The 55,674-nt window shown below is 60.1% G+C and carries 56 protein-coding genes and 1 other RNA gene (2 of these 57 cut by a window edge); 35 read left to right on the top strand and 22 right to left on the bottom strand.

Annotated features, from left to right (window positions below; translation table 11 throughout):
• The 4 genes from QK296_RS00820 to QK296_RS00805 form a co-directional block, all read left to right on the top strand.
• Positions 1-273, top strand: the 3' end of a protein-coding gene (locus QK296_RS00820) for a DUF1120 domain-containing protein (RefSeq protein ID WP_282390487.1). 375 nt of this gene lie to the left of the window's left edge; only the last 273 of its 648 coding nucleotides appear in the window; its start codon lies beyond the left edge, outside the window; its stop codon occupies positions 271-273.
• A gap of 105 nt (positions 274-378) precedes the next feature.
• Positions 379-1,080, top strand: coding sequence for a fimbria/pilus chaperone family protein (locus QK296_RS00815; RefSeq protein WP_206666379.1), 702 nt, complete (start codon positions 379-381; stop codon positions 1,078-1,080).
• 7 nt (positions 1,081-1,087) lie between these two features.
• Positions 1,088-3,589 carry a fimbria/pilus outer membrane usher protein gene (locus QK296_RS00810; RefSeq protein WP_282390486.1) on the top strand — a complete coding sequence of 834 codons (2,502 nt, stop codon included), beginning with the start codon at positions 1,088-1,090 and terminating at the stop codon, positions 3,587-3,589.
• Entirely contained in the window at positions 3,555-4,130 is a 576-nt protein-coding gene (locus tag QK296_RS00805; RefSeq protein ID WP_232964698.1) for a hypothetical protein, read from the top strand. Before QK296_RS00810 ends, QK296_RS00805 begins: the two co-directional genes overlap by 35 nt.
• On the opposite strand, the gene QK296_RS00800 is transcribed toward QK296_RS00805, so the two are convergent.
• From QK296_RS00800 to QK296_RS00785, 4 genes are read right to left on the bottom strand one after another with little or no spacing between them, the layout of a single operon-like run.
• The gene (locus tag QK296_RS00800; RefSeq protein ID WP_034134034.1) at positions 4,102-4,839 is read right to left on the bottom strand and encodes an amino acid ABC transporter ATP-binding protein; all 738 of its coding nucleotides are present in this window, start codon (positions 4,837-4,839) and stop codon (positions 4,102-4,104) included. The two genes, QK296_RS00805 and QK296_RS00800, sit on opposite strands and share 29 nt — an antisense overlap.
• On the bottom strand, positions 4,826-5,476 hold the full coding sequence (locus tag QK296_RS00795) for an amino acid ABC transporter permease (protein WP_003195341.1): 651 nt from the start codon (positions 5,474-5,476) through the stop codon (positions 4,826-4,828). The genes QK296_RS00800 and QK296_RS00795 overlap by 14 nt, the downstream gene beginning before the upstream one ends.
• Positions 5,473-6,141, bottom strand: coding sequence for an amino acid ABC transporter permease (locus tag QK296_RS00790; RefSeq protein WP_003195339.1), 669 nt, complete (start codon positions 6,139-6,141; stop codon positions 5,473-5,475). Before QK296_RS00790 ends, QK296_RS00795 begins: the two co-directional genes overlap by 4 nt.
• Positions 6,142-6,155: 14 nt before the next feature.
• Positions 6,156-6,941: a transporter substrate-binding domain-containing protein gene (locus QK296_RS00785; protein WP_003195337.1), complete on the bottom strand. Its 786-nt coding sequence runs from the start codon at positions 6,939-6,941 to the stop codon at positions 6,156-6,158.
• A 255-nt stretch (positions 6,942-7,196) separates the two neighbouring features.
• On the opposite strand from QK296_RS00785, the gene QK296_RS00780 reads away from it, so the two are divergent.
• The 6 genes from QK296_RS00780 (at position 7,197) to QK296_RS00755 (ending at position 14,469) form a co-directional block, all read left to right on the top strand.
• Positions 7,197-7,892, top strand: a complete 696-nt coding sequence (locus QK296_RS00780) for an FCD domain-containing protein (RefSeq protein WP_282390485.1) — start codon at positions 7,197-7,199, stop codon at positions 7,890-7,892.
• Positions 7,893-8,012: 120 nt separating this feature from the next.
• Positions 8,013-8,342 carry a thioredoxin TrxA gene (gene trxA, locus QK296_RS00775; RefSeq protein ID WP_003195333.1) on the top strand — a complete coding sequence of 110 codons (330 nt, stop codon included), beginning with the start codon at positions 8,013-8,015 and terminating at the stop codon, positions 8,340-8,342.
• Between the two features lie 234 nt (positions 8,343-8,576).
• The gene (gene rho, locus QK296_RS00770; RefSeq protein WP_282390484.1) at positions 8,577-9,836 is read left to right on the top strand and encodes a transcription termination factor Rho; all 1,260 of its coding nucleotides are present in this window, start codon (positions 8,577-8,579) and stop codon (positions 9,834-9,836) included.
• A 156-nt stretch (positions 9,837-9,992) separates the two neighbouring features.
• Complete coding sequence (locus tag QK296_RS00765; RefSeq protein WP_034134032.1) at positions 9,993-11,975, top strand: acyltransferase family protein; 1,983 nt, start codon at positions 9,993-9,995, stop codon at positions 11,973-11,975.
• 59 nt (positions 11,976-12,034) lie between these two features.
• Positions 12,035-13,501 carry a 4-hydroxy-3-polyprenylbenzoate decarboxylase gene (gene ubiD, locus QK296_RS00760; protein ID WP_003195329.1) on the top strand — a complete coding sequence of 489 codons (1,467 nt, stop codon included), beginning with the start codon at positions 12,035-12,037 and terminating at the stop codon, positions 13,499-13,501.
• Entirely contained in the window at positions 13,501-14,469 is a 969-nt protein-coding gene (locus QK296_RS00755) for a CDP-6-deoxy-delta-3,4-glucoseen reductase (protein WP_282390483.1), read from the top strand. Before ubiD ends, QK296_RS00755 begins: the two co-directional genes overlap by 1 nt.
• A gap of 143 nt (positions 14,470-14,612) precedes the next feature.
• Here QK296_RS00755 and QK296_RS00750 read toward each other — a convergent pair whose 3' ends face one another.
• Positions 14,613-15,095, bottom strand: coding sequence for a sn-glycerol-3-phosphate transporter (locus QK296_RS00750; RefSeq protein ID WP_282390481.1), 483 nt, complete (start codon positions 15,093-15,095; stop codon positions 14,613-14,615).
• A gap of 327 nt (positions 15,096-15,422) precedes the next feature.
• Between QK296_RS00750 and QK296_RS00745 the strand changes: the two genes are divergently transcribed.
• Together QK296_RS00745 and QK296_RS00740 are read left to right on the top strand one after the other, a co-directional pair.
• A complete protein-coding gene (locus QK296_RS00745; protein WP_282390480.1) occupies positions 15,423-17,810 on the top strand; it encodes a TonB-dependent receptor in 2,388 nt (795 codons plus the stop codon).
• Positions 17,811-17,837: 27 nt separating this feature from the next.
• The gene (locus QK296_RS00740; RefSeq protein WP_014720416.1) at positions 17,838-18,491 is read left to right on the top strand and encodes a gamma-glutamylcyclotransferase; all 654 of its coding nucleotides are present in this window, start codon (positions 17,838-17,840) and stop codon (positions 18,489-18,491) included.
• Here the strand turns inward: QK296_RS00740 and glpT are convergent.
• A complete protein-coding gene (gene glpT, locus QK296_RS00735; RefSeq protein WP_014720415.1) occupies positions 18,488-19,825 on the bottom strand; it encodes a glycerol-3-phosphate transporter in 1,338 nt (445 codons plus the stop codon). The genes QK296_RS00740 and glpT overlap by 4 nt on opposite strands.
• Positions 19,826-20,108: 283 nt before the next feature.
• A complete protein-coding gene (locus QK296_RS00730) occupies positions 20,109-21,086 on the bottom strand; it encodes an NADPH:quinone oxidoreductase family protein (RefSeq protein ID WP_003195319.1) in 978 nt (325 codons plus the stop codon).
• Positions 21,087-21,236: 150 nt separating this feature from the next.
• On the opposite strand from QK296_RS00730, the gene QK296_RS00725 reads away from it, so the two are divergent.
• Positions 21,237-21,644 (top strand): flagellar basal body-associated protein FliL, encoded by a 408-nt coding sequence (locus QK296_RS00725; RefSeq protein WP_003195317.1) that lies wholly within the window; start codon positions 21,237-21,239, stop codon positions 21,642-21,644.
• A 669-nt stretch (positions 21,645-22,313) separates the two neighbouring features.
• On the opposite strand, the gene QK296_RS00720 is transcribed toward QK296_RS00725, so the two are convergent.
• Positions 22,314-22,763, bottom strand: a complete 450-nt coding sequence (locus QK296_RS00720; RefSeq protein WP_282390479.1) for an EVE domain-containing protein — start codon at positions 22,761-22,763, stop codon at positions 22,314-22,316.
• A 195-nt stretch (positions 22,764-22,958) separates the two neighbouring features.
• On the opposite strand from QK296_RS00720, the gene QK296_RS00715 reads away from it, so the two are divergent.
• Positions 22,959-23,108, top strand: coding sequence for a hypothetical protein (locus QK296_RS00715; RefSeq protein ID WP_010207387.1), 150 nt, complete (start codon positions 22,959-22,961; stop codon positions 23,106-23,108).
• A 12-nt stretch (positions 23,109-23,120) separates the two neighbouring features.
• On the opposite strand, the gene QK296_RS00710 is transcribed toward QK296_RS00715, so the two are convergent.
• The 4 genes from QK296_RS00710 to QK296_RS00695 all read right to left on the bottom strand — a co-directional run bounded on the left by QK296_RS00710 (position 23,121) and on the right by QK296_RS00695 (position 24,540).
• Positions 23,121-23,750 carry a 5-formyltetrahydrofolate cyclo-ligase gene (locus tag QK296_RS00710; RefSeq protein ID WP_003195311.1) on the bottom strand — a complete coding sequence of 210 codons (630 nt, stop codon included), beginning with the start codon at positions 23,748-23,750 and terminating at the stop codon, positions 23,121-23,123.
• A 57-nt stretch (positions 23,751-23,807) separates the two neighbouring features.
• A non-coding RNA gene (gene ssrS, locus QK296_RS00705) (6S RNA) lies at positions 23,808-23,986 on the bottom strand.
• A gap of 30 nt (positions 23,987-24,016) precedes the next feature.
• Positions 24,017-24,334 (bottom strand): cell division protein ZapA, encoded by a 318-nt coding sequence (locus QK296_RS00700; protein WP_003195308.1) that lies wholly within the window; start codon positions 24,332-24,334, stop codon positions 24,017-24,019.
• Complete coding sequence (locus QK296_RS00695) at positions 24,331-24,540, bottom strand: TIGR02449 family protein (RefSeq protein ID WP_003177365.1); 210 nt, start codon at positions 24,538-24,540, stop codon at positions 24,331-24,333. Before QK296_RS00695 ends, QK296_RS00700 begins: the two co-directional genes overlap by 4 nt.
• 138 nt (positions 24,541-24,678) lie before the next feature.
• Between QK296_RS00695 and QK296_RS00690 the strand changes: the two genes are divergently transcribed.
• The 8 genes from QK296_RS00690 to gcvH all read left to right on the top strand — a co-directional run bounded on the left by QK296_RS00690 (position 24,679) and on the right by gcvH (position 33,650).
• On the top strand, positions 24,679-25,236 hold the full coding sequence (locus QK296_RS00690) for a YecA family protein (RefSeq protein ID WP_003195306.1): 558 nt from the start codon (positions 24,679-24,681) through the stop codon (positions 25,234-25,236).
• 20 nt (positions 25,237-25,256) lie between these two features.
• On the top strand, positions 25,257-26,579 hold the full coding sequence (pepP, locus tag QK296_RS00685; protein WP_003195303.1) for a Xaa-Pro aminopeptidase: 1,323 nt from the start codon (positions 25,257-25,259) through the stop codon (positions 26,577-26,579).
• Positions 26,576-27,763, top strand: a complete 1,188-nt coding sequence (gene ubiH / locus QK296_RS00680) for a 2-octaprenyl-6-methoxyphenyl hydroxylase (RefSeq protein ID WP_282390478.1) — start codon at positions 26,576-26,578, stop codon at positions 27,761-27,763. Before pepP ends, ubiH begins: the two co-directional genes overlap by 4 nt.
• A 60-nt stretch (positions 27,764-27,823) precedes the next feature.
• Positions 27,824-29,041, top strand: a complete 1,218-nt coding sequence (locus QK296_RS00675; protein ID WP_164692219.1) for a 2-octaprenyl-3-methyl-6-methoxy-1,4-benzoquinol hydroxylase — start codon at positions 27,824-27,826, stop codon at positions 29,039-29,041.
• 162 nt (positions 29,042-29,203) lie between these two features.
• Positions 29,204-30,208 (top strand): extracellular solute-binding protein, encoded by a 1,005-nt coding sequence (locus QK296_RS00670; protein ID WP_014720404.1) that lies wholly within the window; start codon positions 29,204-29,206, stop codon positions 30,206-30,208.
• Between the two features lie 150 nt (positions 30,209-30,358).
• Positions 30,359-31,975 (top strand): iron ABC transporter permease, encoded by a 1,617-nt coding sequence (locus tag QK296_RS00665; protein WP_003195296.1) that lies wholly within the window; start codon positions 30,359-30,361, stop codon positions 31,973-31,975.
• A gap of 156 nt (positions 31,976-32,131) precedes the next feature.
• On the top strand, positions 32,132-33,214 hold the full coding sequence (gene gcvT, locus QK296_RS00660; RefSeq protein WP_003195295.1) for a glycine cleavage system aminomethyltransferase GcvT: 1,083 nt from the start codon (positions 32,132-32,134) through the stop codon (positions 33,212-33,214).
• A gap of 52 nt (positions 33,215-33,266) precedes the next feature.
• Positions 33,267-33,650 carry a glycine cleavage system protein GcvH gene (gene gcvH, locus QK296_RS00655; protein WP_192002073.1) on the top strand — a complete coding sequence of 128 codons (384 nt, stop codon included), beginning with the start codon at positions 33,267-33,269 and terminating at the stop codon, positions 33,648-33,650.
• 130 nt (positions 33,651-33,780) lie between these two features.
• Here gcvH and QK296_RS00650 read toward each other — a convergent pair whose 3' ends face one another.
• The 6 genes from QK296_RS00650 to QK296_RS00625 all read right to left on the bottom strand — a co-directional run bounded on the left by QK296_RS00650 (position 33,781) and on the right by QK296_RS00625 (position 39,040).
• A complete protein-coding gene (locus tag QK296_RS00650; protein WP_282390477.1) occupies positions 33,781-34,923 on the bottom strand; it encodes a DegT/DnrJ/EryC1/StrS aminotransferase family protein in 1,143 nt (380 codons plus the stop codon).
• Positions 34,924-35,087: 164 nt separating this feature from the next.
• Complete coding sequence (locus tag QK296_RS00645) at positions 35,088-35,402, bottom strand: DUF2388 domain-containing protein (RefSeq protein WP_003176799.1); 315 nt, start codon at positions 35,400-35,402, stop codon at positions 35,088-35,090.
• 68 nt (positions 35,403-35,470) lie between these two features.
• Positions 35,471-35,917 carry an NfeD family protein gene (locus QK296_RS00640; RefSeq protein ID WP_044269716.1) on the bottom strand — a complete coding sequence of 149 codons (447 nt, stop codon included), beginning with the start codon at positions 35,915-35,917 and terminating at the stop codon, positions 35,471-35,473.
• Positions 35,918-35,927: 10 nt separating this feature from the next.
• Positions 35,928-36,848, bottom strand: a complete 921-nt coding sequence (locus tag QK296_RS00635) for an SPFH domain-containing protein (protein ID WP_003195285.1) — start codon at positions 36,846-36,848, stop codon at positions 35,928-35,930.
• Between the two features lie 76 nt (positions 36,849-36,924).
• Entirely contained in the window at positions 36,925-38,619 is a 1,695-nt protein-coding gene (locus QK296_RS00630; protein ID WP_078804020.1) for a GspE/PulE family protein, read from the bottom strand.
• An 82-nt stretch (positions 38,620-38,701) separates the two neighbouring features.
• A complete protein-coding gene (locus QK296_RS00625; RefSeq protein ID WP_044269712.1) occupies positions 38,702-39,040 on the bottom strand; it encodes a hypothetical protein in 339 nt (112 codons plus the stop codon).
• 127 nt (positions 39,041-39,167) lie between these two features.
• Here QK296_RS00625 and QK296_RS00620 point away from each other — a divergent pair, with 127 nt between their 5' ends.
• Complete coding sequence (locus QK296_RS00620; RefSeq protein WP_153474430.1) at positions 39,168-39,641, top strand: Lrp/AsnC family transcriptional regulator; 474 nt, start codon at positions 39,168-39,170, stop codon at positions 39,639-39,641.
• Positions 39,642-39,747: 106 nt separating this feature from the next.
• On the opposite strand, the gene QK296_RS00610 is transcribed toward QK296_RS00620, so the two are convergent.
• Positions 39,748-41,115, bottom strand: a complete 1,368-nt coding sequence (locus QK296_RS00610) for a CYTH domain-containing protein (protein WP_034134019.1) — start codon at positions 41,113-41,115, stop codon at positions 39,748-39,750.
• A 158-nt stretch (positions 41,116-41,273) separates the two neighbouring features.
• Here QK296_RS00610 and argE point away from each other — a divergent pair, with 158 nt between their 5' ends.
• Both argE and argA read left to right on the top strand, forming a co-directional pair.
• Positions 41,274-42,422, top strand: a complete 1,149-nt coding sequence (gene argE / locus QK296_RS00605) for an acetylornithine deacetylase (protein WP_003195275.1) — start codon at positions 41,274-41,276, stop codon at positions 42,420-42,422.
• Positions 42,423-42,555: 133 nt separating this feature from the next.
• A complete protein-coding gene (gene argA / locus QK296_RS00600; protein WP_003195273.1) occupies positions 42,556-43,854 on the top strand; it encodes an amino-acid N-acetyltransferase in 1,299 nt (432 codons plus the stop codon).
• 115 nt (positions 43,855-43,969) lie between these two features.
• Here the strand turns inward: argA and tauA are convergent, their stop codons facing one another.
• Positions 43,970-44,956 (bottom strand): taurine ABC transporter substrate-binding protein, encoded by a 987-nt coding sequence (gene tauA / locus QK296_RS00595; RefSeq protein WP_282390476.1) that lies wholly within the window; start codon positions 44,954-44,956, stop codon positions 43,970-43,972.
• 370 nt (positions 44,957-45,326) lie between these two features.
• Between tauA and QK296_RS00590 the strand changes: the two genes are divergently transcribed.
• The 8 genes from QK296_RS00590 (at position 45,327) to QK296_RS00555 (ending at position 52,568) form a co-directional block, all read left to right on the top strand.
• Positions 45,327-46,670 (top strand): OprD family porin, encoded by a 1,344-nt coding sequence (locus QK296_RS00590; RefSeq protein WP_034134017.1) that lies wholly within the window; start codon positions 45,327-45,329, stop codon positions 46,668-46,670.
• A 274-nt stretch (positions 46,671-46,944) separates the two neighbouring features.
• Positions 46,945-47,583 (top strand): peroxiredoxin, encoded by a 639-nt coding sequence (locus tag QK296_RS00585; RefSeq protein WP_003195267.1) that lies wholly within the window; start codon positions 46,945-46,947, stop codon positions 47,581-47,583.
• A 317-nt stretch (positions 47,584-47,900) separates the two neighbouring features.
• Positions 47,901-48,494: an NADPH-dependent FMN reductase gene (ssuE, locus tag QK296_RS00580; RefSeq protein ID WP_003195265.1), complete on the top strand. Its 594-nt coding sequence runs from the start codon at positions 47,901-47,903 to the stop codon at positions 48,492-48,494.
• 97 nt (positions 48,495-48,591) lie between these two features.
• Positions 48,592-49,560 carry a sulfonate ABC transporter substrate-binding protein gene (locus tag QK296_RS00575; RefSeq protein ID WP_034134016.1) on the top strand — a complete coding sequence of 323 codons (969 nt, stop codon included), beginning with the start codon at positions 48,592-48,594 and terminating at the stop codon, positions 49,558-49,560.
• Positions 49,561-49,586: 26 nt separating this feature from the next.
• The gene (gene ssuD, locus QK296_RS00570) at positions 49,587-50,735 is read left to right on the top strand and encodes an FMNH2-dependent alkanesulfonate monooxygenase (RefSeq protein ID WP_003195260.1); all 1,149 of its coding nucleotides are present in this window, start codon (positions 49,587-49,589) and stop codon (positions 50,733-50,735) included.
• A gap of 9 nt (positions 50,736-50,744) precedes the next feature.
• A complete protein-coding gene (ssuC, locus tag QK296_RS00565; protein ID WP_094773945.1) occupies positions 50,745-51,530 on the top strand; it encodes an aliphatic sulfonate ABC transporter permease SsuC in 786 nt (261 codons plus the stop codon).
• Positions 51,527-52,333 (top strand): aliphatic sulfonates ABC transporter ATP-binding protein, encoded by an 807-nt coding sequence (gene ssuB, locus QK296_RS00560; protein ID WP_003195256.1) that lies wholly within the window; start codon positions 51,527-51,529, stop codon positions 52,331-52,333. The genes ssuC and ssuB overlap by 4 nt, the downstream gene beginning before the upstream one ends.
• Before the next feature lie 19 nt (positions 52,334-52,352).
• Complete coding sequence (locus tag QK296_RS00555) at positions 52,353-52,568, top strand: TOBE domain-containing protein (RefSeq protein WP_003176783.1); 216 nt, start codon at positions 52,353-52,355, stop codon at positions 52,566-52,568.
• A 125-nt stretch (positions 52,569-52,693) separates the two neighbouring features.
• Here QK296_RS00555 and QK296_RS00550 read toward each other — a convergent pair whose 3' ends face one another.
• Positions 52,694-53,323 carry a TetR/AcrR family transcriptional regulator gene (locus QK296_RS00550; RefSeq protein WP_019817784.1) on the bottom strand — a complete coding sequence of 210 codons (630 nt, stop codon included), beginning with the start codon at positions 53,321-53,323 and terminating at the stop codon, positions 52,694-52,696.
• 232 nt (positions 53,324-53,555) lie between these two features.
• Positions 53,556-54,932: a glutamine synthetase family protein gene (locus QK296_RS00545; RefSeq protein ID WP_003195252.1), complete on the bottom strand. Its 1,377-nt coding sequence runs from the start codon at positions 54,930-54,932 to the stop codon at positions 53,556-53,558.
• Positions 54,933-55,210: 278 nt separating this feature from the next.
• Between QK296_RS00545 and QK296_RS00540 the strand changes: the two genes are divergently transcribed.
• The gene (locus tag QK296_RS00540) at positions 55,211-55,450 is read left to right on the top strand and encodes a hypothetical protein (RefSeq protein WP_080765515.1); all 240 of its coding nucleotides are present in this window, start codon (positions 55,211-55,213) and stop codon (positions 55,448-55,450) included.
• A 79-nt stretch (positions 55,451-55,529) separates the two neighbouring features.
• Positions 55,530-55,674, top strand: partial view of a glutamine synthetase family protein gene (locus QK296_RS00535; RefSeq protein WP_003195249.1) — the beginning only. It continues 1,214 nt past the right edge of the window; 145 of the gene's 1,359 nt are visible here — the first part of the coding sequence; it begins with the start codon at positions 55,530-55,532; its stop codon lies beyond the right edge, outside the window.

The following is a 55,674-nucleotide window of genomic DNA, read 5'->3' as shown; positions in this document are numbered from 1 at the left end:
TCGGTCACTCTCAGGGACCTCAGGTCTTCCGGCACGACGCTGCTTCCAATCATGCGCACCGGTTTCGGGGCCTGGTACAACAGCGATGGCAAAATTGCGCAGTCGCCCAGCCAGTATTCTTGGCGTAATGGCGCGAGTATTACCCCTGCCGCTATCAGCCAGTTGACCGGCACGCTTGCGGTGAAAGCGGTGATCAACAAAGCTCAGGACCTGGATTTAAGTCGCGACATTTCCATTGATGGGCGCGCCACGCTTGTATTGAGTTACATCTAACTAACTGAAAACAGCCGATTAGGAAACTGACCCTTTCTCATTGGCTGTTTTTCTATGGGTGCGCGATTGCCAATCGTCAACGGCATGAGTTGAGGGGAATACCGAGTGCGTGGTTTTTTAATAAGTTGTGCGCTGCTGTGGCATCTTTTTTTCAGTGCTGTTGCCGCCGCCGACGGTATGTTGCCGGAAACAACAGTGGTGGTGCTTTATGAGGAAGACGGCGAAGCCACCTTGAGTATCAAGAACACCGATGCGGGGCCGGCACTGTTGCATTCCGTTGTTGAGAATGTGCCTGAAGACCTGGAGCCGCTACTGATTGTCACACCGCCTGTCACCCGTGTGGAGGCGGGGGATACGCAGCTTGTGCGCTTTATCAGCACCTTGAAACAGCCGCTCAAGACCCAGCGGCTCAAGCGCGTGTCGTTCGAGGGCATCCCTCAAGCGCGTGCTGCCGGTGGTGCGACCATCGGCATCACCCTGCGGCAGAATTTGCCGCTGATCCTGCACCCCCAAGGCCTGCCACGGCACCACACGCCCTGGGAGTTGTTGACGTGGAAGCGCGTCGGGGACCGGCTCAGCGTCCACAACGACAGCGCCTATGTAGTGCGCCTGGCGCCAGATGTGCAACTGCTGCCACAAGGCACGCTGGCGACATTGCCGCGCACTTACATTTTGCCAGGTGAGGCATTGGTGGCGAAGGGCGAAGGTCCGTTGGGCAATGTGGCTCAAGTAGAGATCCAGCCCGCCACGGTCTACGGGTTTTCGGTAGACAACTACCGAGCGCCGGTCATCACCGATGAGGGTTGATCGGTTCATGATGATTCGCTCCAGGCGTGGCATTCCGGGTAATTCCTGGCCCGGTCGATCCACGTTGTTCATCAGTTTTGCGGCGCTCTGGAGTTTACCTGGTATCGCGACCGCGCTGGAACTCGGGGAAGGGTTTGACCTGGCGGCCCTGACAACCCACGGCATAGACCCCAAGGTTGCCGATTACTTTCGCAGTGCGGCGCGCTTTCGCGAAGGTGTCCAGGTGGTGGGGTTACGGGTCAATGGCAACCCGCTTGGGCTGGTGGATGCTCAGTTTGGTCCACAGGGGGAATTATGTTTCACCCCTGGTTTACTGGAGAAAGCCGGGCTGGTTAAACCTGGCGCAATCCTGCAGCCAGGTGCCCGGCCAGGCCAGGCCTGTCATGATTTTCTCGGCGCATTTCCCGCCACGATGGTGCGCCTGCGTCCCGGTACCGACGAAGTGGTGCTGGTGGTGCCGACCCAGGCTTTGCGCGAACCCGAGTGGCAAAGCGGGGATTTTTCCCAGGGCGGCGCGGCAGCGTTGTTCAACTATGACGTGCTGGGTTACGACAGCCATTCGCGCAGCGGGCCCAGCCGGTTCGTGTCGGCTTATACCGAAGCGGGTTTCAACCTCGACGATTGGATTGTCCGCAGCCGCCAGTTCTATGTGTCGGACAACGGCCAGACCCGTACCGAACACTTGCACACTTATGCCCAGCGGGATATCGCCGGGTTGCGTTCGACGTTCCAGGCAGGCCAGCTCTCCAGTAATAACCCGCTGTTTGGCGGGATCCAACTGTCTGGCGTGCAGTTTTCCCCCGATGGGCAGTCCAGGACACCCGCAGGCGGCAATATCGCAGTGGTCGAGGGGTTGGCCCAAAGCCAATCGCGGGTCGAGATACGCCAGTCCGGTGTGTTGGTCCACAGTACGTTGGTGCCTGAAGGACCGTTCCGGCTGACGGGCTTGCCCCTGCTCAACGCCACCAGCGACCTTGAGGTCAGCGTGATTGATGTGCGGGGCGCCAAGCGCAGTTTCGTGGTACCGGCGGCATCATTCGCGGGGGCTGCCCCGGCGGCGCCTGGTTACTATTTATCGGTGGGCGAACTGCGCAGAACGGCGGGTGAGGAAGGGCCATCCCCGGTGATCGCCATGGGCAGTGGCACCTGGGGGCTGGGGAGTCATTCGTCTGCGGGTTTTGGCTTGTTGAGCACCGATGACTATTGGGCGGCAGGAGGGACCCTGAGCAGCGTGTTTTTCCAACGGGTTTCTGTCAACGCACGCCACAACCTGTCCCGGGACAGCCACAAGGCCGTGTCCGGCTCACGCAGCAGCCTGTCGCTGAGCAGCCCCGTCGGGGCCAATATCGACGTCAACCTCAGCGCCACCACCCAGACGCGTGGTTATCGCGAAGTCACGCAGGTGGGCCAGCCGCTCAGAGCCGATGATCTCAATTCGTACTTCAAAAACCAGTACACCGCAGGCGTGAGCTGGGCCGAACCCACGCTGGGCGTATTTTCTTTGAATTACACCCACAGCGCGCAATTTGGCGGGCAAACCAGCGAGCATGTGTTTGCCTCATGGAACAAGTCGTTTGGCCGGGCCGATGTGGCGCTGATCGCTGACTCTCAAGTGGGCGGCTCACGGGCTCGCCAAGACGCCAACTATGCCGGGAGCCGGCGTGATCGTGCGGTAGATAACGACGTGTCCCTGCGGTTGCAGGTCAGTGTGCCGCTAGGCGGCGATCGCCGTGTGAGCAGCTACACCAGCCGCCGTGGGGAGCAATTTACTGCCGGTACTGCACTGAGCGAACGGGTCAACGAGTATGTGAACTACGAAGTAGCGGTGGAGCGTGACATGCGGGCCCGGGAGCAATCGTTGCGTGGGCAAGTGGACGTGTTGCCACGCTATGCACGAGTGGGCCTGGGCGTCAGCCACGACCCGTTGGGTAGCAGCTACACAGGCCAGTTGCAGGGGGGTGTGGTGGCTCACGAAGGCGGGCTGACCTTTTCGCCGTACAGCGTGCAGGACACGTTCGGCATCGTCTCGGTCGGCGATATCGGCTCGGCGAAAGTCGAGACGCCACAAGGCCCGGTATGGACCGACTTCAGCGGCCAGGCGGTGATCGCCGGCTTGCCGGCCTACACCAACAGCCGCGTCCAGGTACAGACCCCTTCGTTGCCCAAGCAGGTAGACCTGAAAAACGGCACCCAGGTCATTGCGGCGGGCCGAGGCTCATTCAATCACGTGGATTTTGACGTGGTGAAAGTGCGCCGGATGCTGGTGACCGCCAACGATCAGCACGGCCGGCCATTGCCTCAGGGCGCCTCGGTGTTCGGCAAGGGCAACCGCTTCCTCACCAGCGTGGTGGGCGAGGGCATGATTTTTCTCAACGACGTTTCCGAGCTGCAAAACCTGAGGGTTTCATTGCCGGACTCTTCCACTTGCCTGTTGCACATTGACCCAGAGGCCAAGCCTGACAATGACAAATTCTATGAAGCTGCATCGGCGGTATGCCAGGGTGGTTAAGCGTACCAGCCTGCCCTTGGCGCTCTCATGCGTGCTGCTGGCAACGCTCGATGCGCAAGCTGAAAATTGTCGGCTTTCGCTGAGCCCGCCGCGCATCGACTATGGCGCAATACGCCGGGATGCAGTGGTCGAAAACGCCGCTGTGGTGCTGGCCACTCGCACGTTCAACCTGTCTGTGCTCTGTGTTGAACCGGCGGTAATGGCCCTGCGCTTTGTCGCAGCGCCTGCCGATGGGCAAGGGTTTCGGTTTGGTCGTGAGGGGCGTTTTCGCCTGCGTCTCAAGCATGCCCAGGTCGACGGGCGAGCTGTCGGCTGGGTGTCTGCTCAAGCGCCTGACGAGTCGGCCAGAGGCCAGTTATTACCCGGCCAGGCCTTGGTCGCGCGCGCCGCAGGTTTGCCGGTGGCAGGGCGGCGACTCACCGCCCAGGTCGATCTCGACACCGAACTGCCCTTCGAGGCGTTGATGGTACGCGGGGAGGCCAACCTTGAAGGGCTGGGCAGTTTCGAACTGATCAGCCAGGCTGTTCCACCGAGCCAATGAAGTTGGCGAGCTCAACTGTTTGCGGGTTGGCGAACAACACCTTCGGGTCACCGGTTTCATGCACCTTGCCCTGGTGCATGAACACCAGCTTGTCGCCGACCTCACGGGCAAAACGCATTTCGTGAGTCACCATGATCAGGGTCATGCCGTCCTGGGCCAGTTGGCGCACCACGCTCAGCACTTCATTGACCAGTTCGGGGTCCAGGGCCGAGGTGATCTCATCGCACAGCAACACCTTGGGCGACATGGCCAGGGCGCGGGCAATGGCGACGCGCTGTTGCTGGCCGCCGGACAAACGATCGGGAAAGGCGTCGAATTTTTCGCCCAGCCCGACCCGGTCCAGCATCTGCCTGGCCAATTCGGCGGCCTTGGCCTTGGGCACTTTCTGCACCACTTGCGGCGCCAGCATCACGTTCTCGCCCACGGTCAGGTGCGGGAACAGGTTGAATTGCTGGAACACCATGCCGACCTTCTGCCGCAGGCTGCGCAGGTCGGCGCGGGCGGCGTCGAGGTATTCGCCATCGACTTCGATGACGCCGTCGTTGATCGACTCCAGGCCATTGAGGGTGCGCAGCAAGGTGGACTTGCCCGAGCCGCTGCGGCCGATGATCGCCACCACCTGGCCTTCGTCCACCGTCAGGTCGATGCCCTTGAGTACGTGGTGATCGCCGTAATACTTATGCAGGGCAGAAATTCTAAGCAGAGGCATGCAGTCTCCTTTCCAGGTAGCGCGCACTGAGGGACAAGGGGTAACAGAGCAAAAAGTAACCGAGGGCCACCAGGCCGTAGACCATGAAGGGCTCAAAGGTGGCGTTGGCGAGCATGCCGCCTGTCTTGGTCAGTTCGGTGAAGCCGATGATCGAGGTTACGGCGGTGCCTTTGACCACCTGCACCGAGAAGCCCACCGTCGGCGCGACAGCAATACGCAACGCCTGAGGCAAGATCACATAGCGCAGTTGTTCAAACGGGTTGAGGGCCAGGCTGGCCGAGGCTTCCCATTGGCCGTGGGCAATGGAGTCGACGCAGCCGCGCCATATTTCTGCCAGGTAGGCGCTGGTAAACAGGGTCAAGGCAATCGCCGCTGCCAGCCAGGGCGATATGTCCACGCCAAGCAGGGCAACGCCGAAAAATACCAGGAACAGCTGCATCAGCAACGGCGTGCCCTGGAACAGTTCGATATAGGTGCGGGCCATATTGCGTGGGAACGCTTTGCGGCTGATACGCAGGGTCATCACCAGTAAGCCGATCAGGCCGCCGCCCACAAACGCCACCAATGACAGCAGCAGCGTCCATTGCAGGCCGGTCAGCAGGTTGCGCACGATGTCCCAGAACGAAAAATCACTCATCGGCTGTTCCTCATGACAAACCGTCGGCCGATCCAGTTGAGCAATTGGCGAATCATCAGCGCCATGCACAGGTACACCAGGGTGGTCAGGGCATAGGTTTCAAAGGCGCGGAAATTACGCGACTGGATAAAGTTGGCGGCAAAGCTCAACTCTTCAGTCGCGATCTGCGAACACACCGCCGAACCGAGCATCACGATGATGATCTGGCTGCTCAGGGCCGGCCACACCTTGCCCAGGGCCGGCAGCAGCACCACATGGCGGAACGCCTCGAAGCGCGTCATTGCCAGCGCCGCGGCCGCCTCCAGTTGCCCGCGTGGGATGGCCTGGATGCCCGCACGGATGATCTCGGTGGAGTACGCCCCCAGGTTGATCACCATCGCCAGCACGGCGGCTTGCCACTCGGTGATTTTCAACCCCAGGGACGGCAGGCCGAAGAAAATAAAGAACAGTTGCACGAGGAACGGCGTGTTGCGGATCAACTCGACATACACCCCAAAAATCCACGCAAACGGCTGGATCTTCCACGCCCGTACCACGGCACCGACGGTGCCCAGGGCCACTCCGAGGACGGCGCCAATAGCCGTCAGCTCAAGGGTGAACAGCGCTCCGCGCAGCAGCAGGTCGGTATTGGCCAGCACCGGCACAAAGTCGAATTGATAGGCCATCTTTGAGCTCCGCGTCAGAGATCGGCAGGCAGCGGTTCTTTGAGCCACTGCATCGCGTTTTTCCCAAGGCTGCCGTCAGCCTTGGCTGCCACCAGGATCTGGTTGACCTTTTCCAACAGCGCCGGCTCGTTCTTGTTCACGCCCACGTACACCGGCGAGTCCTTGAGTTTCACCTTCAGTGCCGGTACGCGTTTGGGGTTGCGTTCGCTGATGGCCACCATGACCACGTTGCCGCTGGCGATCAGGTCCACTTGGCCGGCCAGGTAGGCGGCGATGGTGGAATTGTTGTCTTCAAAGCGCTTGATCGTGGCTTCCTTGGGCGCTACCGCGGTCAGCTCGATGTCCTCGATGGCGCCACGGGTTACGCTGATGGTCTTGCCCTTGAGGTCGTCGAGGCTGACGATGGCGGCGTCAGGCGGCCCAAACACGGCAAGGTAGAACGGCGCGTAGGCGTTGGAGAAGTCGATGACCTTTGCGCGCTCGGGGTTCTTGCCCAGGCTGGAAATCACCAGGTCGACTTTGCCAGTGGTGAGGAACGGGATGCGGTTGGTGCTGTTCACCGGGGTCAGTTCCAGCTTGACCTTGAGTTGGTCGGCCAGCAGCTTGGCGGTGTCGATGTCCAGGCCCCGGGGTTGCATGTCCGGACCCACCGAACCAAACGGTGGGAAGTCCTGGGGCACGGCAACCTTCAGGGTGCCCCGGGCGACGATGTCATCCAGACCATTCGCCTGGGCGGGTGCCTGGCTCAGCATCAGGCTGGCAAACAGGGCAGTGAGCAGGGCGCTGTAGCGCTTGGTCATGGCAACTCTCCGAAAATGGCGAAGGAATTTTCTGAGTTTGCCCAGTGCACAGCCCATGCCAGCACTGCTCGGATCGTCTGCAAGGCTGATGGTTGTTGAGGTGTACAGGTCTTACTGGTCTGAACAGTGGCCAGGGATTTCGCACCCTTTTCGAGCGTCGGCAAAAAGCGGCGAGCCCCTTTGGGGCGTGGCTTGCAGCCGGCCCTGAATAGTTTTACAACGGTCACACACGCTATCGGGAACCCTGAGCTTTTTATGAATTCCATTGCCCAAGCCGTACCGGAAGCGGCCTTTCAGGCCATCCGCAAACTGATCAAGGAGCAGGGCTTCGGGCCGGGCGACGCGTTGCCGTCCCAGCGCGACCTGGCCCTGCAATTGGGGGTGAGCCGGGCGTCGTTGCGTGAGGCGCTGTCGTCCCTCAGCGCTTTGGGCGTGGTCAGCGTGCAGCCGGGCAAGGGCGTGTTTGTGCAGGACGTGCAAGAGGCGCCGGGGTTCGCCTGGCCCTTTGCGGCGCAGGCCACGCCGCCGGATATCTTCCAGTTGCGCTACGCCTTGGAGGGGTTTGCGGCGGGCTTGGCAGCGGTGACACTAACCCTCGATGCATTGGACAGCCTGCAAGACAATGTTCAAGTCATGCGCAAAGTGCTCAAGGCGGGCGATTTCGAAGCGGCTGCCCGCCTGGACTTCGAGTTTCACCAGCGCATTCTGCTGGCCAGCGGTAACCAGGCCATGGTGAGCATCCTCAGCGCCAGTGCCGAGGTGTTTCTGGAAAGTCAGAAGCTACCGTTCATCCGGCCGGAACGGGCCATGGAAACCTGGCAGGAACATCGCAGAATCCTGCGCGCCCTGGCCCGCCGCAGCAGTACGGCGGCGCAGAAAACCATGCAGGAACATATACGTAATGCAGCGTTGCGCACGGGCATTGCGTTCGTGACGCCCGCTACGCCGTGACGGGGTCATACCCACACTCATTCAAGTTCATAGCAAGACTCAATCAGACGCGGCTTCCTGAACAGGGGAAGGGCGGCTATGATGGGCAACGTTTTTTTTGCTTACAATCCGGAGACATCCATGAGCAGCGATCTTATCAAGCACGTCACCGACGCGACCTTTGAAGCCGAAGTCCTCAAGGCTGACGGCCCGGTGCTGGTTGACTACTGGGCTGAATGGTGCGGCCCTTGCAAAATGATCGCTCCGGTCCTGGACGACATTGCAACCACCTATGCAGGCAAGCTGACCATTGCCAAGCTGAACATCGACGAGAACCAGGAGACCCCGGCCAAGCATGGTGTGCGTGGTATCCCGACCCTGATGCTGTTCAAGAACGGCAACGTCGAAGCGACTAAAGTGGGCGCGCTGTCGAAGTCCCAGCTGCAAGCTTTCCTCGACGCGAGCATCTAAGCGTCGTCAAAAAAGCCCCGCAAATTGCGGGGCTTTTTCGTGAAACAGGGCTAGACGCTCCGAAATCCAGGTGGTACATTCGGCCCCGCAGTGGTTTCTCCACTGCCCCCTGCAAGCCGTCGCCGACGCATTCCTTTTCGATTAGTACGCGATCCTGTCGCCTTCTCTGCGGCGCGGCCTCATTAAGCCAAAAGCTTAATTTCCCCCCTCCATAAATGATTACGTCATTCCTATATGAATCTGACTGAACTCAAGCAAAAGCCGATTACCGACCTGCTCCAACTGGCCGAAGAAATGGGCATAGAAAATATGGCCCGTTCGCGCAAGCAGGACGTGATTTTCTCCCTGCTCAAGAAGCACGCGAAAAGCGGCGAGGAAATCTCCGGTGATGGCGTGCTGGAGATTCTCCAGGACGGCTTCGGCTTCCTCCGCTCTGCAGACGCGTCCTATCTCGCCGGCCCAGACGATATCTACGTCTCGCCGAGCCAGATCCGTCGCTTCAACTTGCGCACCGGTGACACCATCGTTGGCAAGATCCGTCCTCCGAAGGAAGGCGAGCGTTACTTCGCCCTGCTCAAGGTCGACACGATCAACTTCGATCGCCCCGAGAACGCGAAAAACAAGATTCTCTTCGAGAACCTGACTCCGCTGTTCCCGACTGTGCGCATGAAGATGGAAGCCGGTAACGGCTCCACCGAAGACTTGACCGGCCGTGTGATCGACCTCTGCGCTCCAATCGGCAAAGGCCAGCGTGGCCTGATCGTCGCACCGCCGAAAGCCGGTAAGACCATCATGCTGCAGAACATCGCCGCGAACATTGCACGTAACAACCCTGAAGTTCATCTGATCGTGCTGTTGATCGATGAGCGTCCGGAAGAAGTGACCGAAATGCAGCGCACCGTGCGCGGCGAAGTGGTTGCCTCGACGTTCGATGAGCCGCCAACCCGCCACGTGCAGGTTGCCGAAATGGTGATCGAAAAGGCCAAGCGCCTGGTCGAGCACAAGAAAGACGTGGTGATCCTGCTCGACTCCATCACCCGTCTGGCCCGTGCCTACAACACCGTGATCCCGAGCTCCGGCAAGGTGCTGACCGGTGGTGTCGATGCCCACGCCCTGGAGAAACCGAAGCGTTTCTTCGGCGCTGCGCGCAACATCGAAGAAGGCGGCTCGCTGACCATTATCGCCACCGCGCTGGTTGAAACCGGCTCGAAGATGGACGAAGTGATCTACGAAGAGTTCAAGGGTACCGGCAACATGGAACTGCCTTTGGACCGTCGCATCGCTGAAAAGCGTGTGTTCCCTGCGATCAACATCAACCGCTCCGGCACTCGCCGCGAAGAGTTGCTGACCGCAGACGACGAACTGCAGCGTATGTGGATCCTGCGCAAGCTGCTGCACCCGATGGACGAAGTTGCGGCCATCGAGTTTCTGATCGACAAGCTGAAAACCACCAAGACCAACGACGAGTTCTTCCTGTCGATGAGACGCAAGTAATACAGCGTTTCAGGTCCAAAAAAATGGCGTCCTTAATGGGGCGCCATTTTTTTTGCGTCGAGATTCTGCGATTTTTGTGGCATAAGTATCCGTTAAGTAACAAAAATTGACGCGTGACTTCGCTCATCCCTTTCGTCGCAGACTGACCACATTCTTATGACCACCCTTGCTTACCGCAGAGACATCGACGGCCTGCGTGCCATCGCTGTCCTTGCAGTCGTGTTGTTTCACTTTGGTGTACCTGGCATTACTGGCGGTTTTGTTGGCGTTGACGTGTTTTTCGTCATTTCCGGCTTTCTGATCACGTCAATTATTTGGCGTGAGCGTCAGGCCGGCCGCTTCAGCTTCATCGACTTCTGGGCCCGCCGCGCCCGCCGTATCTTGCCGGCCCTGTTTGTGATGATCGCGGCGACGCTGGCAGTGGGTTGGTTTCTGTTGGCGCCCAAGGACTATGAAGAGTTGGGGCGGTCTGCGCACTATCAGGTGACCTTTACCTCGAACCTGCTGTTTTCACGCCAGCACGGCTACTTTGATGCCTCATCCGACATCAAGCCATTGCTGCATACCTGGTCGCTCGCAGTAGAAGAGCAGTTCTATATTTTCTTCCCGTTACTGCTGACCTTGCTCTCCAGTCGCTTGAAGCACTGGCGCCTGGCATTGTTCGCGGTGCTGCTGGTGTCGTTTGGCATGAGCGTCTGGGCGGTTCAGCATGAGCCGCAGAAAGCTTTCTTCCTGTTGCACCTGCGGGCCTGGGAACTACTGGCCGGTGCGATGCTGGCGGTGCAGCCCAAGCGTGAATGGCGCGCCTCGCCGGCCTTGGCTCAAGGGGTCAGCCTGGCTTCGCTGGCATTGATCCTCATCGCTGTATTGGGTTACGACGCGAAAACGCCGTTCCCAGGCGCGACCGCGTTGTTGCCTGTGCTGGGTGTGGTCGGGTTGATCTGGGCCAACGGTCAGCAACAGACCTGGGTCGCTCGCCTGTTGGGCACGCGGATCATGGTGGGCGTCGGGCTGATCTCTTATTCCTGGTACCTCTGGCACTGGCCGGTATTCGTGTACGCCAACTATGCCGCGGTGGATGGCTTGAGTGCGCTGGAACTGGCGGGGCTGATGCTGCTTTCGCTGGTGCTGGGCTATCTGTCCTGGCGCTTCGTGGAAACGCCGTTCCGGGAAAAACGTTTGCTGGCTTCGCGTAAGGCGATTCTGGCGTCAGCCATGGTCGGCATTCTGGGGCTGGGCTTCACTGGCCTTGCGATACGCGAAGCTGACGGCGTGCCTTCGCGCTTGTCCGAACAGGCGTTGCGTTTTGCCCAGGCCAAGAAGTGGAGCCCTGACCTGCTGGCGTGCATGGCCGACAAAGATACGCCCGATGAACGCTTGTTCTGCCATTTCGGCCCCAAAGGCCAATCGGTTTCAGCGTTGGTATGGGGTGACAGCCACGCCACCGCGCTGATACCGGCACTCAAAGAGGGCGCTGATCGCCACGATATCAGCCTGGTCGAAGCCAGTTTTGCCGGCTGTATTCCTCTCGATGGCCTGGAAAATATTGCCCGCTGCGCGCATTTCAACCGTCGCGTCGAGAAGGCCATGGCTGAGCAGACGTTCAGCGATGTGGTGTTGGCCGCCCGCTGGAGCCTGTATGTGTATGGGCAAATGTCCGGTGACAAGGAGCATGCGCTCAAGGACCCTGGCACCGGCCAGTATGTGCGTGCCGTCGCCGAACAACGCTTTGCCCAGGGCCTGCGCGAGCGCATCCAGGGCTTGCGCGCTGCCGGGCACAAGGTCTGGCTGGTCAAGGAAGTGCCGCTGCAGGAAATCATCGTGCCTTACCGTCTCAGCCGCCTGGCCATGATGAACCGGCCCGTGGACGGTGAAGGGCTGGCCGTGGCCGAGCATGTGAAGCGCCAGGCCTTTATCACGCACTTGTTTGATGAATTGGCGGCTGCCGACAGCGGTGTCGCGGTGCTGGACCCCGCGCCATTGCTGTGCGGCGCCGATGGGTTGTGCCGGGTCGAACTCAATGGCCGCGCGCTGTATACCGACGATAACCACCTTTCAGACGTCGGTGCGCGACACATCGAAGCCTTCCTGGAGCCGTTGTTCAGTTCCTTGCAATCACGCGGATTGACGGCCAATTAAGCTGCCAGCCGCCCTCAGAGCAGGTAGGATGTACGCCTATTTTACGGGTGGCATGGTTAATGAAATTCAAGGATCTTCGGGATTTCGTGCAGCAACTTGAGCAGCGCGGAGAGTTGAAACGTATCCAGATGCCGATTTCTCCGGTGCTGGAAATGACTGAGATTTGCGACCGTACCTTGCGCAACAAGGGCCCGGCGCTGTTGTTCGAAAACCCGACCGGCTTTGATATCCCGGTGCTGGGCAACCTGTTCGGTACTCCCGAGCGCGTGGCCTTTGGCATGGGCGCCGAGTCCGTCAGCGAGCTGCGTGAGATCGGCAAGCTGCTGGCCTTTCTCAAGGAGCCCGAGCCGCCCAAGGGCTTGAAGGACGCCTGGTCCAAACTGCCGATCTTCCGCAAGATCATCGCCATGGCCCCCAAGGTGGTCAAGGACGCGGTGTGCCAGGAAGTGGTCATTGAAGGCGATGATGTCGACCTGGCCATGCTCCCGGTGCAAACCTGCTGGCCCGGCGACGTCGGCCCGTTGATCACCTGGGGCCTGACTGTCACCAAGGGCCCGAACAAGGATCGCCAGAACCTCGGTATCTACCGTCAGCAAGTCATTGGCCGTAACAAAGTGATCATGCGCTGGCTGAGCCACCGCGGCGGCGCCCTCGACTTCCGCGAGTGGTGCGAGAAGCATCCCGGCAAGCCGTTCCCGGTGTCCGTGGCCCTGGGTGCTGACCCTGCGACCATCCTCGGCGCAGTGACACCCGTACCTGACAGCCTCTCCGAGTACGCCTTCGCCGGCTTGTTGCGCGGTAATCGCACGGAGCTGGTGAAGTGCCGCGGTAACGACCTGCAAGTGCCGGCCACCGCCGAAATCATTCTTGAAGGCGTGATTCACCCAGGTGAAATGGCCGATGAAGGCCCGTACGGCGACCACACCGGTTACTACAACGAAGTCGACAGCTTCCCGGTGTTCACCGTCGAGCGCATCACCCACCGGGTCAAGCCGATCTACCACAGTACCTACACAGGCCGTCCGCCCGATGAGCCGGCCATCCTCGGCGTGGCGCTCAACGAAGTGTTCGTGCCGATCCTGCAAAAGCAATTCCCGGAAATCACCGACTTCTACCTGCCGCCCGAGGGCTGTTCGTACCGCATGGCCATCGTGACCATGAAGAAGTCGTATCCGGGGCATGCCAAGCGGGTAATGCTCGGTGTGTGGTCGTTTTTGCGACAGTTCATGTACACCAAGTTCGTTATCGTCACCGACGACGACATCAATGCCCGGGACTGGAACGACGTGATCTGGGCCATCACCACGCGCATGGACCCCAAGCGCGACACGGTGATGATCGACAACACGCCCATCGACTACCTCGACTTCGCGTCGCCGGTATCGGGCCTTGGCTCGAAGATGGGCCTGGATGCCACGCATAAGTGGCCGGGCGAAACCACGCGTGAGTGGGGCCGGGTGATCGTCAAGGATGAAGCCGTCACGGCGCGGGTCGATGCGATCTGGAAAGAATTGGGAATAGATTGATGCGTGTAACCCTGCAACCTTCCGGTGCTGTGCTGGAGCTGACCCCTGGCGAGCGAATCCTCGAGGGCGCCCGTCGCCTGGGCTATGAGTGCCCTCAGGCCTGTCGCAATGGCGTGTGCCATGTCTGCGCGGCGTTGCTGGTGGAGGGCCGGGTACGCCAAGCCGGGGAAGTGCGCGATCATGGTGAGTTCTACACCTGCATCGCCGAGCCCCTGGAAGACTGCATTGTGTTGTGGGATGGCGTACTGGCGCCAGGAGAGTTGCCGTTGCGCAAATTGTCATGCCAATTGATCGAGTGCGTGGAAGTCGGCGGCGATGTCTGGCGTGTGCGCCTGCGCGCCCCGGCCGGTAAGGCGGTGCGTTACCACGCCGGGCAATACTTGATGCTCGAACGGGAGAACGGCGAAAAGTCGGCGTTTTCTCTGGCTTCTGCGCCCCATGCCGGGCGTGAGTTGGAGCTGCATGTGCTGGTGCGCGAAGACAGTGCGCGCAACCTGATCGAACAATTGCAGCGCAACCAGATGGCTCGTGTGGAACTGCCGTTCGGTGACACCCACCTGGCCGAGTTGCCGGACGGGCCGCTGGTGCTGATGGCCGCCGGTACCGGTATGGCGCAGATGCACAGCCTGATCGAGCACTGCCGCGCTTCGGGTTTCAAGCACCCGGTGCACCTGTATTGGGGCGTACGGCGCCCGGAAGATTTCTACCAGATCGAGCACTGGGATCAGTGGCTGCAATTGCCCAATCTGTTCCTGCACAAAGTGGTCAGCGACCTGTGTGGCTGGGAAGGGCGCTGCGGTTTGCTGCATGAGGTGGTGTGCGAAGACATTGCCGACCTCAACACGGTACATGTCTACGCCAGCGGCTCACCGGCGATGATTTATGGCACCTTGGATGCATTGGTCGACGCCGGTATGGATGCTCACCGGATGCGCGCTGACGTGTTTGCCTACGCCCCAAGGCCCTGAGCGGAGTAAAAAAACTCTCGGTTAAACATCCATCAAACTGTGGGAGCGGGCTTGCTCGCGAATGCGTTGTACCAGTCACCGGATGAGTTGGCTGACCCACCGTATTCGCGAGCAAGCCCGCTCCCACATTGGGTGGTGTTCGCTCAGAATCGTAACCCCGTCGTCACCATCGCTGCATTGAACCCCAGCAACACCAACTCCGCCGCGACCGGTCCGTAGTGGGTACCCACGGATGGAATGATCACTGGCGCTACGCCAAAACGATTCAATGGGATCTTGTCGCGATACTCGCCGCGATAGCCCTGGATCAGCCCGCCGGTCAACTTCGCATACACCGGATAGTCGGCCATGTCATAGCGCTTGCCCGCATAGGCGTAGTACGAGCGTTGGCGGAACGAGTTGCGAAAGGTCACCCCGCCATACACCAGGCCCGACGCCTCATTGCGCTCCAGGCTGATCAAGTCCTGCTTGTTGTTGTGTTGCGGGTCGGGTGCAAAGTGCCGGGTGTAGATGCTGGTCTGGGCGTACCAGAAGCCTTTGTCGTCAGTGACCGTTGGCGTTTCGCTAGCCAGTGCTGTGGTGGCCTGGGCAAGCAATAGCAGGCCAGGCAATCGAAATTTTTTCATGGGCGACCTCGGTAGTCGATTTGATGAGCGGCTAAGTGGGTCGTTATAGGCGCGTCAGTTTGACGGCTTGGCACCCGCCCAGGCTGAACCGGGGCTGAAAGTACCGGGATTAGCCGCGTGGATCCTGACGAATGGGCGAGCGTGCTTATGCTTTTGCTTATTCTTTTAAGGTATTTATTCTGGTTGATAAATATCTTTAAGCTATATCGAAACGGACTACCGACTTCATCGACCATAACCAGATACTGACCGCCACCGCCCGCCAGCCGGATCGATCGTACGAACTTCGCGCATTGCAGTTCTATTTTTGATTCAAAGGGGAGCGGTATGGGCAGCGACAGGAAACACGCGCTACACACGGCGATTTTGTCGGCAAATTTGCTGACCGTTGTGGGATTCAATCCAGTTCTGGCAGACGAAACTTCTGCGGTTGATGCACCTAAACTCGACACCGTGATCGTCACCGGCACCCGCGCCCAAGAGCGCACCGCCAGTGCATCGCTGTCGCCAATCGACGTAATCTCCGGTGAAACCCTGCGCAGCACCGGCTCCGATGAGCTGGGTGCCGTATTAGCGCGCCTGATTCCGTCGATCAACTTCCCCCGACCAAGCCTGGTGGACGGCGCCGAACTCGTGCGTCCGGCGCAGTTGCGCGGCTTGTCGCCGGACCAGGTATTGGTACTGGTCAACGGCAAGCGTCGCCATACCAGTGCCTTCGTCAATCTGGGCGGTGCGGTTGGGCGCGGTTCGGCTCCGGCAGACTTGAATGCCATCCCGCTGTCGGCGGTGGACCATATCGAGGTGCTGCGCGACGGCGCTTCTGCCCGTTACGGCTCCGATGCGATCGCCGGGGTGATCAACGTGATCCTCAAGCACGCCGACCATGGCGGCTCGGTTTCCAGCAAGTTTGGCGAGTACAAAAAGGGTGACGGCATCCAGCGTAATGTCAGCGGTAATACGGGCCTGGCATTGGGCGACAATGGCTTTATCAACCTGTCTGCCGAAGGCGCCGACAACGATTACACCAACCGCGCCGGCAACGACTACCGCCCCGGCAGCATCGGCTCTACTACTTACGGCCAGCGTGTGTTCCGCCAAGGTGAGCCGGCCACCAATGAAGGCAAATTCCAGTTCAACTCGGAGTATGCCTTCAACGATGCCGCCGAGTTCTACACCTTCGGTGGCTACAGCAAGCGGCGCGGTGAAACGGCAGCCTTCTACCGGGCAAGCAACGCGTCCAACAACATCAAGGCGCTCAACCCCAACGGCTACCTGCCACTGATCAAAGGCAACCTGGAAGACACCTCGCTGGTAGTGGGCTTGCGCGGCCTGCTGGCCTACGACTGGCATTACGACTTGTCGGCCAACTACGGCAAGAACCAGTACGAATTGGGGACTGAAACCATCAACACCTCACTGGGCCTGGCGACGCCGCGTAAATTCAATAACGGCACACTGAGCAACGATCAGAAGCAAGTCAGCCTGGACCTGTCCCGTGAATTCGATGTGGGCTTTCTGCCGTATCCGGTCTCTGTGGCGTTCGGCGGTGAGTACCTGCATCAGGGCTATGAAATCGAGGCGGGCGAGCCCGCGTCCTATTACCAGACCGGCAGCTCCGGCCTGGGTGGTTTCCGCGATGCCGATGCCGGTACCAGCACGCGGCATAACTGGGCGCAGTACCTGGACCTGGAAACCAACTTCACCGAAAAGCTCAGCGCCTCGGCTGCCGTGCGCCATGAGGATTACAGTGACTTTGGTTCCAACGTCAGCGGCTCGCTGTCGGCCCGCTACGACTTCACCCCCCAGGTGGCCGTGCGCGGCAGCATCTCCAACGGTTTCCGTGCGCCGTCCCTGGCCCAGCAGAATTTTGCCTACACCTCATCGCAGTTGATCGGTAGCACCATCCAGGAAGCCGGCACCTTCCCGGCCAACAGTCAGGTCGCGCGCCTGCTGGGTGCCGAAGACCTCAAGGCCGAAAAGTCGCGCAACTACAGCCTCGGCCTGGTGCTCGAGCCGGCCGATGACCTGACCGTCACGCTCGATGTGTACCGCATCGACATCCGCGACCGCATCAGTCTGTCGTCCAACCTCAATCTCAACCCGGCCACGGTGGCCTACCTGCAAGCCAATGGCGTCGGCAATATCAACTACACCACGGCCCGTTACTTTACCAACGCCACGGACACCAGCACCGATGGCGTCGATCTGGTAGCCAACTATCGCTACCAGCTCGATAACGGCATTCGCTGGAACAGTACCGTGGGCTACAACTACAACCACACCAAAGTCACCGACGTGAAAGCCAACCCCGCGATTCTCGACAGCCTGGGGGCCAACCTGGTGCGGGTGGACCGCCGCGAGCGTATCGGTTTGCTGGGCGATACCACGCCCCAGCACAAGCTGAGCCTGGGCAATGACTTCACCTTCGGTAATTGGGCGCTGCACACTAACCTGGTGCGCTATGGTGAGTTCACCAGTTATCAGACGGACAAGGTCAACGATCAGACCTTCAAGGCCGCCTGGGTGCTGGACCTGTCGGCGGATTACAAGTTGAAGAACTGGACCTTCACCCTGGGTGGCGACAACGTCACCGATAAGTACCCGGAGAAGGTTAACGCCTTCGCCAGCAGCGGCGGCAACCTCGCCTACAGCACTTTTTCGCCGTACGGTTACAGCGGCGCGTTCTATTACGGTAAAGTCGCTTACAACTGGTAACACACAGGAGGCGCACCGCTTTTCGCCATGACCGCCATTGAAACCGATCTTCTGCAATTGGCTTACCCTCCGCGGCTCGATCTGGGGCCGCAACTCACTCACGAACAATTGATGAGCTCGATGCAAGCCACCATGGCTCGGCACAAGGGTGGGCCGGTGTGGCTGTTTGCGTATGGTTCGCTGATCTGGCGCCCTGAATGCTCGTCGACCGAGCGGGTGCGTGCACGGGTTCACGGTTATCACCGTGGCTTGTATTTGTGGTCACACGAGCATCGCGGTACGCCGGAGCTGCCGGGGCTGGTGTTTGGGTTGGATCGCGGTGGTTCCTGCAGCGGCTTTGCCTACCGCTTGCCGGAGGACCAGTTGGAGGCCTCGCTTTACGCCCTGTGGCAGCGTGAGATGCCTTACCCCTCGTACCGGCCGCACTGGCTCAGTTGCCGATTGGAAGATGGCAGCACCGTGCAGGCGTTGGGGTTTGTGTTGGAGCGGCATTTGCCCAGCTATGCCGGCAACTTGCCCGATATCGTGCTTAATCATGTACTGCAAAGCGCTTGCGGGCGTTACGGTACGACTCGCGATTATGTCGAGCAGACCGTGAACGCCCTGCGTAGCCACGCCATGCCAGATAAAAACCTGGAGGCGCGGCTCAAGCGTTGTGCCAAGGATTGCCTGGGCGGTTAACGCGCCGAGCTGACACTGTTGGTGTGCCACAGCGTAGGGATCAGGAACGCGATCGCCAGTACGCAGGCGCTGATCAACAGTACAAAGCCGCCGTCCCAGCCGAAATGGTCAACCGTATAGCCCATGGCGGCACTTGCCGCTACCGAACCGCCCAGGTAACCGAACAAGCCGGTGAAGCCTGCTGCGGTACCGGCGGCCTTCTTCGGAGCCAGTTCCAGTGCCTGCAGGCCGATCAGCATCACCGGGCCGTAGATCAGGAAGCCGATGGAGAACAGCGCAATCATGTCGATCATCGGGTTGCCCGGCGGGTTGAGCCAGTAAACCAGGGTTGCCACGGTCACCAGGGCCATGAACACGATGCCGGTCAGGCCGCGGTTGCCACGGAAGATCTTGTCCGACATCCAGCCGCATAGCAGCGTACCCGGGATACCTGCCCACTCGTAGAAGAAGTACGCCCAGGACGACTTATCGACCGTGAAGTGCTTGGCTTCTTTCAAGTAGGTCGGCGCCCAGTCCAGTACGCCGTAACGCAACAGATAGACGAACACGTTGGCGAAGGCGATGTACCAGAGCATTTTGTTGCGCAGCACGTACTTGACGAAGATTTCCTTGGCGCTGAATTCGTCTTCGTGGCTGGCGTCGTAACCTTCCGGATAGTCGTTCTTGTACTGCTCGATAGGCGGCAGGCCCACCGATTGCGGGGTGTCGCGCATGGTGATGAAGGCAAACGCCGCCACCGCCAGGGCCACGGTGGCCGGCACGTAGAACGCCGCGTGCCAGTCGTTGAACCAGGCCATGCCCAGCAGGAACAGCGGGCCGATCAGGCCGCCGCCGACGTTATGCGCCACGTTCCACACGGAGACCACGCCGCCGCGTTCTTTCTGCGACCACCAATGCACCATGGTCCGCCCACTTGGCGGCCAGCCCATGCCCTGGGCCCAGCCGTTGATGAACAGCAAAATGAACATCATGGTCACGCTGGACGTTGCCCAAGGTGCGAAACCGAAAATGAACATCACCCCCGCCGAAACCAGCAGGCCAAAGGGCAGGAAATAGCGCGGGTTGGAGCGGTCGGACACCAGGCCCATCAGGAATTTGGACAAGCCGTAGGCAATCGCAATCGCCGACATCGCCAGGCCCAGTTCGCCACGGGTGTAACCCTCGTCGATCAGGTAGGGCATGGCCAGGGAGAAATTTTTACGCAGCAGGTAGTAGCCAGCGTAACCAAAGAAAATACCCGCGAAGATCTGCCAGCGCAGTCGTCGGTAGGTACTGTCTATTTTTTCTTCAGGCAGGGGCGCCTGATGTGCGGCAGGACGAAAGAAAGCAAACATTCAAGAGCTCCAAATTTCTTGTTTTGACTGCGGATGCGAATGTTACAGTTTCGTTACCGAAAATAGCATCGCCTCTTATCCGCAAACACAGGAAACGCGAGCAATTGCATGTTCTTTTACGAACATGTCGCTAATAGATAAGTTGTGGTCGTAAAGAATTCCTCGGAGCCAACACAGATCAACTGTGGGAGCTGGCTTGCCTGCGATGGCGCTAGGTCAGACACCACATCAGCACCTGTCAGACCGCTATCGCAGGCAAGCCAGCTCCCACACTGACCCCATGTCAGCGGGTCTGGACGACGACCTTACCCACCGCCTTGCGCTGCCCCAGGTCATTGATCGCCTGTGCCGCCTGTTCCAGCGGATACACCTGCGACACCAGCGGCTTGAGCTTGCCCTCGCCATACCAGGTGAACAACTGCTGGAAATTCGCCGCATTGTCCTGCGGCTGGCGCTGGGCAAACGAGCCCCAGAACACCCCGACCACCGCTGCGCCCTTGAGCAACGCCAGGTTCACCGGCAGTTCAGGAATACGCCCGCTGGCGAAACCCACCACCAACAGCCGGCCATTCCAGGCGATCGAACGAATGGCCTGGTCAAACAGGTCGCCACCCACCGGGTCGTAGATAACATCGGCGCCATTGCCATCGGTCAGGCGCTTGACCTCATCCTTGAGACTGGCTTCGCTGTAGTTGATCAGCTCATCGGCGCCGGCCGCCTTGGCCACTGCGAGTTTATCGGCGCTACTGGCAGCAGCAATCACCCGGACGCCCATTGCCTTGCCAATCTCTACGGCAGCCAGGCCCACGCCGCCGGACGCGCCAAGCACCAGCAGGGTCTCGCCGGGCTGCAAATTGGCGCGCTGTTTCAGCGCATGCATGGAGGTGCCGTAGGTCATGCTGAAGGCGGCGGCGGTGTTGAAGTCCATGCTCGGCGGGATCGGCAGCACGTTATAGCCGGGCACCGCGACCTGCTCGGCAAAGCTGCCCCAGCCCGTCAACGCCATCACACGGTCGCCGACTTTCAGGTGACTGACTTTTTCACCCACTTCACTGACCACGCCCGCCGCTTCGCCACCGGGTGAGAACGGAAAGGGCGGCTTGAACTGGTATTTGCCTTCGATGATCAGCGTGTCCGGGAAATTCACCCCGGCCGCATGCACGTTCAACAGGATTTCATTCTTCTTGATCGCCGGGCTGGCGATCTCTTCCAGCACCAGGGTTTCGGCGGGGCCGAAGGCTTTGCACAGCACAGCTTTCATCGGACTATTCCTTTTGGCGTCGTGGCCGATAAGTGTAGGAGGGTACGCCCGTGGGTCAACGAGCATGCCCACGCCTGATAAGCCCCCATAAGCTTGTGCTCAGCCTTGCTAGCGTTATGCTACCCGGCAACCGAATTCGAGGAATGAACTGTGAAAGCGTGGATCCTGTTGATGCTGGCCCTGACCTTGCCGATGGCAGCCCAGGCCGAAGAAGCCAAAGAGGGCGAGGCGCCGAAGGTCAGCTATATCAGCCTGAGCCCGCCATTCGTGGGCAATTACGGCCTGGATGGCACCGCGAAACTCAAGGTCTACAAGGCCGACATTGCCCTGCGCGTGACCGGTGAAGAAGCGGCGAAGTTGGTCAAGGCCAACGATCCGTTGATTCGCAACCAACTGGTGGCGCTGTTTACCCAGCAGACCAACGAGACCATGAGCAGTGTGGAAGGCAAGGAAAAGCTGCGTCAGGAAGCGTTGAAGCAAACGCAGCAGGTGATGAACGATGAAACCGGCAAGCCGGTGGTGGAAGATTTGTTGTTCAATAACTTGATTATTCAATAAGTGCAGATTAACTAAGCCTGCGGCTAGTTTGCCGGCCGCAGGCGATAGGCGCTTTCAAATGGGCAGAGTTATGACTTTCCGATCGGTTGCGCTGGGGCCTCCCGATATTGCCTGGAAAATGAAAAAAACAGTAAAGGTTCTAGAGGTTGTTTCATCCTCCGAGCCCCAACTCTTCCATGTATTTATATCTCTTGGGAGTACCTCTAAGGGGCTTACCCCAGATAGTTCGATGCTAAATTTCGAATATTCCGGTGGGTATGACGCTCCTAGAAAGTATCTTAAAGTCCTCACTAAGATTTTCGACGAGCCTGGTACAAGAGAGTACTCAAGTTCGATCTTGCCACTGAACCCCCATGGGGCGTACCCGCCTTCTACCGTCATCTTGGTTGGTGTGGTGCTTGGGGCGCTCGCAGTAATGTGTTCAGTTTTTTCAACGTCTTTATCCAACTTCGGTATGTCCGTCATGATCAATCTCCGTTAAGTAAGAAGCATAAAAATTTGCCACTACTCCAATTCTGTCGGTAGCCAATTTCTATGCAGTCATTAGACTTCGTGGAGATGAAGCTTTCTACTGTCATAAGTAACAGTTTTTTATATTCTTTTTTAAATTTCTAATGTCTTGTTATAATTATTTCTCTCCGATGGACGTCAGCACTTGATGTCGCTCAGCTAAAGAACACTGATGATCGTCGCCCACTGGTCGGGCGTAACGGCCATGACCGAAAGCCGGCTGCCTTTTTGCACCAAAGGCATCTCGGCCAGCGCGGGCTGCTGTTTCAGGTAGCCCAGGCCCAGCACCTTGGGAAAGGTTTGCACGTGCGCGACGTCGATTGCGCTCCACGGGTTTTTCTCCGTTGTAGCCTTGGCGTCGAAATAGTGGCTTTCTGGTTCCAGTGCAGTGGGGTCCGGATAGGCGGCCCGGATGATTTTGCCGATGCCGGCAATCCCTGGCTCCGGGCAACTGGAGTGATAGAAGAAAAACTCGTCCCCCACGGTCATGGCGCGCAAAAAGTTGCGTGCCTGATAATTGCGAACCCCGTCCCAGCGCGCTTCGCCGAGCTTTTCCAGACCGTTGATGGAGAGTTCGTCGGGCTCGGATTTCATCAGCCAGTAGGCCATTTTTGGGCTCCTGAAAAAGGCGTTGGGTAAGTTGTCGGGCAATCCCGTGACAAACCGACAGTCGGTTGGCGTCAAGGTTTGCGTGTTGGTTCACGTTACCGCAGAATGCGCGCTTTTAAGCTTGACGCAGCTGCAACGGACTACTTTGGAACGTTGTTGTCATCGTGTACGAGGTGCCTGAAAGGGGGGCAATCGATGCAACGTAAGCCGGATTTACTATGGATTTTGGTTATTTTGTTTGGTCTGGGTGTTGTGACCACCGGTTATGCCCAAAGCCTGTGGTCGAACAAGACCGATGCACCGGTTGAACTGGCTCAGCAGCAGCCACAACCGTTCAAGCGTTAACTCAAGCATTCACTAAGGCGCCGCCGTTTCCAGCGGCGTTTGTGCGACATACCACTGCTTATCAGTCACCGTTCCCACCAACGGCACATCCCAGCTTGCCTGCGCCAGGCGTTCGACTTTCTGACATTCGTGGGCCAGCCCCAGCAGCGTAGGCTTGCGCCAGCTCTGGCGGCGGGCAAGATAGGCCAGGCTGCGGTCGTAGAACCCGCCGCCCATGCCCAGGCGCCCACCCACATCATCGAACCCCACCAGCGGCAACAGCACCAAATCCAGCGCCCAGACCTGGCGTTGGCGGCGGGCATTGACCCGTGGCTCAAGGATGCGAAAGCGGTTGGGCAGCAACTTATCCCCAGGGCGTACGCGCTGGAACACCATCTTGGTGCGCGGCCAGGCGCTGAGCACCGGCAGGTAAGTGGCTTTGCCGCGGCGCTGGGCTGCACGCAGCAGCAGGCGCGGATCGATTTCACCGTCCGTGGGCAGATATAAAGAGATATGTTTGGCCCGGCGAAACAGTGGGTGCTGTGCCAGTTGCCGGTAAAGACCGTGAGCGGCCTGGCGCTGCTCGCTTGGCGTGAGGGCGCGGCGGGCCTTGCGCAACATGCGTCGAAGGTGCGGACGAGATAGCGGCGCAGGTTCGGTCATGGTTTTGGGCTCATAAAACAATGCCAGTCCGGAGACTGGCATTGAGTTTGGGAATTCAGGCTCCCCGACAGAGCCGCTGTCGACTTAGCCCTTGAACCCGAAAGTTCAAGGTGGAAGAAGCAGTAGGCTTTAAGGCTTTCCGTCTAGCGGACATGCACACCAGCCCAACGTGCAACTTCCAGGGTAGTGCGAATCGGCTCAGGGACATCGCCGACTGGCAAACACGCCAGGGAGTGGGGCGAGTATACCTTAAACCTGCTCGGCAATCAGCCCTTGGGTGTGTCTGAATCGGTGGAAAGCACCAGATCCACGCGATCGAGCAGGTCACGCACCTGCTCGCGCGTCGAGCCGCTGGCCTGCACGTCAGGGCGGTCCTGCTTGTGCAGCAGGTCGTGGGTAATATTCAGCGCGGCCATTACGGCGATGCGGTCGGCGCCGATCACTTTGCCGCTGCTGCGGATTTCGCGCATCTTGCCGTCCAGGTAGCGGGCAGCGCTCACCAGGTTGCTGCGTTCTTCCTGGGGGCAGATGATCGAATATTCTTTGTCGAGGATCTGCACGGTAACGCTATTGCTTGAACTCATGAGTCTTGCTCCAGGGCCTTCAGGCGCGAAATCATCGATTCGACCTTACGCCGGGCGATTTCGTTTTTTTCAATGAGGTGAGCGCGTTCCTCGCGCCAGGTCTTTTCCTGAGCTAATAGGAGTCCGTTTTGACTCTTAAGTTGCTCGACCCGATCAATTAGCAGTTCGAGTCTGGCCATCAGCGCTTGCAGGTCGGTGTCTTCCATTGGGTTCCACTGGATTTGTCTGATGAATGGCAACTGCAGGATAAACGATCTGACGCCCTCGATAGTCTTGGTGCGTCTGCCGGTGCTAGGATACAGCGCTCCATTCTAGACATTGCGCCGTCTGGCGCCTAGCTCACCATGCCCATTCAGAACTCCCCGTACGATGCTTTTTCCAAACTGCTGAGCACCAGCGGCCATCCATGCTCGCCTGCTGAACTGCACGGCGTGCTGTTGGGCCGCAGTTGCACCGGTGTCGGCTTTGATGCCGACAACTGGCTGGCCGATGTGGCCGAGCTGCTGGAAATCGAACCCACCGACAATGTGCGTAACGCGCTGATCGGCCTGCAAGAAATGGTCAAGGGCGAGCTGACCGGTGATGACGTCACCGTGGTCCTGCTGCTGCCCACCGACGACGCCCCGCTGGCTGATCGCGCTGCCGCGCTGGGCCAATGGTGCCAGGGTTTCCTCCACGGTTTCGGCGTGAATGCCGGCGGCCTGGAGCTGAGCACCGACGCCAAGGAAGTGCTGCAGGATCTGGCGGCCATCTCCCAGGTGCAAGACGCCCTGGAAGAATCCGAAGACGGCGAAGGCGACTACATGGAAGTCATGGAATACCTGCGCGTCGCGCCGCTGCTGCTGTTCACCGAGACCCGCAAGTCCGCTGAGCCCGCCGCGCCCAAGCCGTCGCTGCACTGAGAAAGGAAGCCCATCTGCCCATGATCCATATCCCCAAAGCGGAATACACCCGGCGCCGCAAGGCGCTCATGGCGCAGATGGAACCCAACAGCATCGCGATCCTGCCGGCCGCCGCCGTGGCCATCCGCAACCGTGATGTCGAGCATGTTTACCGCCAGGACAGCGATTTCCAATACCTGAGCGGTTTCCCCGAGCCCGAAGCGGTGATCGTGCTGATGCCCGGTCGCCAGCACGGCGAGTACGTGCTGTTCTGCCGCGAGCGCAATGCCGAGCGCGAATTGTGGGACGGCCTGCGTGCCGGCACCGAGGGCGCGATTCGCGACTTTGGCGCTGACGACGCATTCCCCATTACCGATATCGACGACATCCTGCCCGGCCTGATCGAAGGTCGCGACCGCGTGTACTCGGCCATGGGCAGCAATGCCGAGTTCGACCGGCATGTGATGGAGTGGATCAACGTGATCCGTTCCAAAGCGCACCTGGGCGCCCAGCCGCCGAACGAATTCGTTGCCCTGGATCATTTGCTTCACGATATGCGCCTGTATAAATCGGCGGCAGAAGTGAGGGTGATGCGCGAGGCGGCGCGAATATCCTGTGCAGCCCATGTACGGGCGATGCAGGCCAGCCGTGCCGGCCTGCATGAGTTCAGCCTGGAAGCCGAGCTGGATTACGAGTTTCGCAAAGGCGGTGCGAAAATGCCGGCCTATGGCTCCATCGTCGCCGCTGGGCGCAACAGCTGCATCCTGCATTACCAGCAGAATGACGCGGTGCTCAAAGACGGCGACCTGGTGCTGATCGATGCTGGGTGCGAGATCGATTGCTACGCCAGCGATATCACCCGTACCTGGCCGGTCAATGGCAAGTTCTCGCCCGAGCAGAAGGCGATCTACGAGATTGTGCTGGCCTCCCAGGAAGCCGCCTTCAAGCAGATCGCGCCGAACAAACATTGGAACCAGGCCCACGAGGCGACCGTGCAGGTCATCACCGCCGGCCTGGTGAAGTTGGGGTTGTTACAAGGTGACGTTGACGAACTGATCGCCAGCGAAGCCTACCGCGCCTTTTACATGCACCGTGCCGGCCACTGGCTGGGCATGGATGTGCATGATGTGGGCGAGTACAAAGTGGGCGGTGAATGGCGCGTGCTGGAAGTGGGCATGGCCTTGACCGTGGAGCCGGGTATCTATATTTCCCCGGACAACCAGAACGTGGCAAAAAAATGGCGTGGCATTGGCGTGCGCATCGAGGACGACGTGGTAGTGACCAAGCAAGGCTGTGAAATCCTGACCGGCGGCGTGCCCAAGACCGTTGCCGAGATCGAAGCGTTGATGGCGGCTGCGCGATGAGCCGGGTCAACCTGGCGATTATCGGCGGCGGCCTGGTGGGCGCCAGCCTGGCCCTGGCATTGCAAGCGGGGGCCAAGGCGCGGGGCTGGAAGATCGTGCTGATCGAGCCCTTTGCACCGGGTGACAGCTACCAGCCGAGCTACGATGCGCGCTCTTCCGCGCTGTCGTTTGGCGCGCGCCAGATTTACCAGCGTCTGGGCCTGTGGCAAGCCATTTCCCGACGTGCAGAGCCAATCAAGCAGATCCACGTGTCGGACCGTGGGCGTTTCTCCACCGCGCGTTTGTCCGCGATGGAGGAGGGCGTGCCAGCCCTGGGTTATGTGGTGGAAAACGCCTGGCTCGGCCAATGCCTGTGGCAAAGCTTGGACAAGGACGTGGTGAGCTGGCGCTGCCCGGCGGAAGTCACGCGTATGGAGCCGCTGCCCGATGGCTATCGCCTGACCCTCAACGATGAAACCGTGCTGGAATGCGACCTGGCGGTACTGGCCGATGGCGGCCGTTCCGGCCTGCGTGAGCAACTGGGCATTGGCGTGAAAACCCGGCCCTACAACCAGAGTGCGCTGATCGCCAACATCACCCCGAGCGAAGCGCACAATGGCGAGGCGTTCGAGCGCTTTACCGATGAAGGCCCCATGGCCTTGCTGCCGCTGCCGGACAACCGTTGCGCGCTGGTCTGGACCCGCATCGGCATGGACGCTCAGCGCCTGGCCAGCCTTGACGAGCGTAGCTTCCTGAGCGAGTTGCAGAGTGTGTTCGGGTATCGCCTGGGCACTCTCAAACAAGTGGGTGCCCGTCACCTGTACCCGTTGACCCTGGTGGAAGCCGAAGAGCAAGTGCGCTCGCACCTGGCCGTTCTCGGCAATGCCGCCCACAGCCTGCACCCGATTGCCGGGCAGGGGTTCAACCTGTCCCTGCGCGATGCCAGTGCCTTGGCCGAAGCCCTGTTGGCCGGGCCGGACGTGCCGGGTGACCTGGCGACGTTGCAAGGCTATCGCGAGCGCCAGCGCCTGGACCAGCAACTCACCGTAGGCTTCTCCGACCAGGTCACGCGGCTGTTTGGCAGTGCTCAGCCATTGGTGGCGCTGGGCCGCAATATGGGCTTGCTCGGCCTCGACCTGTTGCCCCCGGCCAAACGCTGGTTCGCCCGTCAGGCCATGGGCCTGGGCACTCGTTCCGATGTTTGAAGCGGACCACACCTTTACTTGCGGCCTGTGCCGCACACGAGACAAGGCTTGAATATGGACATGCGCGCAGATGTGCTGATTGTCGGGGCTGGAATGGTCGGAAGCGCCCTGGCGCTGGCGTTGCAGGGCAGTGGCCTGCAGGTGCTGCTGCTCGACGGCAGCCCGTTGAGCGTCAAGCCGTTTGAGCCGGCTGCGGCGTTTGAACCGCGGGTGAGCGCGTTGTCGGCGGCCAGCCAGCGCATTCTTGAGCGCCTGGGCGTGTGGGACGGCATCGTAGAGCGTCGTGCCAGCCCCTACGGCGAAATGCAGGTATGGGACGGTAGCGGTACCGGGCAGATCCATTTCTCGGCGGCCAGTGTGCATGCCGAGGTGCTTGGGCATATCGTCGAAAACCGCGTGGTGCAGGATGCCTTGCTTGATCGCCTGCATGACTGCGACCTCGGCCTGCTGGCCAACGCACGCCTGGAACAGATGCGCCGCTCTGGCGATGACTGGTTGCTGACCCTGGCCGACGGCCGCAAGCTGCGCGCACCCCTGGTGGTAGCCGCCGACGGTGCCAACTCCGCCGTGCGCCGCCTGACCGGTACACCTACCCGCGAATGGGATTACCTGCATAACGCCATCGTCACCAGCGTGCGCAGCAGCCAGCCGCACCAGCGCACCGCGTGGCAACGCTTCACCGACACCGGCCCGCTGGCGTTCCTGCCGCTGGTGCGCGATGGGCAGGAAGACTGGTGTTCGATTGTCTGGTCGACCACGCCCGCTGAATCCGAGCGCTTGATGGCGCTGGATGATGAACGCTTCTGCCGCGAACTGGAACGTGCCTTCGAGGGGCGCTTGGGCACTGTGATCAGTGCCGACCCGCGTGTGTGCGTACCGTTGCGCCAGCGCCATGCCAAACGTTATGTGGCCGAAGGCCTGGCGTTGATCGGCGACGCCGCCCACGTCATCCACCCGTTGGCAGGGCAGGGCGTGAACCTGGGCTTCCTCGATGCGGCCGTGCTGGCCGAAGTGCTGCTGGCTGCGACCGAGCGCGGCGAGCGCCTGGCCAATGTGAAAGTGCTGAGCCGTTACGAGCGACGTCGTATGCCCCACAACCTGGCGCTGATGGCGGCGATGGAAGGCTTCGAACGCTTGTTCCAGGCCGATCAACTGCCGCTGCGCTGGTTGCGCAACGCGGGTTTGAAAATCGTTGACCAGATGCCCGAAGCCAAAGCCGTGTTTGTGCGCCAAGCACTGGGATTGACAGGCGATCTCCCCGAACTCGCCAAACCCTGACCTGACAATACAACCCTCTGTGGGAGCCGGGCTTGCCCGCGATGAGGCCGTCAGCTCCAGCGCATATTCTGGCTGTGCAACATCTGGTAACGCCTCCACCAAGCGTTACCAAATGTGAGTCCTTATCATTTGCCCTCCATTTGCAAATGAGAGACCGCACCCATGTTGGCACCCAAGCGCCTCCTGACTGCCCTGGCACTCACCCTGATCGGCAGCACCACCGTGCAGGCGGCCGATGAAGTCGTGGTCTACTCCTCGCGTATCGACGAACTGATCAAGCCCGTGTTCGACGCCTACACCAAAAAGACCGGCGTACAGGTCAAGTTCATCACCGACAAGGAAGCCCCGTTGATGCAGCGCATCAAGGCCGAGGGCGAGAACGCCACCGCCGACCTGTTGCTGACCGTTGACGCCGGCAACCTCTGGCAGGCCGAGCAGATGGGCATCCTGCAACCGTTCACCTCTCCTGTCATCGACAAGAACATTCCTCTGCAATATCGCTCATCGGCCCACGCCTGGACCGGTTTGAGCCTGCGTGCGCGCACGATCGCCTATTCCACCGACCGGGTAAAACCGGGCGATCTGACCACCTACGAAGCCCTGGCCGACAAGCAGTGGGAAGGCCGCCTGTGCCTGCGCACGGCGAAAAAAGTCTATAACCAGTCGCTGACCGCCACGTTGATCGAAACCCATGGCGCGGCCAAGACCGAAGAAATCATCAAGGGTTGGGTGAATAACCTGTCCACCGACGTGTTCTCTGATGACATCGCCGTGCTGGAGGCCATCAACGCCGGGCAATGCGACGTGGGTATCGTCAACACCTATTACTACGGTCGCCTGCACAAGCAGAAGCCAGACCTGGCGGTGAAGTTGTTCTGGCCGAACCAGGGCGACCGCGGCGTGCATGTGAACCTCTCCGGCATCGGCCTGACCCAGCACGCGCCGCACCCGGAAGCGGCCAAGGCGCTGGTGGAGTGGATGACTACGCCTGAGGCACAGAAGATCTTCGCCGACGTCAACCAGGAATTCCCGGCCAACCCGGCGGTACCGCCATCGGCGGAAGTGGCGACCTGGGGCAAGTTCGTGGCCGATACCTTGCCAGTGGAAGTGGCGGGCAAGCGCCAGGCCGAAGCGATCCGCCTGATGGATCGCGCTGGCTGGAACTGAAGCTGCGCCGCTCAACTGTGGGAGCTGGCTTGCCCGCGATTGCATCACTTCGGTATCACTGATACACCGAGGTGCTTGTATCGCAGGCAAGCCAGCTCCCACATTGGTTAGTGGCCGCTTCAACATTTTTATTTTTCTGAGAGCTTTTCCTTGGCCCACCCCGCCCAACGTCGCTGGTACCTGCCGGTTTTCAGCGTCGCCGCCCTGGTGCTGTTGCCGCTGAGCGTGCTGCTGCTGTCCTGGCAAAGCATTGACCCACAGATCTGGTCGCACCTCTGGGACACTCAGATGCCCCGCTTGCTTGGCAACACCTTGACCCTGGTGCTCGGTGTCGGCCTGGGCGTGACGCTGCTGGGCGTCAGCCTGGCCTGGCTGACCAGCCTGTGCGAGTTCCCCGGGCGGCGCTGGCTCGACTGGGCATTGATGTTGCCCTTTGCAATCCCTGCCTATGTGCTGGCCTTCGTGTTTGTGGGCCTGCTGGATTTTGCCGGCCCGGTGCAAACCCTGCTGCGCGAGTGGTTCGGCACGGGTCTGCGTTTGCCACGGGTACGGTCCACCAGCGGCGTGGTCATCGTGCTGGTGCTGGTGTTCTATCCCTATGTCTACCTGCTGGCGCGTAGCGCGTTCCTGGCCCAGGGCAAAGGCTTGATGGAAGCGGCGCGGGTGCTGGGGCAATCGCCATGGCAAGCGTTCTGGCGCGTGGCATTACCCATGGCGCGCCCAGCGATTGGTGCCGGTGTAGCCCTGGCGCTGATGGAGACACTCGCGGATTTTGGCGCGGTCTCGGTGTTCAATTTCGACACCTTCACCACCGCTATCTATAAAACCTGGTACGGCTTTTTCAGCCTGTCCAGCGCCGCGCAGCTGGCCAGCCTGTTGCTGCTGGTAGTGATGTTGGTGCTGTATGGCGAGCGACGTGCGCGCGGGGCCAGCCGACCGAGCAATGAGCGCCCGCGGGGCAAGGCGTTGTACCACTTGCGCGGATTCAAGGCCGTGGCGGCCAGCGCCTGGTGCGGTCTGGTTTTCGCCTGTGCATTCGTGATTCCGATGCTGCAACTGGTGACGTGGTTCTGGCAGCGTGGCCGCTTCGACCTCGATGAGCGTTACACCGGGCTGATCATCCATACCCTCTACCTGGGCGGGATCGCAGCCCTGATCACGGTCAGCGTGGCGTTGATACTGGCGTTTGCCAACCGTCTGGCGCCGACCCGTGCGATTCGCTCCGGTATCAGCCTGGCCAATGTCGGCTATGCCTTGCCGGGCTCGGTGCTGGCGGTGTCGATCATGTTGGCGTTCAGCTACTTGGACCGCGAGCTGGTGGTGCCGCTCTCCGGATGGCTGGGCGGGGCGGGCAAGCCTTTGCTGCTGGGCAGCCTGTCGGCACTGGTGCTGGCGTATCTGGTGCGGTTTCTGGCGGTGGCCTACGGGCCGCTGGAAAACAGCCTGGCGCGCATCCGTCCGTCATTGCCTGAAGCGGCACGCAGCCTTGGGGTGAGCGGCCCACGACTGTTTTGCAAAGTGTATCTGCCGTTATTGCTGCCGGGCACGTTGAGCGCAGCGCTGCTGGTGTTTGTGGATGTGCTCAAGGAAATGCCGGCCACCTTGCTGATGCGCCCGTTTGGCTGGGACACCCTGGCGGTCCGCATCTTTGAAATGACCAGTGAAGGCGAATGGGCGCGGGCGTCTTTGCCGGCGCTGACCCTGGTGCTGGTCGGCTTGTTGCCGGTCATCGGGCTGATTCGTCGCTCGGCTCGGCAAATCGGTTAGGTGCCAGTCCTACGGCTTGAGGCTACAATGCGCGGCATTCGGTGCGCTCCGTCTTTCGGATCGACCTGCTGTATGTGGCTGCGGGCCTTGTAATACAAGGTGTTCGGCGCAAGTGGCAGCTCTGCGCGCCTTCGCCAAGCCCGGAAGGAGAAACCCATGGGACAGCGTACGCCTCTGTATGACCTGCATCTCGCCCTCGGCGCGAAAATGGTCGATTTTGGCGGTTGGGATATGCCTTTGCATTACGGCTCGCAAGTTGAAGAACACCATCAGGTGCGACGCGACTGCGGGGTCTTCGATGTATCTCATATGACCGTGATCGATGTCACCGGCCCCCAGGCCAAGGAATGGCTCCAGTACCTACTGGCCAATGATGTCGACCGACTGCACGGCTGTGGCCGAGCGTTGTACAGCGCCATGCTCAACGAGCAGGGCGGGGTGGTGGATGACATGATCGTCTACCGCACCGAAACCGGTTACCGCTTGGTGGTCAACGCCGCCACGCGTGACCAGGACATGGCCTGGATGCAGGCGCAACTGGGCAGCTACTCAGTGCAACTGCATGAGCGCTCCGAGTTGGCCATGCTCGCCATCCAAGGCCCCCACGCCCGGCAGAAAATCGCCGAACTGGTGACCCAGTCCCGTGGCATCCTGATCCATCAGCTCAAACCGTTCGAAGGCCGGGCCGACGGCGACTGGTATATCGCCCGCACCGGTTATACCGGCGAAGACGGCCTCGAAATCGTGCTGCCGGCCGATCAGGCACCGGGCTTTTTCAACGACTTGGTAGGCGCTGGCATTTCCCCCATCGGCCTCGGTGCGCGCGACACCTTGCGCCTGGAGGCCGGCATGAACCTGTATGGCCAGGATATTCACCAGGCCGTCTCACCCCTGGCGGCCAACATGGCCTGGAGCATCGCCTGGGAACCTGTCGAGCGTAACTTCATTGGCCGCGCCGCGCTGGAAGCAGAAAAGGCAGCCGGCGTGCAGTTCAAACTGGTGGGGCTCGTCCTCGAAGAACGGGGTGTGTTGCGCGCTCATCAGGTGGTTCGTATCGCCAATGTTGGCGAAGGAGAGATCACCAGTGGTAGTTTCTCGCCTACGCTAAGCAAATCCATTGCGCTGGCGCGTGTGCCGACGGCGACTGCCGACCGGGCCGAAGTGGAAATCCGCGGCAAGTGGTATCCGGTTCGAGTGGTCAAGCCGACCTTCGTGCGCCATGGCAAAACCTTGATCTAACCAATTCCGGCAGGCCGAAGGCCGCTGACATTTCATCTTGAGGACACAGACTATGAGCAATATCCCTGCCGACCTGCGTTTTGCCGAAAGTCACGAATGGGCCCGTCTGGAAGCTGACGGCACCGTGACCGTCGGGATTTCCGACCATGCACAGGAAGCTTTGGGTGATGTGGTGTTTGTTGAGTTGGCTGAAGTGGGCAAGGTGTTTGCCGCTCAAGACCAGGCGGGAGTGGTGGAGTCGGTCAAGGCCGCTTCGGATATCTACTCGCCGATTGCCGGCGAAGTGATTGCTGTCAATGAAGAGCTGAGTGGCAGCCCTGAGCTGCTGAACTCTGACCCGTACGGCACCTGGATCTTCAAGCTCAAGCCAAGCGACAAGGCCGAGCTGGACAAGCTGTTGGATGCCGCCAGCTACAAAGCCGCCATCGGCGAATAATCGCAATAGTTACAACGACACAAATCAATGTGGGACCTGGCTTGCCTGCGATTGGATCACCCGGGTATCACCGATACACCGAGGTGCCAGCATCGCAGGCAAGCCAGCTCCCACAGTTGATTTGTTGTGATCAGTCTCTTTTCAATTCAGCTTTAACCGCCGCTACAGCCCGCTCCACATCCGCCTCTGTCATCGCCGTGAACATTGGCAACGACACGATCAAACGCCCAACACGCTCTGCCACCGGGAACATGCCTTCCTTGAAACCCTGTGCCCGATACAGGCTCAGCAGGTGGATCGGCGGGTAGTGATAGCCGATACCCACGCCGTGGGCCTGCATCTGCTCCATGAACGTTGCACGGGCTGGCAGGCCATCCTGGCGCTCCGGCAATACCAGTTGGAACAGGTGCCAGTTGCTGTTTTCGAAGTCGGCCGGTGGCAGTTGCGCGCCGTATTGAGCTTCGAAATCGCTGCCGAAGCATTTGAAGTAATGCCGTGCCAGGTTCTGACGATGGGCGGTGATCTTCTCGATGTGCGCAAATTGCCCCAGGCCGATGGCGGCGGCAATGTCGGTCATGTTGAACTTGCCACCCAGCACATCCACATCCAGGCCATCGAAGCCGCTGCGGGTGACGCCTTGCAGGCGGTACTTCTCTGCCAGACGGGCCTCCTCGGCATTGTTCAACACCAGGCAGCCGCCTTCGGACGACGTGATGTTCTTGTTCGCCTGGAAGCTGAAGGACACGAAGTCGCCGGTTGCGCCGATGCGTTCTCCATCCCAGCTGGAACCCAGGGCCTGGGCAGCATCTTCGACAATGCGCAGGTTGTACTTGTTGGCCAGCGCATAGAGCATCGGCATATCCAGGGGCAAGCCGGCCAGGTAGACGGGGATGATCGCCTTGGTGCGAGGGGTAATGGCGGCTTCCACCTGGGCCAGGTCGATATTGCGCGTCACCGGGTCGATGTCGGCAAAAACCGGAGTGGCGCCGACTTCGAGAATCACGTTGGCCGTGGCAACCCAGGAGATTGGCGTGGTGATAACTTCATCTCCAGGCCCGATCCCGGCGATGCGCAAGGCGATCTCCATGGTGCAGGTGCCCGAGTTGAAGGTGCGCACCGGACGGCCGCCAAAATACTCCGACAACTGTGCTTCGAACGCCTGCACCTTTGGCCCGCTGGTGATCCAGCCGGAACGCAGAACATCACCGACCGCCGTGATGGTGGCTTCATCAATGGTCGGTTTGGAAAACGGCAGGAAGGGCTGTTGGCTCATGACGAAGAAGGCATCCGTTTCAGGTAGGCGATGAAAAATACACGTGTCAGTGGGGCATGGTTGCACGCTGAGACTGAATATAGCCTGTCATCCATGAACGATTCGTCATACAACAGGCAAAAAAATGCCGCTTGAAAAAGCGGCATTTTTTATGAGGGCAGTTATTACTCGGTGACAGCATTCTTCGCCAGGATGGCGTTAGCCAGTTCCATGTCCGTGGCTTGGAGGCCAGGGTTGTCGGCGCGGACCTTCTGCATCGCCGCTTCCAGGTACGGGCCGCGAATGCCGCCGTCGCTGGCGACGAAGCTGCCTGCGTCGTCCTGGGCCGCGACCACCAGCTTGTGGTCCTTGAACGTCAGGTAAGTCGAGCCAGTGGTGGCGCCCGACGAGATGACATTACGCCAGAAGCTATCGGCCATGGCTGAGCCGACAGGTAGGGAAAGCACAGCGAGGGTTGCGACAGCATATTTGAGACGCATGATGGGTGACTCCGGTGGGTTATCTGTACGTTTTGATTGTAGTTAACCCGATCCAGTTCCATCACTGACTAAACAGTTTCAACCTTTAAAATCACCCCATCCTGCCCAACCACGCGGACTTGAGCGCCCACGGGGGCGTCGGCACCGGTGACCATCCACACGCCATCGCCGACTTTGACCTTGCCGCGACCATCCACAATGGCTTGATGCACCACGAAAGTGCGCCCCACCAACTCTGAACCGCGCTCGTTCAACCCCGGTTGATCACTGGCCTTGGCGCTGCTGCGTTGGCGTTTCCACCAGTACACGGCAGTCAGTATCGACAACATCGCAAACAGCAGCAGTTGCCATTCCAGCCCGAGCGGTGGGAACAGGAACTTGATCACGCCCACGGCAGCGGCGGCGATACCCATCCACAGCAGGTAGCCTCCGGCACCGAACACCTCGAGAATCAACAGCACGGTGCCCAGTGCCAACCAGTCCCAGAACGACAAATGCAGCAGGAAGTCCCACATGGTGATGGCCTCAGCCTTTCTGGTTGCCGAAGGTTGCCTTGACGATTTCGCCGATACCGCCCACGGCGCCAATCACTTGGCTGGCTTCTAGCGGCATCAGGATGACCTTGCTGTTGTTGGCCGACGCAAGCTTGCCCAAGGCGTCGATGTATTTTTGCGCGACGAAGTAGTTCACCGCCTGCACATTGCCGGACGCGATGGCTTCGGACACCACTTGTGTCGCCCGCGCTTCGGCTTCAGCCTGACGCTCACGTGCCTCGGATTCCAGGAACGCGGCCTGGCGGCTGCCTTCGGCTTCAAGGATTTGCGCTTGCTTTTTGCCTTCCGCTGTCAGGATCGCCGACGCCCGCAGGCCTTCTGCTTCGAGGATCTGTGCACGCTTGATTCGCTCGGCTTTCATCTGGCCGGACATGGCGGCCATCAGGTCGGCGGGCGGGCTGATGTCCTTGATCTCGATACGGGTGATCTTGATGCCCCATGGCGCAGTGGCTTCATCCACGGTGCGCAGGAGTTTTTCGTTGATGCCGTCACGCTGGCTCAGCATGGCGTCCAGCTCCATGGAGCCGAGTACGGTGCGGATATTGGTCTGCAGCAGGTTGCGGATAGCATGTTCGAGGTTGTTGACCTCATAGGCGGCCTGGGCGGTGTTGACCACCTGGAAGAAGCACACGGCATCGATCTGCACGGTGGCATTGTCGGCGGTGATGACTTCTTGAGGCGGGATATCCAGCACGCTTTCCATCACGTTGATCTTGCGACCGATGCGGTCCATGACCGGGATGATGATATTCAGGCCGGGTTTCAAGGTGTTGGTGTAGCGGCCGAAACGCTCGACGGTCCATTGGTAGCCCTGGGGCACCACTTTGAAACCCATGAACAGGATGGCGATGGCCAAGCCTACGAAAAGAAGCAGTACGGTTCCGATCTGCATAGCGATTCCCTATCTGAAGGTGTCAGTGAATGACATTAGGCCGATTGTAACGGTCTGGTCACGGATAAAGACGGTTTCATGCCCCAATAAACAAAGGATTTGTTTCTGAATCCCCTGGCGTGACCCGCAATACCTCCGTCATCGTGGTCAGCCCGGCCTTCACTTTCTCGATGCCGGCCATGCGCAGGCTGCTCATGCCCTGCGCCAGTGCTCCACGGCGCAGGGCTTGTACGTCCGCGCCCGGGGTGACCAGCGCCTGGAGGGCTGGGTCCATGAGCATGATTTCATACAGCCCGGCCCGGCCTCGATAACCGCTGTCACGGCATTGCGCACAGCCGACAGCATCAAAGCCGCCAGCGTCCTCCTGGCCCATGGGGCGCTTGCAGTGGCTGCACAGAACCCGCACCAAGCGCTGCGCCATCACGCCTATGAGCGTGGCTTTGATCAAATAGTGAGCAATACCCAGCTCTTGCAGGCGGCTGATGGCGCTGGGCGCGTCGTTGGTGTGCAAGGTCGATAGCACCAGATGCCCGGTCAGCGCGGCCTGGATAGCCATCTCTGCGGTTTCCTGGTCGCGGATTTCGCCGATCATGATGATGTCCGGGTCCTGGCGCAGCAGGGCGCGGATGCCGCTGGCGAACGTGAGGTCGATGTTGTGCTGGACCTGCATCTGGTTGAAGGCCGGCTCGACCATTTCAATCGGGTCTTCCACCGTGCACAGGTTGACCTCGCGGGTCGCCAGTTGCCTGAGGGTGGTGTAGAGGGTGCTGGTCTTGCCCGAGCCGGTTGGGCCGGTGACGAGGATGATGCCGTGGGTGCGTCGCGTCATGGCGTGCCAGCGTTGCTGGTCGGCGTTGGACAAACCCAACTGGTCAAAATCCTTGAGCAGCACCTGAGGGTCAAAAATTCGCATCACCAGCTTTTCGCCGAATGCCGTGGGCAGGGTCGAAAGCCGCAATTCCACCTCGATACCCGCAGGGTTTCGGGTCTTGACGCGGCCATCCTGGGGTTTGCGTTTCTCGGCCACGTTCATGCGCCCCAGGCTTTTCAGGCGGCTGACCACGGCCATGGTGACCTGCGGGGGAAATTGATAGACGTCATGCAGCAGCCCATCAATGCGAAAGCGCACCCGGCCCTGGTCGCGGCCGGGCTCAATATGGATATCGCTGGCCCGTTGGCCAAAGGCGTATTGCAGCAGCCAGTCGACGATGTTGACGATATGCGCGTCGTTGGCATCCGGCTCCTTGTCACTGGCGCCGAGGCTGAGCAAGTCGACATTGCCAGGCACCGTCATCTTTTGATCCGCACCGCTGACGGACTTGGCCAAGCGATAAAACTCGTTGATACAGCGTTGGATGTCCTGGGGGTTGGCAACCACGCGCTTGATCGTGCGTTTGAGCACCTGGGACAGCCCGGCTTCCCAGGCGGTGATATGGGGTTGGGCACTGGCGACCGTTACGCTGCGGGCATCCACGGCGACTGCAAGAATGCCGTGGCGCTGGGCGAAGGCGTGGGACATCAAGGGCACCACGGCCGCCACGTCGATCTGCAACGGGTCGATGCGCAGGTAAGGCTGGCCGACCTGCCGGGCCAGCCATTGGGTCAAGGTCTCCAGGCAAGGGCCCTGGGCTGCGATGCATTCCAGGGGGTGCTGGCTGGCGGGCGCTGGCACCACCTTTTGCGCCGCCTGCGCCGTGATCAGCCCTTGCTCGACCAGCGCCGGCAACAATTGCTGCAGTTCCAAGGGGTGATCGTGGGCGATGACGGGCATGCAGGTTTTCCTGGGCGGCTCGGGGTGTAATCCCAGGCTAGCCAACCGCTGAAGATCTGGCGTGCGCGTGTATTGCAGGTTTTTACTGCGCCATCGCCGCCAGCGCTTGGGGCCGCTCGGAATCAGCTGACCACAGCTCCAGGGTGCACACGCTGATCAGGTTTCGAATCTTTTCACCGATCACTTGGGCGCGGTGCCAGCTCAGGCCGGTCATCACGATATCGATGCTCAGCAGGTCGGCTTCCCGGTTCACGCTGACCTGGGTGGGCGTGAGCAATTGCAGCGCGAAGTAGTTCAGCACCCGGCACAGCACGTCCGGTTCGGCCTCGGCGACGATGTGATAGTGCGCCCGGCAGTGGCTGCTATTGGCCGCCCACGCATCGACGCGGGTGGCAGGGTAGGCGGTTTCGACGGCGTGCATGCTGACTCTCCAAATTCGACTGGAGGAATTTTTACATTCGCCTCGGGAGATTTCTTATCTAAGATGAGCCTGTTTGGCGATAAATCGACTCAATCAATTCAAGATTAGCCTATTAACAGGTACGTTTATGCACAGTGAGTTGGACGTCTACGACCGCCGCATCCTGGCCTTGCTGCAAGAGGATGCCTCGCTCTCCAGCGCACAGATTGCCGAGCAGGTCGGCCTGTCGCAGTCGCCGTGCTGGCGGCGCATTCAGCGGCTCAAGGACGAGGGCGTGATCCGCGGCCAGGTCACGCTGCTGGACCGCAAGAAAATCGGGCTCAACACGCAGATTTTCGCCGAGGTCAAACTCAACGCTCACGGTCGCTCCAATTTCACCGAGTTCACCGAGGCGATTCGCGGGTTTCCGGAAGTGTTGGAGTGTTATGTGCTGATGGGGGCGGTGGATTTTCTGCTGCGTATCGTCACCTCGGATATCGAGGCGTATGAGCGGTTTTTCTTCGAGAAGCTGTCGATGGTGCCGGGGATTCAGGAGGTCAACTCGATTGTGGCGCTGTCGGAGATCAAGTCCACCACCAGCCTGCCAGTATTGCGCTTGTAGGAGCGAGCTTGCTCGCGAAGAACGTTAACGATAACGCGGGAAGCCTGGCTCCCCACATCGCTCTCGGGTTTTTCGCGAGCAAGCTCGCTCCTACAGGTAGAGGGACTTACAGGCGCAGCAGGGTCTTCCAGGCACGGTTCTGATACACCGCAATCGCCTGGTGCATACGCGCATCCAGCGATTCATCGGTAATCGGCTGGTTGGCCAGGTGTGCCAGCTTGTTCAGCTCGCCGTACAAGCGGTCCAGTTCAGGAATGTCCACCACCTGGCGCGCATGGTGCAGCCAGGCCTGGATGCGTTCGATGCGCGGCAGTTGCTCGGCCAGGTCTTCCGGCTGTTGCTGGTAGCGCTGCAGTTGCAGGGCGACGGCGTCGTCGGCCAGCAGGCGTGGCAGCCAGTTGGTGATTTGCGCAGCGCCCTGGCGGTTGCCACGCACGTTACGTTCGGCTGTCCAGGTGCGAGCCAACAACCAGCGCGAGAGGTTGAGTGAGAACAGGCCCCACCGCACGTCTTGCAGCTCTTCGATGAACTGCTCTGGCGCGGCTTTGCGGATGTCTTCATCGTCGTCACCGGCCTGGACCAGCGGGCGCCAGTCTTCCAGCAACGCATCCAGGGCGCTGCGCAGTTCGCTGGTGGATTGGCGCGGCGCGGCCTGGCCGAGGCTGCCGATCAGGGCGCGCAATTCACCGAGGTTCTCGACCCAGTCTTGCAGCAGGCGCCAGTGGCCATTGAAGCGGTATTGCTCGGCCAGGCGCTGGCTGCTGCCCAGCAGGTACCACAGGATCGCGGCGAAGGCGTCGTCCAATGGCATTTCGGCGTGGATCTGTGGCGCCGGCAAGCTCAGGGAATAGCTACTGGCGTCATACAGGCGGTAGCCGCGTTCGGCCTTGCTGATGTCGCACGGCATCAGGGCCAGGGTCGCGGCCAGCTCGGCAGCCAATTCCAGCAGGGCAGCCGGTTCGCCTTCGCGCAATTCCAGCTCCAGTTCGCAGATTTCTTCTTTCTGCTTGCCGACCACCACGTGGCCCAGGTCCAGGGCGGCTTCGATCACCACCTTGGCCTTGCCACGGCCCCAAGCGATCTCGGCGCGTTCACGCACGAAGTCGGTGGTGAAGATCGGCTTGAGGGTCTTTTTGTCCAGCTCGGCCAGTTGCTCGGGCCAGCACTCGCCATCGAGTTTCTTCACGTCGAGCTTGGCTTTGGGCAGGTCCCAGTTGTATTCGTTGCGTTCCGACAAGCCGGCGACGCTTTGGCCGCGGGTCTTGAGGGTCTGGATGATGTCGTCACCGTCCTTGCGCAGGCGCAGGGCAACCTTGGCCTGGGCCAGGTCGCGCTCGGGGGTATCGAAGTACTGGTTCATCAACTCACGGCGTTCCCAGCCACTTTTGTTGCGTTTTTTCAGTAACGGGTGCTCACGCAGCGCGGCGAGTGTTTCGCGGCTGACGCGTAGCTTGATTTCGGTTTCTTTCTGCATGGCCGGAAAATCCAGGATCGGGAGCGCAGCCGGGGAAAAGTGTGGCTGCCAAGGTCGTGCAGTGTACAGGACTGAGCCCGGCAACGCGCCGCAACGGTTTATTGTGTTGCGCAGATGCCTCTATAGTGAGGTTCATCCGGGAAGTTGGGAGACCGCGCATGCCGTTACCGTCCATGAAAGAGCAGTTCGCCGCCTTGATCGCCGCGCCGTCGGTGAGTTGCACCCAGGCGTCTCTCGACCAGAGCAACCGCCCGGTGATCGACCTGCTCGCCGCTTGGCTGGGCGATCTGGGCTTTGCCATCGATATCCAACACGTCAGCCCCGGCAAATTCAACCTGTTGGCCAGCTTCGGCAGCGGCCCCGGTGGCCTGGTGCTGGCGGGGCATAGCGATACCGTGCCGTATGACGCGGCGCTGTGGAAAACCGACCCGCTCAAGCTGACGGAAGTCGATGGCCGCTGGGTAGGGCTGGGCAGCTGTGACATGAAGGGTTTCTTCGCCCTGATCATCGAAGCGGTGTTGCCGCTGCTCGACCAACCCTTCAAGCAGCCGCTGTTGATTCTTGCCACTTGTGACGAGGAAAGCTCCATGTCCGGTGCCCGTGCGCTGGCCGAGGCGGGGCGCCCGCTGGGTCGCGCAGCGGTGATCGGCGAGCCGACCGGGCTCAAGCCGATCCGCCTGCACAAAGGCGTGATGATGGAGCGCATCGACATCCTCGGGCGCAGCGGCCACTCGTCGGACCCAAGCTTGGGCCACAGCGCGCTGGAAGCCATGCATGACGCTATTGGCGAGTTGCGCGGCCTGCGCCTGGCCTGGCAGCGCGAGTACCGCAACGCGCAATTCAGCGTGCCGCAGCCGACCATGAACTTCGGCTGCATTCACGGCGGCGACAACCCCAACCGCATCTGTGGCCAGTGCTCCCTGGAGTTCGACCTGCGACCCCTGCCGGGCATGGACCCCGAGGTGCTGCGCGCCGCGATTCGCCAGAAGCTCGAACCCGTGGCCGAGCGGCATAAGGTCAAGATCGACTACGCGCCGTTGTTCCCCGCAGTGCCACCCTTTGAGCAGCCCGAAGACGCCGAGTTGGTGCGGGTGGCGGAACGTTTGACCGGTCATCGTGCCGAAGCAGTAGCGTTCGGCACCGAAGCGCCTTATCTTCAGCGCCTCGGTTGCGAAACCCTGGTGCTCGGCCCTGGCGACATTGCCTGCGCCCACCAGCCGGGCGAATACCTTGAAATGTCACGCTTGACGCCTACAGTGCGTCTATTGCGGGAACTGATCGAACACTACTGCCTGAAACCTGCATAAATTAACCCCTGCCCATTCGTACATAAGGAGAGTGAGCGTGTCGCCAAGCCTGTTCCGACGATAACCATCAGCCGCTGTGCGCTTTCACGATTGATCCTTTATTTGGCTGCTTTTTATTACAGGCCCAGGTGTTATGCCCGAATACGTCAATTGGCTTCGTCACGCTTCGCCCTACATCAACGCCCACCGCGACTGCACCTTTGTGGTCATGCTGCCCGGCGATGGTGTGGACCACCCCAACTTCGGCAATATCGTCCACGACCTGGTGCTGCTTCACAGCCTGGGTGTGCGCCTGGTGCTGGTGCACGGCTCGCGCCCGCAAATCGAAACCCGCCTTGAAGCACGCGGCCTTACCCCGGCTTACCACGAAGGCTTGCGCATCACCGATGCCGCGACGCTGGAATGTGTGATCGACGCGGTTGGCCATCTGCGCATTGCCATTGAGGCGCGCTTGTCCATGGACATGGCGTCCTCGCCGATGCAGGGCTCGCGCCTGCGTGTGGCCAGCGGCAACCTGGTTACCGCGCGGCCAATCGGCGTGCTGGAAGGCGTGGACTACCACCACACCGGCGAAGTGCGCCGGGTCGATCGCAAGGGTATCAACCGCCTGTTGGACGAACGCTCCATCGTGCTGCTGTCGCCCCTGGGGTATTCGCCTACCGGCGAGATCTTCAACCTGGCCTGCGAAGACGTCGCCACCCGCGCCGCCATCGACCTGGGTGCCGACAAGTTGCTGCTGTTCGGCGCCGATCCCGGTCTGATCGATGAGAACGGCCGCCTGGTGCGTGAATTGCGCCCACAACAAGTGCCTGCGCACCTGCAACGCCTGGGCAGCAACTATCAAGCCGAACTGCTCGATGCCGCTGCTGAAGCCTGCCGCGGTGGAGTAGGGCGCAGCCATATTGTCAGCTACGCCGAAGATGGCGCCTTGCTCACTGAACTGTTCACCCGCGACGGCGGCGGTACGCTGGTGGCCCAGGAGCAATTCGAACTGGTGCGCGAAGCGGCGATTGAAGACGTCGGCGGTTTGCTGGACCTGATCAGCCCGCTGGAAGAGCAGGGCATTCTGGTGCGCCGCTCGCGGGAAGTGCTGGAGCGTGAGATCGAACAGTTCAGCGTGGTCGAGCGCGAAGGCATGATCATCGCCTGCGCAGCGCTGTATCAGATTGCGGATTCGGATGCGGGGGAGCTGGCGTGCCTGGCAGTGAACCCGGAGTACCGCCACGGCGCGCGCGGCGATGTGTTGCTCGAACGCATCCAGACCCGGGCACGCGCCCAGGGCTTGAAAACCCTTTTTGTACTCACCACCCGTACGGCCCACTGGTTCCGCGAGCGCGGCTTTGTACCCAGCAGCGTAGACCGCCTGCCGTCGGCGCGGGCGTCGCTGTACAACTATCAGCGTAACTCCAAGATCTTCGAAAAAGCCCTGTAAAAGATTACTGCTCTGTGTGGGAGCTGGCTTGCCTGCGATAGCGGCGCCTCGGTTTATCTGAAGGACCGAGTTGCTGGCATCGCAGGCAAGCCAGCTCCCACACTGGACCGCGCTTTTATTCTGGGATGAATTTATCGGTCACGTAGGCCGAATAATCCGGCAGCACCGTCTCCACCTTCCCCTGTTCCTTCAAGAACTTCGCCGTCTCCCCAATCGCCTTCGCCGTGCCGCCCTTGAGCAACGCAGCGGTTTGCTGTGCCTGCGCATCCGGAAACGTTGTGCCCGCCAACAGCTCCGGAATGTCGTCGGCATTGGAACCTGTCAATTTGGCGATTTTTTGCACCGGCTCGGAATCCACCGTCCAGCTGTCTTTGTGGGCGGCATAGTCGGCAAAGGCATCCAGGGTGACCTTGGCGAACCTGGCCACTACGTCAGGATGTTTTTCCGCGAAATCCTTGCGCGCCACCCACACCTCAAACGTCGGCGCGCCCCATTGGCCCACCTGCGCCGCGTCTGTGAGGGTCTTGCCGCTCTTGCGGATTTCGCCCAAGGCCGGCGACCACACGAAAGCCCCATCAATATCGCCGCGTTTCCAGGCAGCGGCGATTTCGGCCGGTTGCAGGTTCACCACTTTGACTTGCTGGGTGTTCAGCCCCCAGTGTTTCAGCGCGCCGAGCAGGCTGTAATGGGAGGTCGATACGAACGGGGTGGCGATGGTTTTGCCGATCAGGTCTTGGGGGTTGTCGATGCCACTGCCGTTGCGCACCACCAGGGCTTCAGAAGCGTTGATCTGTGCCGATACGATAAACGCCACAATCGGCAGGTTGCGCGACGCCGCCGCCGCAAGCGGGCTGGAGCCGAGATTGCCGATGTGTACATCACCCGAAGCGATGGCCGTGACCACCTCTGGCCCGCTATTGAAGCGGCGCCAGGCGATTTTTTCGCCAATGGCTTTTTCGTAGAGGCCGTCGGCCTGGGGAACCTTGCTGGGATCGATGCCGGTCTGGTAGCCCACCGTCAGGTCGGCGGCGTTGACACCAAAAGAAAGTAATAGCGATACAAAAACTGTAACAAATTGACGGGAGGATGTGCGTTTGGCCATGATGGCGTCGCCTTTTTGATCGTGAGTGACGTATGCAACCGTACGACCACACTAATCGATCTAAAAAAGCACCAGTAAATACCCTTTAGGAATTAGCTTATGGAGCGGCGCGTCTATCCTGACCGGCCAGCTTCACGGAAAGACTTATTCCTGGATCGTATGAAAAAGAATGAAATAATTCTTTTTGGGTGTATGAAAAACTCATTACCCTGCAGGGACCAAATCAACTGCGATTAGACGAAGGTAGTAGACACACAAGGTTACGATTGACTTGGTAGTCACTATCTGGCGCTAATCGCGCATCTGTGGATCGAGGGCGTCAGACCCGAGACCAAAGAAATACAAAAATTAGAAATGAGAGGAGCGGTACATGAAGAAGTCCACCTTGGCTGTGGCTGTAACGTTGGGCGCAATCGCCCAGCAAGCAGGCGCTGCCGGTTTCATCGAAGACAGCAAGGCCACACTGGGCCTGCGTAACTTCTACATCAACACCGATAACCGCGAAGGCACGGCCAACCCGAGCCGCAACGAAGAATGGGGCCAAGGCTTCGATCTGCGTTTCATCTCCGGTTACACCCAAGGCACTGTTGGCTTCGGTCTCGACGCTATCGGCCTGTTGGGCGTTCGCCTGGATTCGGGCGGCGGCACCAACGGCGCGACTGCCAGCTCCTACGGCGGCACCATCTTCCCGAGCAAGTCCAATGGCGAAGCCGTTGATAACTACTCGAGCCTGGGCCTGACCGCCAAGGCCAAGATCTCCCAGACCGAACTGAAGTTGGGTACCTTGCAGCCTAAGCTGCCGGTCATCGTCACCAACGATGGTCGTATGCTGCCGCAGACCTTCCAGGGTGGCCAGATCACCTCCAGCGACATCAAGGACCTGACCCTGGTTGCCGGCCAGATCGAAAAAGCCAAGGGCCGTAACTCCAGCAACAACGAAAGCCTGTCCATCTCCGGCGCCAACAGCCGTGGCGTGAACTGGCGTTCGAGCAACAAGTTCTACTACGCCGGTGGCGACTACAAGATCACCAAGGATCTGACCGCCCAGTACTACTACGGCAACCTGGAAGATTTCTACAAGCAACACTTCCTGGGCCTGACCCACAACTGGGCTATCGGCCCTGGCGTGCTGAAGTCTGACCTGCGCTACTTCAACAGCTCCGACGATGGTAACAACGGCAACCAGTCCGCTTACTTCTCGACGGGCAACTACGGCGGCGTGAACTCCGGCCGTGGCAAAGTCGACAACAACCTGTACAGCGGCCTGTTCCTGTACTCGGTAGCCGGTCACACTTTTGGTGGCGGTTATCAGGTCAGCAACGGCAGCAGCGACTTCCCTTGGCTGAACCAGGGTGACGGCTCGTCGGCTTACATCACCACCGACATGCAGATCCAGAAGTTCGCCCGTGCCGGCGAGCGTACCTGGCAAGCTCGCTACTCCTACGACTTCGCCAAAGTCGGCGTACCTGGCCTGACCGCGGGTGTGGTTTACCTGAAGGGCGACCATATCGACACCGTCTCCAGCAACCGTACCGAGTTCACCGGCCAGTCCGAGTGGGAACGTGACATCACTGTTGCCTACGTTGTACCGGAAGGTCCGCTGAAGAACGTCGGCGTAGCGTGGAAAAACGCTATGTGGCGCAGCGACATCGCCAGCGCGCGTAACCAGGACGAAAACCGCTTGATCGTCAGCTACTCGATCCCGCTTTTGTAAGACTGTAAAACCTTGCCCGGCGCAATGCCGGGCAAGGTGTCTTGCTGTTCAAGTCGGGCTCAACCCCCGCAAGCCCTTCCTGAACCCCTCTTTTTTGCAGCGTCTCAAGGCCTTCTCGAACCTTGAAAGCGATGTTGGCCTCAGGCCGTTCCCAAGTCCAATGAACTGATTTTTAATATTCCTTTATCGTCTAGATAAATCGATATTTATTCTTTTTAAATCAGCAAAAATCCATGCACAGTGGGCTCCATAAGCACTCACCAGGAGCCATACCATGAGCCTAAGACTGGGCGACATCGCCCCCGACTTCGAACAGGATTCCAGCGCCGGCAAGATTCGTTTCCATGAATGGCTGGGCGACAGCTGGGGAGTGTTGTTTTCCCACCCGGCGGACTTCACGCCGGTGTGCACCACCGAACTGGGCTTCACCGCCAAGCTCAAGGATGAATTCGCCAAGCGTGGGGTCAAGGCCATCGCCCTGTCGGTAGACCCGGTGGACTCGCACCACAAGTGGATCGAAGACATCAACGAGACCCAGAACACCGTGGTCAACTTCCCGATCCTGGCCGACGCCGACCGCAAGGTCTCGGACCTCTACGACCTGATCCACCCGAATGCCAGCGATACCCTCACCGTGCGCTCCTTGTTTGTGATCGACCCGAACAAAAAGATCCGCCTGACCATCACCTATCCGGCCAGTACCGGGCGTAACTTCCATGAAATCCTGCGGGTGATCGATTCCCTGCAACTGACCGACAACCACAAGGTGGCGACGCCGGCCAACTGGCAGGATGGGGATGAAGTGGTGATCGTGCCGTCGCTCAAGGACGAGGAAGAGATCAAGAAACGCTTTCCCAAGGGCTATCGCGCGGTGAAGCCGTACCTGCGTCTTACCCCACAACCCAATCGTTAAGGCGAATATCGCCATCGCGGGCAAGCCCGGCTCCCACAGTTGACCGCATTCCCCTGTGGGAGCCGGGCTTGCCCGCGATGGTGGCCTCATGAACAGCAAAGGCATCAAGTTGCAAACCTTCTCACACAGCAGGGGTTTTCAGGCCGTTCGACGGCCTTTTTTTTCGCCTGGCGATTGATTAAACACTTATGCATTTGTGGAATAAACAAATGAATAAATAAGATTTATAGATATATAAATCTGCTGATAAGGTCTATCCCATCTTGGCGCCATCGCCGCACAGCGAACCGCCGACACTTGCTCAAGGAATCTCCTGCATGCTGGTCGTAACACTTGGAGGCAGTCCCAGCCAGCGTTCCCGCTCTGGGGTCTTGCTGGATAAAACTCGTCAGTGGCTGCAACAGCAGGGCGTGGAAGTGGTGAGTTACCAGGTACGGGACTTCCCGGCTGAAGACTTGCTGCACGCACGCTTCGACAGCCCCAAGGTCATTGACCTGCTGCAACAAGTCGCCAATGCCGACGGCCTGGTGATCGCCACGCCGGTGTACAAGGCGTCGTTTTCCGGGGCGTTGAAGACCCTACTGGACCTGCTGCCGGAGCGTGCGTTGGCCCATAAGGTGGTGCTGCCGATGGCGACCGGCGGCAGCATCGCCCACATGCTGGCGGTGGACTACGCCCTGAAGCCGGTGCTGTCGGCCCTCAAGGCCCAGGAATTGCTCCACGGTATTTTTGCCGAAGACAGCCAGATCGCCTATGGCGAAGGCAGCGTGCAGGCGCAGTTGGTGCCGGTACTCGAGCAACGTTTGCACGAAGCCCTGGAGCAGCTCTACAGCGCCATGGCGCGCCGGCCAAAACCGCTGGACCCTGACGTATTGAATGAACGTTTGTTGAGTGCTCGCTGGAGCATCTGAGCCTCACCCCGAAAAGCTGGAAACCCTCACCTTACTCAGCCGACAACGGCCAAGCAGGTGCAGCCAAAACCCTAATCGCACAGTTGGAGAGAGCGCCATGCGCACTGTCATCTTGCGTCGTGGTCTGGTCGCACTCTTTGCTGCGGCTGTGTCCTTCGGCGCCATTGTTCAAGCCCACGCCGCCGAGACCTTGCGGATCGGTTATCAAAAATACGGCACCCTGGTGCTGCTCAAGGCCAAGGGCACCCTGGAAAAACGCCTGGCCGCCCAAGGTGTGCAGGTGCAGTGGACCGAGTTTCCCGGTGGCCCGCAATTGCTCGAGGGCCTGAACGTCGGCTCCATCGACTTTGGCGTTACCGGGGAAACCCCACCGGTGTTCGCCCAGGCGGCTGGCGCCGATCTGCTCTATGTCGCCTACGAGCCACCCGCGCCTACCAGCGAAGCGATCCTGGTGCCCAAGGACTCGCCAATCAAATCGGTGGCCGAGCTCAAGGGTAAAAAGGTTGTGCTCAACAAAGGCTCCAACGTGCACTACCTGCTGGTGCGTGCCCTGGAAGACGCCGGCCTCAACTACACCGACGTGAAGACCGTGTTCCTGCCGCCCGCCGATGCCCGTGCCGCGTTCGAGCGTGGCAGCGTGGACGCCTGGGTGATCTGGGACCCGTACCAGGCCGCCGCCGAGAAGCAACTGCAAGCGCGCACCCTGCGAGACGGCACCGGGATTGCCGACAACCATCAGTTTTACCTGGCCACCAAGCCCTACGCCGAGCAACACCCACAAGTGATCAAGGCGTTGGTGGAAGAGGTGCGTGCGGTAGGCGAATGGTCCAAGGCCAACCCGCAGGAAGTGACTGAGCAGGTCGCCCCACTGCTCGGCCTGCCGGCAGATATCACCCTCACTTCGGTGAAACGCCAGGGCTATGGCGCGCTGTTTTTGACCCCGGAAGTGGTCGCCGCCCAGCAGAAAATCGCCGACAGCTTCTACCAACTCAAATTGATCCCCAAGCCCTTGAGCATCAAGGATGTGATCTGGACGCCACCCGCCGCGGTTGCCAAAGCGCCGTAATCTGACTTCATTCAGGAGACAACTCCATGAGCCTCAATATTTTCTGGTTCCTGCCCACCCACGGCGACGGTCATTACCTTGGCACCGCCGAAGGCGCCCGCGCTGTCGACCACGGTTACCTGCAACAAGTGGCCCAGGCTGCCGACCGCCTGGGTTTCGGCGGGGTGTTGATCCCTACGGGTCGCTCCTGCGAAGACTCGTGGTTGGTGGCAGCCTCGCTGATCCCCGTGACCCAGCGCTTGAAATTTTTGGTTGCCCTGCGCCCCGGGATCATCTCCCCGACCGTGGCCGCGCGTCAGGCCGCGACTCTGGATCGCTTGTCTGGCGGTCGTGCGCTGTTCAACCTGGTCACCGGTGGCGATCCGGAAGAACTGGCTGGCGACGGTTTGTTCTTGAGCCATGAAGAGCGCTACCAGGCGTCGGTGGAATTCACCCGCATCTGGCGCCGTGTGCTGGAAGGCGAGACCGTGGACTACGACGGCGAGCACATCAGCGTCAAAGGCGCCAAATTGCTCTACCCGCCGATTCAGCAGCCACGCCCGCCACTGTATTTCGGCGGTTCCTCCGAAGCCGCCCAGGACCTGGCGGCCGAACAGGTGGAGATGGTGCTGACCTGGGGCGAGCCGCCGGCAGCCGTCGCGGAAAAGATCGCGCAGGTACGCGCCAAAGCCGCAAAGCTGGGGCGCACGGTGCGCTTCGGTATTCGCTTGCACGTGATCGTGCGCGAAACCAACGACGAAGCCTGGAAAGCCGCCGACAAACTGATCTCCCACCTGGACGACGAGACCATCGCCCGCGCCCAGGCGTCTTTGGCGCGTTTCGATTCGGTGGGCCAGCAACGCATGGCAGCCTTGCATGGCGGTAGCCGTGACAACCTGGAAGTCAGCCCTAACCTGTGGGCCGGCGTCGGCCTGGTGCGTGGCGGCGCAGGGACGGCGCTGGTGGGCGATGGCCCAACGGTTGCGGCGCGGGTCAAGGAGTACGCGGACCTGGGTATCGATACCTTTATCTTCTCCGGTTATCCACATCTGGAAGAGTCGTATCGGGTCGCCGAGCTGTTGTTCCCGCACCTGGATATCGAACGTCCCGAGCTGCCCAAAAGCGCCGGCTACGTCAGCCCGTTCGGCGAGATGGTCGCCAACGACATCCTTCCCAAAGCTGCGTCGCAGAGCTGAGGCGCCGTTATGGACTTAGAAAAAATCAGCCATCGCGTGGCGCCCTGGGCGCTGCCGATCTTATTGCTGGCGGTGTGGCAGTTGTCGGTGTCGGCGGGTTGGTTGTCGACGCGCATTCTGCCAGCGCCGAGTGCGGTGATCGAAGCCGGGGTGAACCTGGTGGTCAGCGGCGAAATCTGGACTCACCTGGCCATCAGCGGCTGGCGCGCCGGCCTGGGCTTTGTGATCGGTGGCAGCATCGGTCTGGCCCTGGGCTTTATCACCGGCTTGTCGAAGTGGGGCGAACGCTTGCTCGACAGCTCCGTGCAGATGATCCGCAACGTGCCGCACCTGGCGCTGATTCCGCTGGTGATCCTGTGGTTCGGCATTGATGAGACCGCGAAGATTTTCCTGGTGGCCCTGGGGACCTTGTTCCCGATCTACCTGAACACTTACCACGGCATTCGCAATGTCGACCCGGCGCTGGTAGAGATGTCGCGCAGCTATGGCTTGTCCGGTTTCAGTTTGTTCTGGCAAGTGATCTTGCCGGGCGCGCTGCCGTCGATCCTGGTGGGGGTGCGCTTTGCCCTGGGCTTCATGTGGCTGACGCTGATCGTGGCAGAAACCATCTCGGCCAGTTCCGGCATCGGTTACCTGGCGATGAATGCCCGTGAATTCCTGCAAACCGACGTGGTGGTGCTGGCCATCGTCATGTACGCCATCCTCGGCAAACTGGCCGACCTGGCAGCCCGTGGGCTGGAACGTGTGTGGCTGCGCTGGCACCCGGCGTATCAAGTCAAAGGAGGTGCAGCATGACCGCTCAACAACCTCCGCGCTTGTTGAAGGGTATCCCGTTGGCGGTGCGCAAATTGCGCAAGGCCTTTGGTACCCGCGAAGTGCTCAAAGAGATCGACCTGCATATTCCCGCAGGGCAGTTCGTGGCCGTGGTCGGCCGCAGTGGTTGCGGCAAAAGTACCTTGCTGCGCCTGTTGGCGGGGCTGGACAAAGCCAGTGGCGGCGAGCTGCTGGCCGGCTCCGCGCCGCTGCACGAGGCGATTGAAGATACACGGTTGATGTTCCAGGAAGCGCGCTTGCTGCCCTGGAAAAAGATCATCGATAACGTCGGCCTGGGCCTCAAGGGCGACTGGCGCCCCAAAGCGCTGGAAGCCCTGGAAGCGGTCGGCCTGGCCGAGCGCGCCAATGAATGGCCGGCGGCGTTGTCCGGCGGCCAGAAACAGCGCGTGGCACTCGCACGGGCGTTGATCCATCAGCCGCGCCTGTTGCTGCTTGATGAGCCGCTGGGCGCACTGGATGCCCTGACCCGCATCGAGATGCAGCAACTGATCGAAAACCTGTGGCGCAAGCACGGTTTCACGGTGTTGCTGGTGACCCACGACGTCAGCGAAGCCGTGGCGATTGCCGACCGCGTGATTCTGATTGAAAACGGCGAAATCGGCCTCGACCTGACCATCGACCTGCCACGCCCACGGGCCCGTGGTTCACACCGCCTGGCCGCGCTGGAAGCCGAAGTGCTCAACCGCGTGCTGTCGCTCCCCGGTTCCCCACCGGAACCCGAACCTGTTTCACCGCTGCCGACGCAATTGCGTTGGGCTCAATAACTCACACAGGAAAAACATCATGACGATTAAAGCCATCAACGTGCGTAACCAGTTCAAAGGCACCATCAAGGAAATCGTGGTCGGCGATGTGCTGTCGGAAATTGACGTGCAGACCGCGTCCGGCATTGTCACTTCGGTGATCACCACCCGTTCGGTCAAGGAGTTGGAGCTGGTGATCGGCAGTGAAGTGATTGCTTTTGTGAAGTCCACTGAGGTGTCGATTGCCAAGTTGTGATTGGCACTGTCCTGATCGTTCCCACGCTCTGCGTGGGAATGCCGCCTGGGGCGCTCCGCGTCCCGCTGTGCCAAAGGTGACGCAGAGCGTCACGGGATGTATTCCCACGCAGAGCGTGGGAACGATCAGCGCTTGGGCAGATAGGCCGGCAAATAAAGCCCCACATACGCATCAAACACCCGCATCCCTTCCTCCGCCATGCGCGGCGTAATCAGCCCATGCTGATGCACCGAGCGCGCGTACACGCGGTCGCTCAACTCCAACGCCAGGGCAAACACATCCACGTCGCTCGGTAGCGTTGGCACTTCAAAGTGGCGATTGAACACCGCCAGCATCAAGTCGCCCAATTCCAGATCATGCTGGCGATCGGCCTGGGTCACTTCGGTCAAGCCGTGCTGGGCCAGGATCAACTGGCGTGCCGCGGCATCGTTGCTGTAGATGCTGAGCATGCGTTGTTCGACGATGTAGGACAGGTCGCGCCAATGCTTGAGTGATTCATGCTCGATGGGCGCCTGGATGGCAGCGCGAAAGGCCGCGTGAACGTCAGCGGTCAACGCCTCCAGCAACGCTGGCACACTGGCGAAAAAGTGGTACACCGATGACGGTGGAATCTGTGCCCGTTCGGCCACGCTGTAGATCGACAAACTGGCCACACCTTCGGCGGCCAGCAAGGTGCGGGCGGCGTCGAGGATCGCATCGATCCGGGCCTGGCTGCGGGCGCGGGGTTTGCGAACAGTGGCGGGGCGGGTGGTCATGGATGTCTCCTACAAGGCAGCGGGCATTGTATGAGCAGGAAGGTTGTGTTGTCTGCCAGGCCGCTATCGCAGGCAAGCCAGCTCCCACATTTGACCGAGTTCAAGCCTTGAAATGCGATCCACTGTGGGAGCTGGCTTGCCTGCGATGAGGCAAACCCGGTTTCCCAAAATAAACCCATAAAAAAACGCCGCGGACCAAAGCCAGCGGCGTTCCTTCGACAGCTACCACCGCTTACACGGTATGCAGGTACCAGTTGTACTCAAGGTCGGAGATGGAGTGTTCAAACTCCTCCAGCTCACTTTCCTTACAGGCGACGAAGATATCGATGTATTTAGGATCGATGTACTTGGCCATTACCTCGCTGTCGTCCAACTCGCGCAAGGCATCGCGCAGGTTGTTCGGCAGGCTCTGCTCGTTCTGCTCGTAGCTGTTGCCTTCCACCGGAGCGTTCGGCTCGATCTTGTTGGTCAGGCCGTGGTGCACGCCCGCCAGTACCGAGGCCATCAGCAGGTAAGGGTTGGCATCGGCGCCAGCCACGCGGTGTTCGATACGCACGGCATCGGACGAGCCGGTGGGTACGCGAATCGCCACGGTGCGGTTATCCAGGCCCCAGCACGGCGAGTTCGGCACGTAGAACTGTGCGCCGAAACGACGGTAGGAGTTGACGTTGGGGCACAGAAACGCCATTTGGGCGGGTAGGGTCTCCAGCACACCGCCGATCGCGTGACGCAATGCGGCGTTCTGCTCGGGATCCTCGCTGGCAAAGATGTTCTTGCCGTCCTTGTCCAGAATGGAGATGTGTACGTGCAGCCCGTTGCCTGCCTGGCCTGGGTAAGGCTTGGCCATGAAGGTGGTGTCCATCTCATGGTCGTAGGCGATGTTCTTGATCAGGCGTTTGAGCAGTACCGCGTAGTCGCAGGCCTTGATCGGGTCGGCGACGTGGTGCAGGTTCACTTCGAACTGCGCCGGGGCACTTTCCTTGACGATGGCGTCCGCCGGGATGCCTTGCTCCTTGGCACCTTCCAGAATGTCCTGGAGGCAGTCGACGTATTCGTCGAGGTCGTCGATCAGGTAGACCTGTGTCGAGTGCGGGCGTTTGCCGGAGATCGGCGAGCGGGGCGGTTGCGGGCGGCCGTTCACGTTCTCCTGGTCGATCAGGTAGAACTCAAGCTCGAAGGCGGCGCAGATGGTCAGACCGAGGTCGTCAAACTTGGTAACAACTTGGCGGAGCACTTCGCGCGGATCGGCGAAGAAAGGTTCACCTTCGAGTTCGTGCATGGTCATCAGCAGTTGCGCGGTAGGGCGCTTTTGCCAGGGTTCATTGCACAGGGTGTCGGGGATTGGATAACAGATTCGGTCAGCATCACCGATGTCCAGGCCCAGGCCGGTGCTTTCCACCGTAGAGCCGTTGATATCCAGGGCAAATAAAGAGGCAGGCAGGTTAATGCCCTTCTCGTAAACCTTGTGGAGGCTGGTGCGTTCGATGCGCTTACCGCGCACCACACCATTCATATCCGCAATTAGAAGGTCTACGTACAGAACCTCAGGATGATCCTTAAGGAACGCGTTCGCTTCGTTAAGCTGAACGGCACGCGGGGGTACCGACATGATGCAACACCTTTGTTGTTAAAAATATCAATCATTGATCTTTTCTGGTTTCAGTCAACCCGAACGGCCTGCCGAAGTCAAGCGAGGCATTTTTTGCCCTAAAAAAGCGCCACGAAGCCTTTTTTGCGGGGTTTTGGGGCGATTTTTTGGGTTTGAGGGGCTTGGGACCTGCAGGCTTGAGCGGGCCGTGTAGGATTTTTTACGGGGGTGTTGTGTAAAAAAATGAACAAGGCTAAGCTCGATTCAAACCCATAACAGCAATAATACCGGGGTGCTTCATGTTTCACCTGCCGCCAATCGGCGTCTGCGCCTGCTCCAGCCAGGCTTTGTCCGCAGCTCGTTCGCCCCGTGTGAATGCCCAGGCACCGGCCAATATTCTTGACGGCCCGGCCGATCTCCTTTTTGCCATCTCCTACGCCACTGACCTGCCCTCATCCGCTGTGCCGATCGTGATTCTGCACAACTTTGGCCTGAGGAATGCAACCCATGGGCAAATGGCAGGTAAGCTCCTACCCTGAATGAAAAAACGACGCGGATGCTGCGTCAACCAACGCCTGGCCTTTAATGGATGCCAGGAAACCCAGCCCAGAGGCATTTATGAGTAACAACCTCGACCAGCTCACCGATTGGTTGAAAGACCACAAGATCACAGAAGTCGAATGCATGATTGGCGACCTCACCGGTATTACCCGGGGCAAGATCTCGCCGACCAACAAGTTCATTGCCGAAAAAGGCATGCGCC

The organism is Pseudomonas sp. AL10 (assembly GCF_029960685.1).
GTDB classification, from domain to species: Bacteria; Pseudomonadota; Gammaproteobacteria; order Pseudomonadales; family Pseudomonadaceae; genus Aquipseudomonas; species Aquipseudomonas lactis.
Note: the sequence above shows the minus strand (reverse complement) of the source record. Positions and strands in the feature narration are given on the sequence as shown.

Coding starts and splice junctions, on each gene's coding strand:
- QK296_RS00810 (WP_282390486.1), top strand. CDS start 1,088: ATGATGATTCGCTCCAGGCGTGGCATTCCGGGTAATTCCTGGCCCGGT.
- QK296_RS00805 (WP_232964698.1), top strand. CDS start 3,555: ATGAAGCTGCATCGGCGGTATGCCAGGGTGGTTAAGCGTACCAGCCTG.
- QK296_RS00800 (WP_034134034.1), bottom strand. CDS start 4,839: ATGCCTCTGCTTAGAATTTCTGCCCTGCATAAGTATTACGGCGATCAC.
- QK296_RS00795 (WP_003195341.1), bottom strand. CDS start 5,476: ATGAGTGATTTTTCGTTCTGGGACATCGTGCGCAACCTGCTGACCGGC.
- QK296_RS00790 (WP_003195339.1), bottom strand. CDS start 6,141: ATGGCCTATCAATTCGACTTTGTGCCGGTGCTGGCCAATACCGACCTG.
- QK296_RS00785 (WP_003195337.1), bottom strand. CDS start 6,941: ATGACCAAGCGCTACAGCGCCCTGCTCACTGCCCTGTTTGCCAGCCTG.
- QK296_RS00780 (WP_282390485.1), top strand. CDS start 7,197: ATGAATTCCATTGCCCAAGCCGTACCGGAAGCGGCCTTTCAGGCCATC.
- trxA (WP_003195333.1), top strand. CDS start 8,013: ATGAGCAGCGATCTTATCAAGCACGTCACCGACGCGACCTTTGAAGCC.
- rho (WP_282390484.1), top strand. CDS start 8,577: ATGAATCTGACTGAACTCAAGCAAAAGCCGATTACCGACCTGCTCCAA.
- QK296_RS00765 (WP_034134032.1), top strand. CDS start 9,993: ATGACCACCCTTGCTTACCGCAGAGACATCGACGGCCTGCGTGCCATC.
- ubiD (WP_003195329.1), top strand. CDS start 12,035: ATGAAATTCAAGGATCTTCGGGATTTCGTGCAGCAACTTGAGCAGCGC.
- QK296_RS00755 (WP_282390483.1), top strand. CDS start 13,501: ATGCGTGTAACCCTGCAACCTTCCGGTGCTGTGCTGGAGCTGACCCCT.
- QK296_RS00750 (WP_282390481.1), bottom strand. CDS start 15,095: ATGAAAAAATTTCGATTGCCTGGCCTGCTATTGCTTGCCCAGGCCACC.
- QK296_RS00745 (WP_282390480.1), top strand. CDS start 15,423: ATGGGCAGCGACAGGAAACACGCGCTACACACGGCGATTTTGTCGGCA.
- QK296_RS00740 (WP_014720416.1), top strand. CDS start 17,838: ATGACCGCCATTGAAACCGATCTTCTGCAATTGGCTTACCCTCCGCGG.
- glpT (WP_014720415.1), bottom strand. CDS start 19,825: ATGTTTGCTTTCTTTCGTCCTGCCGCACATCAGGCGCCCCTGCCTGAA.
- QK296_RS00730 (WP_003195319.1), bottom strand. CDS start 21,086: ATGAAAGCTGTGCTGTGCAAAGCCTTCGGCCCCGCCGAAACCCTGGTG.
- QK296_RS00720 (WP_282390479.1), bottom strand. CDS start 22,763: ATGGCCTACTGGCTGATGAAATCCGAGCCCGACGAACTCTCCATCAAC.
- QK296_RS00715 (WP_010207387.1), top strand. CDS start 22,959: ATGCAACGTAAGCCGGATTTACTATGGATTTTGGTTATTTTGTTTGGT.
- QK296_RS00710 (WP_003195311.1), bottom strand. CDS start 23,750: ATGACCGAACCTGCGCCGCTATCTCGTCCGCACCTTCGACGCATGTTG.
- QK296_RS00700 (WP_003195308.1), bottom strand. CDS start 24,334: ATGAGTTCAAGCAATAGCGTTACCGTGCAGATCCTCGACAAAGAATAT.
- QK296_RS00695 (WP_003177365.1), bottom strand. CDS start 24,540: ATGGAAGACACCGACCTGCAAGCGCTGATGGCCAGACTCGAACTGCTA.
- QK296_RS00690 (WP_003195306.1), top strand. CDS start 24,679: ATGCCCATTCAGAACTCCCCGTACGATGCTTTTTCCAAACTGCTGAGC.
- pepP (WP_003195303.1), top strand. CDS start 25,257: ATGATCCATATCCCCAAAGCGGAATACACCCGGCGCCGCAAGGCGCTC.
- ubiH (WP_282390478.1), top strand. CDS start 26,576: ATGAGCCGGGTCAACCTGGCGATTATCGGCGGCGGCCTGGTGGGCGCC.
- QK296_RS00675 (WP_164692219.1), top strand. CDS start 27,824: ATGCGCGCAGATGTGCTGATTGTCGGGGCTGGAATGGTCGGAAGCGCC.
- QK296_RS00670 (WP_014720404.1), top strand. CDS start 29,204: ATGTTGGCACCCAAGCGCCTCCTGACTGCCCTGGCACTCACCCTGATC.
- gcvT (WP_003195295.1), top strand. CDS start 32,132: ATGGGACAGCGTACGCCTCTGTATGACCTGCATCTCGCCCTCGGCGCG.
- gcvH (WP_192002073.1), top strand. CDS start 33,267: ATGAGCAATATCCCTGCCGACCTGCGTTTTGCCGAAAGTCACGAATGG.
- QK296_RS00650 (WP_282390477.1), bottom strand. CDS start 34,923: ATGAGCCAACAGCCCTTCCTGCCGTTTTCCAAACCGACCATTGATGAA.
- QK296_RS00645 (WP_003176799.1), bottom strand. CDS start 35,402: ATGCGTCTCAAATATGCTGTCGCAACCCTCGCTGTGCTTTCCCTACCT.
- QK296_RS00640 (WP_044269716.1), bottom strand. CDS start 35,917: ATGTGGGACTTCCTGCTGCATTTGTCGTTCTGGGACTGGTTGGCACTG.
- QK296_RS00635 (WP_003195285.1), bottom strand. CDS start 36,848: ATGCAGATCGGAACCGTACTGCTTCTTTTCGTAGGCTTGGCCATCGCC.
- QK296_RS00630 (WP_078804020.1), bottom strand. CDS start 38,619: ATGCCCGTCATCGCCCACGATCACCCCTTGGAACTGCAGCAATTGTTG.
- QK296_RS00625 (WP_044269712.1), bottom strand. CDS start 39,040: ATGCACGCCGTCGAAACCGCCTACCCTGCCACCCGCGTCGATGCGTGG.
- QK296_RS00620 (WP_153474430.1), top strand. CDS start 39,168: ATGCACAGTGAGTTGGACGTCTACGACCGCCGCATCCTGGCCTTGCTG.
- QK296_RS00610 (WP_034134019.1), bottom strand. CDS start 41,115: ATGCAGAAAGAAACCGAAATCAAGCTACGCGTCAGCCGCGAAACACTC.
- argE (WP_003195275.1), top strand. CDS start 41,274: ATGCCGTTACCGTCCATGAAAGAGCAGTTCGCCGCCTTGATCGCCGCG.
- argA (WP_003195273.1), top strand. CDS start 42,556: ATGCCCGAATACGTCAATTGGCTTCGTCACGCTTCGCCCTACATCAAC.
- tauA (WP_282390476.1), bottom strand. CDS start 44,956: ATGGCCAAACGCACATCCTCCCGTCAATTTGTTACAGTTTTTGTATCG.
- QK296_RS00590 (WP_034134017.1), top strand. CDS start 45,327: ATGAAGAAGTCCACCTTGGCTGTGGCTGTAACGTTGGGCGCAATCGCC.
- QK296_RS00585 (WP_003195267.1), top strand. CDS start 46,945: ATGAGCCTAAGACTGGGCGACATCGCCCCCGACTTCGAACAGGATTCC.
- ssuE (WP_003195265.1), top strand. CDS start 47,901: ATGCTGGTCGTAACACTTGGAGGCAGTCCCAGCCAGCGTTCCCGCTCT.
- QK296_RS00575 (WP_034134016.1), top strand. CDS start 48,592: ATGCGCACTGTCATCTTGCGTCGTGGTCTGGTCGCACTCTTTGCTGCG.
- ssuD (WP_003195260.1), top strand. CDS start 49,587: ATGAGCCTCAATATTTTCTGGTTCCTGCCCACCCACGGCGACGGTCAT.
- ssuC (WP_094773945.1), top strand. CDS start 50,745: ATGGACTTAGAAAAAATCAGCCATCGCGTGGCGCCCTGGGCGCTGCCG.
- ssuB (WP_003195256.1), top strand. CDS start 51,527: ATGACCGCTCAACAACCTCCGCGCTTGTTGAAGGGTATCCCGTTGGCG.
- QK296_RS00555 (WP_003176783.1), top strand. CDS start 52,353: ATGACGATTAAAGCCATCAACGTGCGTAACCAGTTCAAAGGCACCATC.
- QK296_RS00550 (WP_019817784.1), bottom strand. CDS start 53,323: ATGACCACCCGCCCCGCCACTGTTCGCAAACCCCGCGCCCGCAGCCAG.
- QK296_RS00545 (WP_003195252.1), bottom strand. CDS start 54,932: ATGTCGGTACCCCCGCGTGCCGTTCAGCTTAACGAAGCGAACGCGTTC.
- QK296_RS00540 (WP_080765515.1), top strand. CDS start 55,211: ATGTTTCACCTGCCGCCAATCGGCGTCTGCGCCTGCTCCAGCCAGGCT.